The sequence below is a fragment of the Kineosporia sp. A_224 genome (genome assembly GCF_002198655.1).
Lineage (GTDB): Bacteria > Actinomycetota > Actinomycetes > Actinomycetales > Kineosporiaceae > R-H-3.
Genome location: NZ_MWLN01000116.1, coordinates 1 through 41,755 on the forward strand (window position 1 = coordinate 1; position 41,755 = coordinate 41,755).

Sequence of the window (41,755 nt, forward strand, 5' to 3'; positions counted from 1 at the left end):
CTCGGCGCCCCCGGCGCCGAGCCGCTCCCCCCTCACGCCCAGTACAGGGCGCGCTTGACGCGTACGCGTCAACGCCGCTGCCCGCCGTCCTCAGGAGAACCCGATGATCTTCCGCGTCCTGCGTGCCTTGCGGCACCTGCCCTACCGGCCCCTCACCGCCGCCGGCGTCCTGGTCGCCCTCGCTTGGCTCGCCGGCCACGCCGAGCGCCTCGCCCCCCTGACGGCCCAGGCGCGCCTCGCCGCCGTCGTCCTGACCGCCGTCCTGCTCGCCCACTGGACTCTCACCTGGCTCGCCCCCGCCCTGTCCACCGGCCGGTGGGTCGACCGTCGCGACGACGCCGCCATCCACGCCGGCGGCGTCGCGACCTGGACCGACATCGGCGAGAAGGCCTCGCGATCTGCGATGCGCCGCCGCGCCGTCACCCTGCGCCCCTCCCTCGCCGCGGCATCGCGCCGCCGGCGGCGACGGACCCCGGTCACCGAGTACGCCGTCCCGCTCCTGCGCACCGGCTGGCTGCCCGTCGGCAGCACGGTCTGGTCCTCCTGCGAGGAGGTCACCCTGCGGATCGGTGGCCCGCGCTCCGGCAAGTCCGCGTCGATGGCCTGCCACGCCCTCGACGCCCCCGGATCGCTGCTCGTCACCAGCTCGCGCACCGACCTGCTCAACGCCACCCGCGGCGTCCGCTCCCGCAAGGGCCGCGTCGACGTCTTCAACCCCACCGACCTCGGCGGCGTCGAGTCCACCGTCCGCTGGACCCCGCTCGCCGCCTGCACCGACTACGGGACGGCGCAGCGCCGCGCCGCCGACCTCATCCCGACGTCCTCGTCCAACGAGGGCGAGCGGTGGGACGTCCAGGCCCGCGGCCTACTGGCCACCCTCCTGCACGCCGCAGCCCTGTCCGGTGGCTCCATGCGCACCGTCCTGGACTGGATCTCCCCCGCGGACGCCGTCGCCCGCGACGAGATCCTCACGGCCCTGGGCTCGACCCCGCGCGCCCGCTCCATGGCGACGCAGATCCGCTCCCTGTACGCCACCAACGACCGGACCCTGTCGTCGATCACGGCGACCCTGCTGCCCCACCTGAAGTGGGTCAACGACCCGACGCTGGCCGCCGCGGCCGACGCGAACGTCGCCGACCCCGACCTGCTCGACGTCGGCCGGCTCGTCCGCTCTGGCACCGACACCCTCTACCTCGTCGGCCGGGACGACGGCGCGCCCACGATCATCGGCGCGCTCACCGCCGAGGTCGCCCACCAGGTCCGGATGCACGCCGCCTACCTCGGCGGCCGCCTCGACCCACCGATGACCGCGATCCTCGACGAGGCCCCGCTCACCTGCGGCCCGATCCCGCTGCACGACTGGACCGCCGACATGGGCGGCTTCAACCTCACCCTCCACATCGCCGCCCAGTCCCTCGCCCAGCTCCGCGACGTCTGGGGCCGCGAAAGGGCCGCCGCGATCCTCGCGAACACCGGCGCCCTGGTCGTCTTCGGCAACATCAAGTCCTCCGACGACCTCCAGGAGATCTCCACCCTCTGCGGCAGCCGGCTCGTCGCCCTGGACGCCGACGACAACCGGCCGCTGCCCGTCATGACCCCGGCCGAGATCTCCACCCTGCCGATCGGGACCGCCCTCGTCCTGCGCAACGGCCTGCGCCCTGTCATCGGCCACGCCCCGTGGATCGGCGAACGCGACCCCTCCCGCACCGCGGCCGCCGTCCACCGTCTCGCCGCGACCACCCGCCGGCGGATCGTCACCTGGGACGGCGAGCGGCAGGCGCGCCGCGCCGCCGCCAAGGCCGCCCGCGCCGTCCTGGACGGTCGCGGCACCGTCGCCCCCACCCGGCCGGACGGCGCCACGACGCGGCCCCTCGACGGCCGCGGCGGCACCACCGACGGCAGTCACGCAGGCGGCGGTGACGCGTGACCCGCCGCTCCGTCACCACCGACCAGACCCACGCCCTCGCACGCCTCGCCACCGACGTCGCCCGGCTGCGCCGGGAGGTCGACGACCTCGCCGACCTGCACACCGTCACCGCCGCCCACGGCCGCGCCCTCGAGGAGCTCTCCGCCGTCGTCGGCCGCGGCGACGCCGGCCGCACGTCTGTGATCCCTGCTGCTCGCGCCATCTCGAGCGGACAGGACGAGGTGGACGGCGAGGAGGCGGCCCCGGCATGGCTCACCGTCGTCGACCCCGCGGCCGCGATCCAGTGGCTGAACGAGCTCGCGGTCTGGGTGCCACAGGTCTGGCAGCCCTACCTGCAGACCAAGACCCCGGCGTGCTGGCCGTGGCACGCCGACGTCGTCGCCGAACTGCTCGTCGTCCAACATCTGTGGACCCTGGCAGCCGGCGACGGGGCAGCGCCCGACGCCCTCGCCGCGTGGCACGACCGCTGGCGCCCCGGCGCCGCCCGCCGCGTCGAGCGGCGGATGGCCGGCTGCGACCGCTCCTTCGGCCGCCACAAGGACGACCAGCACAAGGAGAACGTCTACGACGTCGCGTGCCTCGACGAGGTTGCCGAGTGGTGGGCCACCACCCACGGCAGCGACCCCGCGCAGCCGGCGCCCGGGCTCACCCTGGACGACAGCCGATGAGCGCGCTGCCTGCACCGGCTCAAGCACTGCCGCCTGCGGCGACAGCAAGAGCATCGTCCGCTCACCTCCCGGGGCGCGGTAGCAGCATCGCCACCCCACCGCCAGGGCGCTCCGGGGCACATCCGTGCCGACGATCTTTCCCGCACCGCCCGGTTCTGCTCGTCCCCGTCCCGGCCGCCGGGCTGCCGGTCGCGGTGCCGGCCCGGAGCGGGCGGCGCGGGAAAGACCCGCTGCGCTGTCCGCACGGACGACCCCTGCGGCCCTGGCGCCGGGGCCCCTACGACGCCGCTACAGGGCGGTTAAGGACGAGCCCCCAAGAACAGGGGCCCGCCCACACCGCTCAGACCCCTCGCGGAAGAGGCGCCGACATGACCAGCACCGACCCGAACACCAACAACGGCAAGGCTGCCGACCGGCCGCTGTCCTCACCGATCGTGGCCGCCCTCGAGCAGGCCTGGACGGCGATCCAGGCCCGGCACCCGCAGATCCCCGACGTCGTCATCGTCCTGGCCTCCGGCTCCGTCGGAGCGCCCCGCGGCGCCCTCAAGCTCGGCCACTTCGCCGCCATGCGCTGGACCCACGCCGACGCCCCAGAGACCGTCGGCGCCTCCGGCTCCACGCTCGGCGAAGTGTTCGTCGGTGGCGAGGGCCTGGCGCTCGGCGCGGTCGACGTGCTCGGCACCCTGCTCCACGAGGCCACCCACGCGCTGGCCCACGTCCGGGGTGTCAAGGACTGCTCCCGGCAGGGCCGATACCACAACCGCAAGTTCCGCGACCTGGCCGAGGAGATGGGCCTCGACGTCCGCGAGGTCCCGGTCATCGGCTGGTCCGACACCCACGTCCCGGCCGCGACCCAGGACGAGTACGCCGCCACCCTCACCGCGCTCACAGCCGCGCTCACCCTCCACCGCCGCGCCGAAGGCGCCATGCCCGTCACCGCACCCGACGACGAGGCCGCCGCAGGCGCAGACACCAACACCGGCAACGGCTCCACCGGTCCCAACGCCTCGCGCAACGGTGCCGCGGCCCGCTGCGGATGCGGCCGCCGGATCCGGGTCACCGCCTCGGTCCTCGCCCTCGGCCCGATCACCTGCGGGCTCTGCGGCCAGCCCTTCAGCACCTCCGACACCGACACCCCCGACAGCCCCGACAGCCCCGACGCCGACGACGAGGCCGCCGCCGACAGCCGCGGTACCGACCGGAAGGACCCGCGATGAACCAGCCAACGAGGCCCGAGCCGACCACGACGTCGACCGCGCCGGCGACCACGACGCCGGCCGCACCGGCGGACGCCTTCCAGCAGACGTGGGCTCAGACCCACGCCCAGGCCGTCGCCGTGCTGACCACGGCCTGCCGGCTACGGTTCGCTCGGACGCACTCGGACGGCACGACCGCGAGCAGCGAACCGATCGACTTCGCGGACTTCCTCGCCTCCGTCCTCGCAGGCGTCGCTGCAAACGTCGGATCTATGGACCGACTCGTGGCCGGCCGTCCCGGGTCGTGGGAGGCCGGGCTCGTCGCCCAGCTCGTCACCGGCACCGTCGGGGAGGACGAGGCCTGGCTCTACGAGAACCGCACCGAGCCGGTCGTCGTCCCGCTGAACGTCCCGGCGCTGTCGTGGGACTTGCCCGGCTTCCCCGAAGTCGAGGACGCCGTCACCCACACCCTGGACCGGCTGCGGCTGTCCCCCGACCCGCAGACCGCCGCTCGGATCGCTGAGCAGCTCACGGACGAGCAGTGGCTGGAGTACGACGAGGTCCGCGACGCGGCCGAGGCCGCCGTGCTTGCCCGGTACGCGCAGCTCTACCGGGCCTATGCCGACGCGTTCACCGACGCCGTCCACGCTGCCGCAGCCCAGATCGCAGGCCTGTCCGTCCTGGTGTCCGTGACGTGCGCGCACGACCCGCACGAGCAGGCGGCCGCGGTGGTCAACCCGTTCGACGACCTCAACTGCGGCGCCCCTGACGACGAGCTCACCGCCCGACTGTGGCGCGCCGCCGCAGCAGCCGTCCCGGTTCCCGACGCCCCCGCGTTCGACCTACCCCCGCTGCCTGACTGGTTGGCCGCGCTCCAAGCCGGCACCGAGCAGAGCACGACACTCGGCCCCTCCGCGGCGGACGCCCGGACGAACGAGTGGCAGGAACGGTGACCGGCGTCCGTGCTGCTGCGACGACCCGGGCCTGCCGGGACCGCTCGCCACGTACCCAGCAGGCCCCGCCGCCCGCGTCGATCGCTGACTGGACGGCCGGCTACGAGGCCGGATGGTCCGCCGGCTACCTGGCCGCCCGCGAAGCCCTCGACGCGGCCGGCTCGTTCCTCGCCGACACGCTGCGCCCGTCCCGTGCCCTCGAGGTCTCCACCGCCCGCTCCGCGCTCGCGCAGCCCGGCCGCCGGCCCGGGGAGCCGGACTTCCACGACCCGGCCGCTGTCGCGGCCCACCGGGCGGCGATCTACGCGTCCTGGGGCCTGCCCTGCCCCGCCGTCACCGCCGCCGGCGGCACCGCCCCCACCGGATCCGAGGAGGCACCAGCATGAGCACCGCACCTTCGCTCGTCGAAGCCAACCCGTTGCCCCGGAACACTCTTGACGCGTACGCGTCAACGCAGACCAACGCCTCGGGCATCGCGTCGGTGGCCGGCGCCTCGCACGGCGCCCCCACCGTGGCAGCTGATCACGGCGCCGAACACCCGTCCGTCGCCGCGCCTGGCGCGCACCTCCGTGCCGCCGTGCTGCGCCGGGCCGCGATGGTCGTCCTGGCGGCTGTCGCCGCGGCCGGCGCCGTCCTGTCCTTCAGCAGCCTCTACACCGCGGCGGCCCCTGTGTTCGGGCCTGTACTGGCGGCCGGGTTCCCGCTGCTCGTGGACGCCCTGTGCCTGGGCGCCTCGCTCGCCTACGCCGCCGGCGCCACCGTCGGGCGGCCGCGCGCCGGCTGGCGGCTCACCGCGCACGCCGCGGCTGCCGGAACGATCGCGCTCAACGCCCTGGCCGCCCACCGGCTCGCCGACGTCCCGTGGCACGTCACCGCGCCCGCCACCTGGTCCGTCCTCGTCGAGCTGACCGCCCGCGAGCTGCTCGGCACCTGGCGCGCCACCCACACCGCCCCACGGGACCAGATCCCCGCCCGGCTCTGGCTCACCGCCCCGATCGAGTCCACCCGCACGTGGCTGCTCATGGCCCGCACCGGCACCGTCACCCACGCCGGCGCCCGCATCGACGTTGGCGTCCACGCCGCCGCCGTCCAGGCACTGCACCTCGCCCTCCCCGGACGCCGCGCGCGCCGGGTCCGGGCCGTCCTGCGCCGCCAACTCCGGGCGGGCAGCCTGCCACCGTCCGCCGTTCTGCACGCCCTCGGCTGGACATCCCCCGACGGCGGCGCCGCCGTCAGCAGCACGAGTGCACCCGCTGCGGTCAGCCCGACGACGGCACTACGCACCGCCCTGGCCGGTGTACTCGCCGACCGCACCCGCCCGCGCCCGGCGGACGCCGTCCACTCCGACGACCCGGGCGACGCCCCGCACTCGCCCGCGAGTACACAGCGACCCCCGGCTCCGTCGCCCGATCCCGCCGAGTCGCGATCGGAGTACACACCCTCTCCGTCGTCGAGTACGCCTGCCGCGCGCGCGGCGGCGGCCCGCGGTGACGGCGGCCGGCGCCCGGNCCCCCCCCGCGACCGTCACCGCCCCCAGCGACGAACAGATCCTCACCACGCTCACCGGCGAACCGCCGTCCATCCGAGCGCTCATGCGGACCCACGGCATCGGCCAGGCCCGAGCGACCCGGATCCACCGCGCAGCCACCGATCGACACCACGCCGCCCGACCCGGCACCGACAGGCAGCACGACGACCAGCACGAGAACCAGAACACCCAGCAAGAACCGAACGAGAACACCGCCGAGAAAGCCCAGCACGAGAACGAGAACACCGAAGAAATCAAGCCAACCGAGATCAACTCAAGAAACGACCGCGACTAAGCAAGATCCAATTTCAGAGAGCACCCAAGAACAGCACGCAGGAATCACACCCTTGCATCACCGACCGAGTAGGCCAGACCAAGATCACCAAGGAATTGGCTCCGCCCGCCAGGAAAGGGCTGGCACGAGCAGAACAGCGGAATCACCCGCCGCTGGCAACAACTCGCACAGGAAAGCACGTCATCGATCCGAAAGGCATTCCTCATGCTCAGCGTCGCCACCGGGCACTCGTCGTCCTACCTCACCGACCAGGTCGGGGCCGGCATGGAGTCGTACTACACCGGCGCCGTCGCGGCCGGCGAGCCGCCCGGCCAGTGGTGGGGCAAGGGCGCCGAGATCCTCGGCCTGGAGGGCGAGGTCGACGCCGAGGTCATGCGGTCGCTGTACGAACAGTTCCGGGACCCGCGCGACCCCCGCTTCGCCGACGAGGCGACCCGCGACGAGTCCGCCGTACTCGGTCGCGCCCCGAAGCAGTTCCGTAGCGCCGGGCAGGTCGTCGAGGACCGTATCCGCGAGTACACCACCGCGCACGCGAGTACACCCACGCCGGAGCAGATACAGGGTTGGCGGCTGGAGGCCGAGCGGGATACACCCAAGGCCGTCGCCTTCTACGACCTGACCTTCTCCCCCGACAAGTCCGTCACCGTCCTGTGGGCGTCGTTCACCCGCGCCGGCCACGAGGCCGAACAGGCCGGCGACACCGAGGCTGCCCGGCTGTGGGCCTGGCGCGCCGCCCAGGTCGAGGAAGCACTCGTCGCCGCCGGCGAGGTCGGGCTCGGCTACGTCCAGGACAACGCCGGCTACACCCGCGTCGGACGACACGGCGGCAAGGGCGCCACCGGCAGCTGGGAGGACGCCCACACCCTCACCGCAGCCCGCTTCCCCCAGCACACCTCCCGCAACAACGACCCCCAGCTGCACGTCCACCAGATCGTCCTGAACAAGGTGCTCAGCGCGGACGGCGTCTGGCGGGCGCTGGACGGCAAGTCCGTCATCGCGGCGCGCCCGGCCGCCGGCGCCGTCTCCGAGCGCGCGCTCGAGGTCGAGCTGACCCGCCGGCTCGGCGTCCAGTGGGAACCGCGGGAGGACGGTATGGGTCGCCGCCTGGTCGGCGTCGACCGCTCCATCGAGGACCTGTTCTCCAGCCGCCGCCAGGCCATCACCGGCAAGGCCGCCGAGGACCTCGCCCGGTACGAGGAGGCCCTCGGGCGCAAGGCGAACAACCTCGAGCGCCGCCAGATCCTCCAGCGAGCGACCCTGGCCACCCGCGCCGCCAAGACCCACGACGCCGAGACCTGGGGCGAGATGGCCCAGCGTTGGGACGCCATGAGCCAGGGCGAGGTCGCCGGCGGACTCGTCCGCCAGGCCAAGCAGGTCGTCGACCTCACCCAGTCCCCCGCCCTGCTGCCCACCGACGCCGTCCGGACCACGTTCTCCCCCGAGGCCGTCATCGCCCAAGCCCTCGAGGCGTGCCACAGCGAGGGCGGCAAGTCGACCTGGACCCGCCACGACCTCGTCAAGCACCTCAACGACGCGCTCCCCGACGACCTCGGCACCCTGCCCGAGGGCGGCGTCCGCGGCCTCCTGGAGTCCCTGGCCGACCAGGCGCTCACCGGCGACGACGCCGTCCTCGTCGTCGGCCGCGAGGTCGGCACCGTCCACGCCGCCGGCCGCCTCGAGAACGGCCGCTCCAAGCACCTCGACCCCGCCGCCGTCCAATACGCGACCCGCGGCCACCTCGCCGCCGAGGACACCCTGCTGCGCTCCTGCGGCCTCCGGGGCCGCACCGCGATCCCCGCGCCCGCCGTGACCACCTGGCTCGACACCTTCGGCGCCAGCCTCAACCCCGCACAGCGGCAGGCAGTCCTCGGCATCGCCAGCTCCGACGCAGCGCTCGTGACGCTCGTCGGCCCGGCCGGCACCGGCAAGTCCTACGTCGCCGGTCTGCTCGACGCCGCCTGGCGCGACCTCGCCGCCTCGACCCAGCCGCCCGGCGGTGGCGGCGAACGGGGCCCGGACGGCGGCAACCGGGGGCGCGTCGTCGGTGTCGCCACGACCCAGGTCGCTGCTGACATCCTGCGCGAGGACGGCGTCGCCGACACCGCGAACGTCGCGGCGTTCCTCGCCGCCCAGCGCCGCCTGGCCTCCGGCACCACGCTCCCGGACGACGCAGCGCTGCGACTGACGAGCAACGACCTGCTCGTCGTCGACGAGGCCTCGATGGTCGACACCTACGCCCTCACCCGGCTGCAGGCCGCCGTCGACTCGGCCGGCGCCCGGATGGTCCTCATGGGCGACCCACACCAGCTCGGCGCCGTCGGCGCCGGCGGCATGATGCGCGCCGCCATCGACCGGGACGCCGAGACCTACACCCTGTCCGACGTCCGCCGGTTCAGCGCCGAGTGGGAACGCGAAGCATCCCTGCGGCTGCGCGACGGCGACAGCAGCGACATCCCGGCCGCCGTCGGCGAGTACGACGCGCGCGGCCGGCTCCTCGACGCCGGCACCGCGGACGACGCCGTCGCCGCCGTCGCACGCGCCGCCGCCGCGGACCGGCTCGCCGGCAAGGACGTCGTCGTCGTGGCCGCCTCCAACGAGCACGCCGCGGCCGTCTCCAGCTCCGTCCGCGCGCTCCTCGTCGAGGCCGACGTCGTCCAGGAAGCCGGCGTCGTCCTCGGCCGCGACGAGACACCCGCCGGCGTCGGCGACCTCGTCCAGGCCCGCCGGATCGACCGCACCCTCGGGCTGGTCAACCGAGAGGTCTACGAGGTCACCGCGATCCAGCCCGACGGCGCCCTCGACGTCGTCTGCCGCCGCACCGGCGGAGTGCACGTCATGCCCGCCGACTACGTCGCCCAGGACGTCGCCCTGGCCTACGCATCGACCGCGCACGGCGCCCAGGGCCGCACCGCCGACGTCGGGCACCTCCTGCTCACCCAAGGCATGGACCGCGCCAGCACCTACGTCGGCCTCACCCGCGGCCGCGACTCCAACACCGCCTGGGCCGTCACCGAGTCCCTCAACCCCGACCAGCCCAGCCTCACCGCCCGCGGAATCCTCGCCCGCTCCCTGACCACCTGGGACGACCCACACACCCACCCGGCAGCCGGCAACGACCTCGCCGCCGTCGACATCGCCGACGCCGCCGAAGCCCACCGCACCAACGCCGGCACCCTGCTCGCCCTCGTCGAGGAGGAGATCCGCGTCGCCTGCCGCGAACGACTCGACCGCGACCTCGACACCCTCACCGCCAACGGCCTCATCACCGACGAGGACCGCGCCCGGCTCGGCGCAGACCAGGGCACCGAGCACCTGTCCCGGCTGCTGCGCAGCTACGAGCAGGCCGGCCACGAGCCCCTCGAGGTCCTCCGGGACGCCGTCACCTCCGGACGCAGCCTCACCGACGCCGTCAGCGTCGCCCAGGTACTCGCCACCCGCATCCACCGCTCCACCGGCACCGACCTGCCCGCACCCGACCTCGAGGACGCCGACGCCCCGCAAGCCGCGTCGCAGACGCTGAAGCTCACCGTGGCTCCGCAACGCATCAACACCGCCCGGGCCGGCTACGTCGAGCAGCTGCTCGGGCTGCTCGACGAGCGCCGCCACAACCTCGGGCAGGCCCTCGCCGACCTCCCCGCCGACCAGCGACCCGCCTGGCTGACCGCCACCCTCGGGCCACTCCCCGACGACGTTGACGCGTACGCGTCAAACCGTCAGGAGTGGATCGAGCGCGCAGGGTCTGTCGCGGCCCTGCGAGAGGCGACCGGCTGGGACCACCAGGAGATCGCACTCGGCCGCTGCCCCGGCGTCAGCAGCCCGGAGAAGCGGGCCGCCTGGCACGCCGCCTACGCCGCAGCCGGGATGCCCGAGGAGCGCCGCCCCGAGGCCGACCTGACCGACGGCCGGCTCCTGGTCCGCGCCCGCGCCGCCGAGCTCGCCCGCGCCGGCGCCCCCGACCCGGTCTACGACGCCCAACGCGAACGACACCGCCTCGCCGAACTCGCCGCCCGCGAGGCAGTCCTCGCCCGCTCCACCGGGCGAGAGGACGACGCCGCCCGCTACGAGGCAGACGCCGAGCGGCACCGTCTCCTCGCCGACCACCTCGACGCCGCCGCCGACGCCCGAGCCCGCTGGCTCGTCGACAACGCCGAAACCCTGTCCGCCGGCGACAGCGCCACCGCCGAGCTCACCCGCCGCGGGATCACCCCCGGCACAGAGCCCGACCGCGTCACCCCCGCCGAATGGCTCGCCGCCGAGGCCGAAGCCCGCACCGCAGACGACGCCCACCGCCCCATCACCGAGGCCGACCTGGTCGACCACGACCGGGACAAGGCCGCTCACGAGGAAGTCGACCAGATGGCATCACAGGACGCTCGAAACGACGCCCCTGCAACGCAGAGTGCGCCCGGGGCGGAGACGACCGCAGCGCAGGACGCCGCAGCCACGGACTCGTTCTCCCGCTCGCTACGCGGCGGATTCACCAAGTCCGAGCTGGCCCTCATCCACGCCACCGCCGCCCGCCACGGCGCCGCCATCGAGGTCTGCTCGTTCATCGTCCCCGACGACACCTTCGCCAGCACCGACACCGGCCAGCGACCCGAGGTCACGCGCATCCTCACCATGCTCGAGCGCCAGGAGAGCGACCTGCTGCGCTCCGCAGACGCAACCCGCCCGGTCACCGGGCTCTCCGCAGACGCCACCGCTGCCGAGATCGCCGCCGTCGCAGCCAGGGCTCGCGCGGCGTTCGAGGTCGCCGCCGACCATGCCTCCCAGGACCGCGCCAAGTCCGCGTCGTCCGATGACGAGTGGCAGTACTTGCGCACCCGCGGCACGGACGACGGCGCCGACCTCGGTGGCGTCTACGACTCGACCGCGGACCGCGACGCTGCGTTCGAACGCGCCTGGGGCGACGCGCCGGCGGCAGGCGACTCCTTGGCGGCGGGCAATGACTGACGCCGGCCCCTCGATGCGATCAGGCGACGCGACGGCCGATCTCGTCCCGGTGCGGCCGCAGGACCGCCGGCAGCGGCGCCCACCAGAAGGCAGCGCCCCACCCGCGGGCGAAGCACACGGCATCGGCGGCCCCGCGCAGGTAGTGGCCGTCGACCGCGCCAGCGAGAACCGCGCGCTGGTTCTCCAGCGCGACCAGCTCGACAGCGAGCAGGTCATCGGACCGCAGCCCGGCGTCCACACGACCGACGTGCCGCAGCCCGGACGGCGCCGAGTCGGTGACTCCCAGCACCCAGAGCAACGCGTCCACCGTCCCGCGCGCGGCCGCGTGCGCCCCGCCGGCACCGGAGTGGGTGCTGCTGTCGACGCCAGCTTGCCGAGCCAGCCGGCGAGCGACAGCGAACAGGAACTCGACGTCGCCCAAGGTCGGACGCGGCTCCAGCTGGGGCAGCCCGCCCACACCCGGCGCAGGCGCCCGCCGCTCCGGTCGGGGTCGGATGTCGAAGCCCACGACGACCACCTCCACATCAGCGACCGCACCCAGCGCGGTCACCCGGCGCCCGTTGCCGGGCCCGAACAGCGACACCCACACGGCACGCCGATCCAAGTGTCCGACCCAGCACCGACAGTCAGCCCGATCCTCCGCACCGCACCATCCGAAGGAGCGCCGCAGTGACGAACGCCCGCCGACACGTCGAGATCACCCCCAAGTGGTTCACCGTTCCCCAGGTGGCCGAGATGCTCGGCTTCAGCGTCAGTAAGACCAAGATGCTCGTCATCTCCGGCGAGCTGCGCTCCCTCAAGGCCGGCCGCTCGCGCCGCGTCCTCCCCGAATGGGTCGACGAGTACGTCGCCCGCCAGGCCGCCGAGGCCGAGGCCCGGCGATGAGCAAGCAGCGCGCCCGGTCGAACGGCGAAGGATCGATCTACGCACGAACGGCCGGCGGATACGCCGCCTATGCCTGGGTGACCACGCCGACCGGCAAGCGGACCCGCAAGTACGTCTACGGCAAGACGCGCGAGGAAGTGCACTCCAAGTGGCTGGCTCTCCACCAACAAGCGCGACAAGGCGCTGTGAGCACCACCGTTCCCAGTCTCGCCGAGTACCTCGCCGCCTGGCTCGCCGAGGTGATCAAGCCGACGGCCGCACCGGCTACGGTCGCCAACTACGGCATGTTCGTTCGCTTGTACATCGCTCCCGCGCTCGGTCCGAAGCGTCTCGACAAGCTCACCGTGCGCGACGTCCAGACGTGGCTCAACCGCCTCCGCAGCACCTGCCAGTGCTGTGCACAGGGAAAGGACCTGGCGCGCGCGACGCCGCGCTGCTGCGCAAAGGGCCTCTGCTGTGAGCAGGTGGCCAGCGACTGGACCGTTCGCAGCGCGTGGACGGTGCTTCGCAGTGCCCTCGGCAACGCCGTCCGCGACGAACTCGTACACAGGAACGTCGCAGAGTTGGCTCGTCTCCCCATGCCGCGCCCGAAGCGGGTCCGCCCATGGACTGTCGATGAGGTCCGCCAGTTCCTCGAGGCGGCCCACGCCGCTCACGACCCGCTGTACGCCGCGTACGTCCTGATCCTCACTCTCGGCCTTCGTCGCGGGGAAGTTCTCGGCCTCAAGTGGGAGGACGTCGATCTGGGCGCCGGCGAGCTCCGAATCGGATGGCAATTGCAGAGGGTCGGTGGACGCCTGTTGCGACGGGAGACCAAGACAGGCGCGTCCGACGCTGTCCTTCCGCTGCCAATCATCTGCGTCGCCGCGCTCAACGAGTGGGCAGCGTCGCAGACGCGGTGGCAGCGGGAAGCCGGCGAAGCCTGGCAGCCCCTCGGCTTCGTCTTCACAACGAGGCACGGGTTACCCGTCGAGCCGCGGAACTTCCACCGCGACTTTAAGCGCCGGAGCCGCCGCGCAGGAGTGTCGGAGATCCCGGTCCACGCCACCCGCAAGACCTGTGCGTCGCTCCTGGTGGCTCTCGACGTCCATCCCCGCGTCGCCATGCAGATACTTCGCCACAGCCAGATCGCGGTGACGATGAACGTCTACAGTGAAGTTTCCTCGGACACGACTAAGGCTGCTCTTCGGCTCCTTGGCGAGAGTCTGACATCCGGGCCGTCCGTTTCTCGCGATGCTTGATCGCCTGGAGCCACAGCCCCGCGGCTCAAGCGGGTCTTTCGGGCCCATTTGTGTCCGAAGTGTCCCGCCGTCCCTTGGCCCTGGAGCCGCGGTGGCAGACTGATGCCGTGCCGCTCAGACTGCGCTCACCATGGTGGCATCGGTCCCTGGCTGTGAGCGCGTGTCTGGCGCTTGCCGTACTCATGCTGTCAGTTGCGATAACCGTGGGCTTGGACGGTGCAGCGGCGGTTGTCCTAGCCGTACTCCTGGGGATCCTGACCGTCGCATTGACCGCCGCCGCTATCCGCACTGCACTCCTACGGGTCGAGATCGACACGTCTGAGCTCGTGACCGTCAACTGGTTCGCGACTGTGCGTCGACCGTTGACCGACGTCCGCTACTTCACCGACGAGGGCGGGCTCGTGGCTGTGCTGCGTGACGGGACCACTGTCCAGGCGGACGTCTTCGGGCCCTGGTTCCTACCGCCGTCCATGGCCGCGGACGCGGCGGAGGCGGTGCGGGTGTGTCAGGGCGTGTTGCGGGCTGGTCGTGCCGGTGCTGATGACTGAGCCTCGGCAGAACGCCAGTTTGCGGATGGCCTTCGACCACGGACGCATGTGAGATGAGTAGCGCAATCGGAAACACGGTGTTCGTCGTCGGCCTGGGGGCGATGCTGATGGCGTCGTGGCCGGTCGCTCGCCGCCTGCCGAGGGGCAAGACGTCAGGTGTCGTGCGCCGGTGGGTGTTGCGTGACCTGGCCGATTCGCGTGATCGGGACGCGATCCGTGATCGGGCGACGTGGTGGGCCGCTGCCGGGTTCGCGCTCATGCTGGCAGGTTTGTGGATAGCCGACGGCCACCTGTAGACACTGTCCCCGGGGAGCGACGCCGACTGGATGCGACTGCTCCGCGGGCACATGGGTGAAGACGGGAGGGTGTTGTGCCGCCATCGGATTCTGATGGCTCTCGGGAGCCGTGGCAGCCCAGCGGCTCCCCCAAGCAGTGGGCCGACTCCGGTGACGAAGCCAGGTGGCATACGAACTGGTGGCTGATGGGTGGGGCGGTGTTGTTCGGTGCTCTAGCTGTCATGGCCGGCCTCGGGGACCGCGACTCCGCGGAGGCCTTTCGTCAGGACGCGCACCCTGTCATCGGGACCGTCGTCGAGAGCGACCAATGCTTCCTGTGCAAGTCGGGTCCCATCGTCACCGTTCGCTACGAACATCCGATCCGAGGCGTCACCCTGGCTCGCGTCGCCCATCCGGCGAAGGCGTACCCGGTCGGAACCTCGCTTGAGGTCGCCTACTCCGACGAACCCGGTGCCGACGGCGAGGTGGTGCCGGCGTCGGCTGTCGACGACCTCGGTCGCGGCGGCGGCTGGTTTGTTGCCGCTGGCGTCAGCGCATTCCTCGCGTTCCTGGCGTGGGCGTTTCCCGCGAACCTGCGAAGGCTCGATCGCCGGGACGCCAGGACGCGTGAAGCTGAGGAGATCTAGAAGCAACCGGCCCTGGACGTCGTCGTTTTCGCCGTGACCCGGACCCTGCGCAATCGACTGAAGGCTGGTGAGACCAGTGCCGATAGGACTCCGGTTGGCCGTGCTCGTGCTACCGCTGGCGCGCCTTCTCGCGTGGGACGAGACGCGCGACGACATCGCTCGCTCGGCGGCGGCGCTCCTGGGTCGACCGTATCGAGGGCGCCGTCTGGATCACGATGCGGCTTTGTCGAACGCCATCACAGCGATCACGGTGCTGTGCATCTTGTGCGGGGCGTTGGCCTCCGTAGCTCTGTGGCTTCGGGGAGATCACCGCGCCACTCTCGCTGCCTTGCCGGCGGCCGGGCTCGTAGCCGGCTTTGTCGGCAGCGGCGCGCTTGCCAGTCTCTGGATGGCGCGGTCAACGTTCTTGGAGGGCACGCGCTTCGAAGACCCGTCGTGGCTCGACGACGCTATTGCCGTCGTGGCGGCGGCGTGGGTGACCTATCTGGTCGTGTGATCTCCTCGCAGAGGCCGCGTTGAACCTCTGCTGGGCCGCTTGGCGGTGGCGTCCAACCGCAGGCGATCTCACCCCACGAGTAGCCGAACTTTCGGAGGCCGGTGGCGACGGTATGGGTGGCGGTGTCGACCTCGACAGCCAGGCGTAGGAAGTCGGCCAGGGCGTCGCCGTCGCCCGCGACCCGGCGCGCATGGGCCCGGATCACCCGATCGGCGAACGCGGCGTAGCCGGACGCTCCTATGTTGTGTAAAGGATGACGGCCAGGCTCGCGGGCAAGTGGCGGCGTGTGAGTCCCGTTCGGTCCTCGGGCGAATCCCCGTCCGAGGCAGAATGAGGCTCCCTGCCTAAGGAGGTCGCCTTCGTTGAGGACGAAGTCGGTTCTGGCTCGCGTCTTTCTCGTCGACGACCGCATGGTCACGACGCTGCAGGTCCCCGGCGTGGAGGTGGGCTCTCTGGTTGACCGCGTCACTGAAGACCTAGAGCGGGAGGACTCCGCAGTTGCGGCTCCCTACCCTGGGGCGGGCGACGAGGGGTCGCCGGTAGCGGCGTTCAGGTTCCGCTCGTCTGCCGTGACAATCGCCGACATCGAGGTCCGGACTCGTCCGATCGATCGTCCCGGAGCCGAGCTGGCCGTGCGTTCACACGTGAGGCCCGTGGTCGCCTACGTCCAGATCTGCCTTCTGGCCATCGCTGCGGCGATCGCCGGCGTCGCACTCGTCGAGGCGATCACGCAGAGGGCGCTGGCGCCGCTGCTCGGCGCCCGCTACCTGGCGCTCGGGCTGCTCATTGCCGGCGCAGTTCGTGAGAGCGGCGACCGCAGGCTGAGGGCCATGGCCGCCCGCCTCGCCAGGCCATGACCCGGGGACGGGCACAGGGACCGTTGAGGCAGGCGGGGTACGAAAGTCGAGCAGCGGCCCCGTGGAACCCCTCCCGAATGATCTACGTCGCACCTTGGGTGGCTGCGGACGAGAGTGACCCTGAGGTGGATTCATGGACGACCTGGCGACAAGCGCGCTTACCGGGCGCGAGTGGGCTTTGGTCATCTGGACGGCGGCAGCCCTTATCGGCTCCATGGTCTGGCCCGGGACCCGGCGGTCCGCGATCAAGGTTGCGAAGGCTGCTGCGGCGTGGAAGATCCTTGCCATCTTCGTCGGTCTCTGGTGCTACACGGCCGTCGCTCTCCTGGCGGCGGGCATGGGCGGTCTCTGGGGTGTGGGCCTGCTCAAGGACGCGGTTCTGTGGTCGGTCAGTGCAGGAGTCTTGCTCGTTGCCCGCGGCATCGGGAAGCGTCCGACGAGGTACTTCAGGACCGTTCTGCTGCAGATCCTGACGGTGTCGGCGGTCGTGCAGTTCGTCGCCTCGCTGTACTCCTTCTCACTGGCGGTCGAGCTCGTAGCCGTTCCATGTGCCGTCCTGCTTGGGGCCCTCGAGGCGACGGCACGGCTGCAGGGCCAGCATCAGGTGAAGAACATCTTCGTCTGGGTGCTGTCGATCTGGGGACTTGTGGTCGTGACCAACTCCGGCCTACAGCTCCTGGCGCGGTGGGAGCACATCGACTGGGGCATCGTGGTGCGCCAAGCGGCGCTCCCCATCTGGCTGACAGCCGCGGTGGTCCCCTACGCCTATGTTGTGGCGCTCGTGAGCGACTACGAGGTGCTGCTTGGGAGATGGCGCTGGCAGGCGCGGGCACGTGACGGACGGAGCGTTCCATGGCTGGGTCTGTTGATCGGTGTGAACGTTCGTCTGTCACGTCTGGAGGCATTGCGGCGCTCCCAGTTGTGGGACTTCTCTGGTTCACCGCGAGAGGTAGCCCGGCAGGTACGACTCGCGACTAGCGGATCGGATGTTGAAACCACGCTCGACCTCGGCTCAACGCGAACGCCGGAATCGCTGAAGTGACAGCGTTGCCTCACCGTCAGCCAGTGGTGAAGGATCTCGGCATGGCTGCTGCCGCGACCTTGCTGGTCTCTCGACCGCGCAAGGACCGCCGGGACCTCCTGCGCACCTACTGGCTCGAGGTCGACGGCACACGCGTAGCCAGGATCCACCGAGGCCAGCAGATCGAAATCCCGATCGCCGCCGGCAGGCACGTCGTCAGGGCGACGATCGACTGGTCCGGAAGCCAGCCACTTGACGTGGACCTCGCCGAGGGCGACACGGTGCGGCTCAAGGTCGAGTGCGGTGGCGGCGCCTTTGCCGGAGCGTGGCATGTCTTCATGAGGGATCGCTGGCTAAAGCTCGCCGCCGAGCAACCGGCCTAGACCTGGCCGCGGCCTCGCGCTACGACGCTCTCATCTGCCCCACCTCTGCTGGGCGGCTTGGCGGGTGGTCCCGAGTCGGGCGGCGATCTCGGCCCAGGGGTACCCGAACCCGCGCAACCCTGTGACGGCGACCTGAGTGGCGGCGTCGAGCCCCTCGCGCAGCTTGAGCCGGCCGCCCAGGCCCTCGACGTCCCACTCGGCGATCCGGCGGGAGCGGGCCCGGATCACCCGGGCGGCCAACGCGGCGCAGTGTCCTCCACCTCGCCCCGGCGGGACTTTGCGGGTCGTAATGCGGCGGGCCGACATCCCGGTCGGAGCGCCCGGCGTCGTGCTGGCGGCCGTCGCGGCGTCCTTGACGCCGTCCTGCGGATCCTCGACGCGGTCGAAGTTCTGGACGGGCTGGCTCATCGGGTCCTCCTGCGCCCTGGTCTTGGCTCCGCGGGGTGGGGCTGGCGGCAAGGGGGCGGTTCATCCCCTCGCCGTCAGTCGGGAGGTACCTCCGCCGGGGAGGCTCGCCGACCAACCCCCACCCGCCCAGAGGACCCGGTCCCGCGCAGATGCGGACACACCTTCCCGGCACCGGCTGGAATCTGGGCGATTTCGGGGAGTCCGGCGGTGGTACCGGGGGGTGAGCCGCGAGGCTGAGGTGATCGGCCCCGCGCGTCACCCGAACCAACCCGGCGACACATCCCGCGTGGACCGAACGAAACCCGACGGCAATGGACTGATCCCCCGCCTACGCTCGGCCGGATGATGGAGCCGATGGAGATAGAGGCCCGACCGCTGGACCGATGGATGCGGGACAGCCTGGTCCGTGCGCTCGTCGGGGTCGGCTGCCCAGTGGACCTGGCAGAAAGAACTGTGGACCGCTACGGCGAGGTCGAGGTTGGCGTCAACCCCTCCGGCTGCGACGACGTCTATGTCGCCGATGTAGGGCGCGGCTGGACAGCCACACAGCCGCGGGAAGACTTCGAGGAACTCGCTCGGGACATTGCCGCTCGCCTCGTCGAAAGCAACGCGGAACTGAGGACCAGGGCCGCAGCCGGCGAGCCAGTGCCGGTCTTCTGGCCGCTGCGCCGGGCCAAGTCAGGGGACGTGTGCCCGGAGAGCGGGCTGTGGATCACCGATGGCGTCGACCGTGCACCGGAGGCCTTCGCCAGCGGGAATGTGCTGCCTACGTTGGACGACCGCGTTGTGACCTGGCATCAGATTCAATAGCGGCGCGGAGGGGCGGGAGGGCGAGGCGCGGAGCCGCCGCGCTTCATTCTCTCGAGACAGATTCGCCAGAGCGCTGGGCAGTAGCTTGGGCCTTGGCTGCGGGCCCTAGCTGGGGCCTAGTCTGCTCCCGTCTGCTTCCCGGCCATTGCTCCGGGTCAACCGTCCTGCAGGTGAAGGTGCTACGCGGTGGCGTGAAGGGAAGACGGCGGATCCATGACCAGCGTTCTGATGCGACCAAGCGCCGCGTGTGCAGCAGTCCTTGTCGGCACGGTTCTACTTGGTGGATGTGGATTCGATGCTGGCGCGAGAGACGCGGCAGTGGCGGATGCAGGCACCGGATCCAAGGCGCCCGTCGGGGATGTCTGTGGGGCCGTCGACCGGATGCTGAAGAAGTCTGACTCAGAGTGGCTCGTGTTCTCGAGCCAGATCGGCGATCGAGAGCAGTCCGGCTTGGCCGCAGGTGGGATGGTCTGCGTGGCTGAGACGTCTCGCGGCCAGGTTGTCCTGACGGTTGAGAGGTTCAAGTCCGAGTCCGTGGCGACGGACTCTTATGGTGGCCGCTTCGGCCTTCGCTCAAACGTCGCAGCGCAGGGTCCCGGAGACGAGATGGTGAGTGCGCTGGACGGCGTAGGAGATGAGGCCTTCTCTTGGTCCAACATCTACGGCCAGGGGGCAGTCTTTCGTCGCGCTGCCGTCGTCGTCGCGGTCACGATTGCTCCGCCGCAGCGTCCCGATGGACCAAATGACGCGGTTGATCTGGTGCGCTCCGTTGTCGGCGACTCAATCGTGACCTGACATTCAGCGTTGTGCGGCCAGTAGGCGGTGGCCACAGATCCCCCGTCGCAGCGTGCGCCTCGCAATAGCAGCGTACCGGTGGCCAGCGAGCACCTACTGTCACGGATGGGCCACGCCAGCGCCCGCGCAGCCCGGATCTACCTGCACACCCCCTCGCAGCGGGACGTCCAGGTCGCCGCCGCGCTCTATCGCTTCCTGCACACGGCTCAGACGGCAGAGCCTCCCGCAGTCGGCCCGTCGGGGGCACGACTACCGACGCTATAGGCACGTAGCGGGCACGACAGGCTTCATAGGGTCCGAGGAACGACGAAGCCTCAGGTCGGAAAACACTTCTGGCCTGGAGCTTTGGCTTGGAGCGGGTGACGGAGCGGGTGACTGCAGCTTGGAGAACGATCTAGGGCCCGCTCGGCGGCTTTCTTCCTGCTCAACGGAGTGTCCGTGATGCATCGCAGAGACGCCCGTCTGACCGGTGCTTGTCGCACGCCAAGCGCACGACCTCGCGGGGCTGAGTCACCCGGGCCGCTTCTCGGCCGTCCGCGCACGTCGGCCCTTCGTCCTGCGCGAGAGACAGCGTCCATGTCGCTCATCCCAGAGGCCGTAGCCGATGAGGGCGACGTTCCAGACGGCGATGACAAGCTCGCCCAGCTCGGAGCGCTCGCGCGCGAAGAGCAGTCCTGCGATCGGGTAGGCAAGCACCATGGCGAACAGGGCCGGCTCGCCCCAAGCTCGTGAATAGATGGCCCACAGCACCGCCAGCGACGTGCCGATTGCTGCCAGGGTGATGACGTCGCTCACACGACCTCCTTCCTCCGCGATTACACCTCAGACGCTGCATGCCGCGCATGGCGTGTCCAGGATCGCGGAACGGGCTCTGCGAAGGTCGCAATCCCCTCACACGCCGGCCCTGGGCCGAGGAAGATCTGGGCATGCCCAGTGACGAGGCCGAGACTCGACGGCTTGTCCGCGTGCGTGTCGACGTGTTGTGCGAGCCGGACACCGTGAACCTGGTCACCGAGCTCATCGGTCAGGCCATATGTGGGAAGGCGCTCGATCACGACGGACCGTGTCGCCTCGCCTGGCAGATCGGACTTGATACCGAGGACGACGGCGACCTCACGGCGGACCAGATCGAGCATGCCTGGGGCGAACTGCGGCCAGTGAGGACACTGCCTGGCGACGAGGCACGGGCCAGCATCGCGGCAAGTCTGATCCCTGAGGGCGCGCGCCGGGCCGGCGCGGAGCCGGAGGCATAGGCGCTCGCCGGCGGCCGCGAANGGCCGCGAAGCGGCCGCCGGCGATACCGACCATGGCGAGTTCGGCAACGCAGGCGAGCGCAGGCGAGCGCCAGCGACCGAGCACGGTTCCGGGGTCGAGTTCCTCGACGCGATCCGACGTCAGTCCGGACGCTCACCGCTTACTGCTGCACTCTGCTGCTGCACGGACACAGAAGGGGCCACTCTCAGCCTCTGAGAGTGGCCCCTGACCTGCGTGGAGCTGAGGGGATTCGAACCCCTGACCCCCTCCATGCCATGGAGGTGCGCTACCAGCTGCGCCACAGCCCCTTCACCTCGCGGAGGACCCGAGGGCCCGTCCGTGAAGGCTTGAGGAGTCTATCCCAGCGAAGGGGCGTGACTCCAAATCGGTTCGGCCCGCGCGTCGCGGGCCTGCGCCACGGGGTGCGCCTACGCGCCCTTGCGGAGCAGGACGGCCGGCACGGTCCGCAGGACGATCTTGAGGTCGCCCATCGGTCGCATCGTGGCGATGTACTTGATGTCCATCCGGAGGCGCTCGTCGAACGACGCCTGGTTGCGGCCCTCGATCTGCCACAGCCCGGTCAGGCCGGGGGCCACCTCGAGGCGGGCGGTGTGCCACAGCGCGTAGGTGTCCGCCGAGAACGACGTGGGGCGGGGGCCGACGAGGGTCATGTCGCCCTTGAGCACGTTGATGAACTGCGGCAGCTCGTCGAGGCTCGTCTTGCGCAGGATCTTGCCGACCCGCGTGATCCGCGGGTCGTCGATGATCTTGAAGTCCGGCCAGCGGACGATGCTCAGGTGCTGGAGCTCGGCCTTGAGCTCCTCGGCGTTGCGCACCATCGTGCGGAACTTGTACATCTTGAAGCGCTTGCCGTCCCGGCCCGTGCGCCACTGGCCGAAGATGATCGGTCCGGGCGTGTCGAGCCGGATCGCCACGGCGCAGGCCGCGAGCACCGGCAGCAGCAGCGGCAGGACGACAGCGCAGACCATGAGGTCGACGAGCCGCTTGACGAGGCGGTAGTCGAACGCCATGCCTCAGGCCCCCCGGCGGTCGCCCACGCCGGCGTCCCAGCCGGCGTCGTCCTGCTGCCGGGCGCGCTCCTCGGCGAGCCGGAGCGGGACCGTGGGGACGTCCGCGTCGTGCAGGTTGATGAGGGCGACCGGTGCGCCGTCCTCGCCCGGGACCAGGGTCTCGACCGGGGCGGCGGCCTCGATCGTCGACGCGATGGCGCCGAACGTCGTGCCGTCCTCCGGGAAGGAGGCGATGACGACCTGGCTGTCGCGGACGTCGGTCAGGGTCGCCTGGAAGCGCCGGACGAACTGCATCGCGTGCGACCGGTTCGCCTCGGGCAGGACGACGAGGACGTCACGGCCGTCGGTCCAGTGACCGTCGTCCGCGCGCAGGTGGTCGTCGAGGTCCGTCGCGAGCCGCTCGGCGACCGCGACCGCCGACGTCCGGACCCGGACCAGGGCGACGGCCCGGCCGTAGCGCCGGGCCCGGTTGATCTCCGCCTTGAAGCGGTCCGGCGAGCGGCGCTCCGGGAGGGAGTCGGACGCCGTCCGGCCGCCCGTGTTGCCGATCATCACGAGGACGAGGAACAGGGCCACGAAGGCGAGGAGCAGGCGCAGCGCCCACCGCTCGACCCCCGGCCAGACCGCGAGCACCTCGGCCCCCGTCGCCACGGCTACACCGAGCAACGACAGCCGCTTTGTTGCTGCAGACAAGTCTGCGCCCCTTCCGCACGTTTCGCCCCGGATCACGAGCCGGAGGACCAGGTCCCGGCGTCCCATCAGTCCGACCTGCGCGTTTACAGGTCGTTCATCCGGACGACCGGTCCCTGTTACACCTGGTTACCGCGTCCTTGCGAATCCGGAAGTTATCAGCGGGCGCAGATAGCCGGTCGGAGGTTTGCAGGAAAAGGGCCGAAGAGGTGAGGGGCGAGGCGGATCGCCGGACGATCACCGGCCCCGCCTTGCATGATGGACGGGCACGTCAGCGTGCCACCCAGGAGGATGGCACGCTGACGGACCGTGACCCCGGCTCCCGCCGGCCGGGGTGGTCGACGAGGAAGAGGTTGTCGTGCTCGTGAGGGGCGTCCTGCGCTCAGCCGAAGCGCCCGTACCCCCGCACCCGCGCCGAGCCCGGGGAGTAGCCCCAGCCCAGGTACGGGTTGATCTTGACGTTCCCGCCGGCGTTGCGCAGCCCGCGGGCCGGGTAGACGACCCGCGTCGACGCCCAGCCGACGTTGTCCGCGACGACGTTGCCGTAGCCGCTGAGCCGGTACGTCGTCACGTTGGGCTTGCCGTAGCCGCTCCGGACGAAGATGTTGCGGTAGATCCGGACCCTCGACGCCCCGTAGGACAGCTGCACGTTCGACGGCCCGCGGTTGTCGTAGAAGGTGTTGTAGCGGATCACGACGTTGCCGACCGCCCCCGCGGACGGGGACGACGGACCGACCTTGATCCCGCGGCCGTTGGCGCTGCGGGACAGGACGTTGCGCTCGATGACGCCACCGCCCATGCCGGCGTTGACGTAGATCAGGTGGTCCTGGTTCACCGTGTGGGTGCGGTAGGTGTCGTGGATCCAGCTGTGGTCGATCTTCCAGCCGCGCGGGCGGCCCGTGACGAGGATCGCCGCGTAGGAGCGGGCGCCCCAGATCTGGGCGTCGGCGATGCGCCAGCCGACCCCGCCGCTCATCTTGACCATGTGCTCGTTCGACCGGTTCGCCGCGCTCCACGTCACGTCGATGTTCCGCAGGGTCCAGTAGTCCGCGCCGGTGAGCCACAGCACGCCCCGGACGACGGGGTCCTCGCCCTCGGCGGCGCGGACGGTGATCCGTCGGGTCGCCGTCCCCTTCGCCGGACGGAGCTTGACGCGCTCCCGGTACGTGCCGCCGCGGACGACGAGGGTGCCCCCGGCCCGCAGCGCCTTCATGCCCCGGGTCAGGGTCCGGAACGGGTGGGCCCACGTGCCGGCGGCCGAGTCGCTGCCCCACGGGGCCACGACGTAGGACGAGGCTGCGGACGCCGGGGCCGCGACGGCGGCCAGCGGGAGCGCCAGGACGCCGAGGACGAGCGCGGCGAGCGCCCGGCGCAGGGCCGTGCCGCGGGCCGGACCGGCGGGACCGGCGGGACGAGCGGGGTCGGGGACATGCAGGTCAGGGACATGCGGACTGTGCTGCGACTGCATCGTGTCGTCACCTTGTCGGTCGCACGTGTCTCCCCGGTGCGGCCGGACCCGGGCGGAGCCGGACCGGTCGCGGCGGGGACCAGGACAGTCATGGCGTCGGGGTCCGCGGCGGGGGCCTTGAGGGGACCTGACCCACAGCGACCCGATGTGACCCGGTCGGCGTATCGAGCGCACCACGAATGGAGCAGTAGGTGACGAGTACTTCACGCAGCGTCGACACGGACGGGGTGGCCGCGGTCCTCGCCGGCCTCCCGGGCTGGTGCCTGCTCCGGGACGGCGACGTCCCGGCGGCCGACGCCGCCTCCGGGGCTGCGGACACGACCGGGTCCGCCGAGCCGGTCGACGTCGACGTCCTCGTCGACCCCGCGCACCTCGACGCCTTCGTGGCCCGCCTGCTCGGCGCCGGCTTCGTCGAGCGGCCGGCCTGGGGCCGCGGATCGCACCGCTTCTTCTTCCGGTTCGAGCCCGACGCCGGCACCTGGCTCAAGGTCGACGTGCTCAGCGAGGTCGCCTTCGGGGCGGCCCAGGAGTTCGTCACCGACCTCGCCCCCGGGGTCGTGGCGCGCTCGCGCGGCGCCGCCGGCCCCGCGCCCGCGGACGACCTGTGGGTGCTCCTGCTGCACTGCCTGCTCGACCGGCAGGGCCGCTGCGGCCGGCACACCGCCCGCCTCGGCGACCTGGCCCGGGCCGCCGACCCGGGCCACGAGGCACCTGCCGGGAACGAGGCGCGCGCCCTCGTCGAGGGCCTGCTCGGCGCCGCCGGCACGGAGGCCCTGCTCGGGCGGCTGCGCGACCCGGGCTTCGACGGCGACCTCGCCGACGTCGCGGGCACCCTGCGGTCGGCGTGGACGGCGGCCCGCCGGACGTCGGTGCTCGCCCGCCGCGCCCGGGCCCTCGGCGCGCGGGCGGCGAGCAAGCCGGCGACCGCGCTGCGCCGCCGGGGCACCGCCGTGGCCGTCGTCGGCCCGGACGGTGCGGGCAAGTCCTCGGTCGTCGCCGCGGTCGCGGCGACCTACCCGTTCCCCGTGGCGACCTTCTACGCCGGCCAGTACCAGGGCTCCGTGGGCCCCTTCGCCAAGCTCCCCGGCGGCCACACGCTCGGGCTGCTCGTGCGCCAGGTGGTCATGAGCCTGCGGACGGTGCTGCACCTCGCGCGCGGGCGGGTCGTCCTCTTCGACCGCTACGCCTACGACAGCCGGCTGTCCCGGCCCGGGGCCTCGGTGAAGTCCCGGGCCCGCCGCGCCGTGCTCGGCCGGGTCGCACTGCGCCCGCAGCGGGTCGTCGTCCTCGACGCCCCGGGCGAGGTCCTGCACGCCCGCAGCCAGGAGCACTCCCCCGAGATCCTCGAGGACCAGCGCCGCCGGTACGCCGAGCTGGCCGCCACCCGGCCCGGCTGGCTGCTCGTGGACGCCTCGCGGCCGGCCGACGCCGTCCGCCGGGACGTCACCGCCCAGGTCTGGGACGCGCACCACCGGCGTTGGCGAGCCCCGTGACCCGACCTGTCCCCGACGCCGTGTCCGACGCCCCCGAGGCGTCGGACGCGTCGGCGTCCGGTCAGCGCAGGACCGTCGGCGGCTCGACGCTGCTGTTCGGCGGGCGGCTGCTGTCGCTCGGGACGAACTTCGTCACCCAGGTCATCCTGGTGCGGGCCCTGACCTCCGGGGACTTCGGCGCGTTCGCCTACTGCCTCTCCGTCGTGCTCGCGGCCGAGGCGGCGATCCACCTCGGCCTCGACCGAGCCGTCCCGCGGTTCGTCGCGAAGTTCGACGAGGAGGGCCGGTACGGCGAGCTCTTCGGTGCGCTCCTCGTGCAGCTCGTGACGATCGTCTGCCTCGGCGCCGCGGTCGTGCTGCTCGCGGTCCCTGCCGGCCGGCTCGTGGGCGGCGGCCGGCCCGAGGTGCTCGGGCTGCTCCCGATCCTCGTCGCGCTCGCCCCGCTGCAGGCCGCGGACGACGCGATGGCGGGGCTGTTCGCCGTCATGGCCAACGCGAAGGCGATCTTCGTCCGCAAGTACCTCGTCGGCCCGCTGCTGCGGCTCGCCGCGGCGGCGGGCATCCTGCTCGCCGGCGGGAGCGTCTACCAGCTCGGCGTCGGGTACGTCGTCGCGGCCTTCCTCGGCGTCCTGCTCTACGTCGGGATGCTCGTCTCGACGCTGCGCAGCACCGGCCTGGCCGCCCGCTACCGGCGCTCCGAGCTGTCGTTCCCGGTGCGGACGCTCTTCGGCTTCTCCCTGCCGCTGCTCAGCGCCGACCTCGTGCTGCTCCTGGTCAACTCGGTCGACGCGATCGCGGTCATGCACTACCACGGCCCGGACGAGGTCGCGGCGCTGCGGGTCGTCGGTCCGCTGGCCGCGATGACCCTCGTGGCGACGCAGGCGTTCACGCCGCTGTTCACCCCGCACCTGTCCCGGGTGCTGGCGCGCGGTGAGCGGGACGTCACCGCGTGGCACTACTGGGAGACCGCCGCGTGGGTCGCGACCCTGTCGTTCCCCGTCGTCGCGGTGATCGTCTCCGCGCCGACGTTCATCGTCGGCACGATCTACGGCGACCGCTACAGCGACTCCGCCGTGCTGCTCGTCATCCTCGCCCTCGGGCTGTACCTGCAGGCGGCGACCGGGTTCAACGGGCTCACGCTGCAGGTCTTCGGCCGGTGGAAGGGCGTCGTCGCCGCCGCCAGCATCGCCGCGGTCCTCGACATCGTGCTCCTGCTCACACTCGTCCCGCGCCACGGCGCGCTCGGCGCGGCCGTCGCGAGCAGCCTCACGCTCGTCGGCTACAACGTCGCCAAGCAGGTCATGCTCGCCCGCGGCACCGGGATCACCCTCCCCCCGCGCCGGTACGCCGGCGTGTATTTCTGGCTGTTCGGTGCCCTTGCTGCGCTACTGGCAGCGAACACGGTGGGTTATCCGTCATCATGGGTGGGGCTGGTCGCCGCCGCCGGAGTGTCCCTGTTCATCTTCGTGGCGGTGTCGGGGCGCCTGGACGTCGTCGGGACGTTCCCTGCGGCGGCCCGAATCCCCCTGCTGAAGGCTCGACGTCGAGCCCGGCAGGACCCGTCCGGGGCGAAACCGCCCGGAGAGCACGTCAGCAGCGAGGAGTCATAGTGAGACAGACCGCAACGCAGGCCCTGCGCCGTTGGGCCTTCGCGCTCCTCGCCGTCGCGCTCCTGGCGGGCGGCGGAGCCGCGGCCTACACACTGCTCACGCCGTCGCAGTACTCCGCGTCGACGCAGCTGCTCGTCGGGCCGGTCAACGAGGACGCCGAGGGCATCAAGGCGTCCAGCCAGCTCATCGGCACCTACGCCCAGCTCGTCGTCAGCGGCACCGCCCTGTCGAACGCCGCCAACCAGGTGGGCGGCGGCCTCACGGGCGCCGACGTCCAGGCCGCGACGGCGATCCAGTTCAGCAGCGCGACGCGCATCCTCGACATCAGCGTGACGCTGAACGACCCGCAGGCCGCGCTCAAGGTCGTCTCCTCGCTCAAGGACCAGCTGCTCGCGCGCACCGCCCAGCAGTCCGGCCCCGGCAGCCTCAGCGTCGTCGTCGACCCGCAGACCTCCGGCCTGCCGATCGACCGCCAGCCGTACCTGCGCGGCGTGGTCGCCGGCTTCACCGCCCTGCTGCTCGGCCTGCTCCTCGTCATCCTCCTCGAGCAGACCCGCGGCGTGATCCGCACCTTCGCCGACGTCGAGGCCGCGACCGGCCGCGAGCCGCTCGTGGAGTTCCCGCGCCGGTCCAAGGGCGGGTCCGCACGGCACAACGACGCCCCGACGAACGCCGCGTACCGGATGCTCGCCGCCTACCTCGACACCCTGCCGCCCGGCGCGGGCGCGCACTGCGTCGCCGTCGTCGGCACGGGTGCGGACGGCCGCTCGCAGATGCCGCTCAACCTCGCGATCACGCTCGCGGCGACCGGCCGGCGCGCGCTGCTCCTGGAGAACGAGAGCGAGAAGGCGCGCAACCTCGCGGTCTTCGACACCGCTCCGATCGACATCACCGGCCAGACCGCGCTCTACCTGTTCGCGCCGGACCCGACGGGCAACGACTTCAGCGTCCAGCGCCTCGGCTTCACCCCCGAGACGTACCAGCTCGCCGGCGCGTGGGCGGGCAGCCGCTCGCGCGGCGCCACCGAGGACGCCGTCGCGGCCGCCGGGGCCGTCGCGGACTGGATCGTGCTCGCACCGCGGGCCATCCAGTCCTCGGACGTCGGCCTCGCGTGGGCCTCCGCCGCCGACGCGGTGCTCCTCGTCGTCGAGCAGGGCGTCACCCGCCGCACCGAGCTCCAGGCGGCGCTCGTCACGCTCCGCCGGATCACGAACCAGCCCGTCGAGGTCGTCCTCGCGCCGCAGGGCGTGCGCGACGGCCAGGACACCAAGGCGAGCCTGCGGGCCATCGCGGCCGAGGCGAAGGCCAAGGCCGACCGCCGCAAGGGCCGCGGCGACGCCGCCGCCGTGGCGGCCGCGTCCTTCGAGGCCGCCATCGAGCCGCCCGCCGCACGCCCGGCCCTGCAGCAGCAGGCCCCGGGCCACGGCTCCGGCCAGGACTGGCCGGCCCCGGCCGGCCCGGCATCCCNTAGGAGCGCTCGCCCGTCGACTCGACGGCCGTGCCGCTCTCGGGCAGGTACCGCGGCGTCCCCGGCGGCCGGCCCGAGCTGGCTGTCCGTCACGCACCCGCCGACGACGCCCGCCCGCAACGGCGGCAACGGGGCGGTGCCGCAGCACCCCAACGGCGCGGCGCCGCACGGGCAGCACCCGGACGACGAGGTCGCGGAGGTGGACCTGCGCCCGGACGGCACGCCCTGGTACGGCACCTCGTTCGTCCCGCCGCCCGTCGTCGGCACCGACCGCGGCGGCGCCAACGGCCGCCCGCAGAGCGGGACGCCGGGCCGACAGCGGTGAGCACCGTGCTCCTCGTCGCCTCCGTGGCGGCGGTGGTGTGGACCTACGTGCTCTTCCCCCTCGTCACCGCCCTGCTCGGGGCGGTGCGGCGCCGGCCGGTGCGCACCGGTGACGTCACACCGTCGGTGTGCGTCGTCATCGCGGCGTACAACGAGGAGAAGGACATCGGCGCCAAGCTCGCCAACGTCCTCGAGCAGGACTACCCGGCCGGCCGGCTCGACGTCGTCGTCGCCGCCGACGGCTGCACCGACGGCACCGAGGACGTCGTGCGCAGCTTCGAGCCGGGCGGTGTCCGGCTCCTCAGCCGCCCCCGCGGCGGCAAGGCCGCGGCGCTCAACGCCGCGATCGACTCGACCGACGCCGAGGTGCTCGTCCTCTCGGACGCCAACAGCATGCTCGCGCCGGGTGCCCTGCGCGCCCTCGTGGCGCCGTTCGCGGACCCGGCCGTCGGCGGCGTCGCCGGGGACCAGCGGTACCTGCCCGAGAGCGGCACGGCCGTCGAGTCGACGGGCGAGCGCTCCTACTGGTCGATGGACCGGCTGCTCAAGCAGTCCCAGAGCAGCTACGGCAGCGTGACGAGCGCGACCGGCTCGCTCTACGCGATCCGGCACGACCTCGTGCAGCCGGTGGTCGACGGGGTCACCGACGACTTCTGGACGTCGACGGCGGTCGTCGAGGCGCACCGCCGGCTCGTGTTCGCCCCCGAGGCGATCGCGTACGAGCCGCCCGCGTCGTCCGACCGCGCCGAGTACAACCGCAAGGTGCGGATCATGACCCGCGGCCTGCGCGGGGTGTACCTGCGCCGCGGCCTGCTCAACCCGTTCCGGTACGGCTTCTACGCCGTGCAGCTCTTCTCCCACAAGGTCGCCCGCCGGCTCATGGTGCTGCCGCTGCTCGGCGTCCTCGTCGGCAGCGCGCTGCGGCCCGAGCCGCTGTGGCAGGCGTTCACCGCGCTCCAGGTGCTCGGGTACGCCGCGGGCGGCCTCGGCCTCGCGCTGCGGGCCCGTGGCCTGCGCAGCGGCCCGCTGGCGATCCCGGCGTTCTTCGTCATGGTCAACGTCGCCTCCGCGCGTGCGGTCTGGAACGTGCTGTCCGGCCGGCGGATCGACCGGTGGCAGACCGCCCGGTCCCCGCAGGTCGCGCCGCCCACGCCGGCCGGCGGGATCGGCAGGCCGGCATGAGCGTCGACGCCAGACCCGGCGCCCCCTCGTCGACGGCGTTCCCGTCCGAGTGGGAGATCGACCGGGCGACGACCTGGCGGGACAAGAGCCGGACGACGGCCCGCCCGAAGATCCCGTTCCTCGCCATCGTGCTGCTCTCGAGCGCGGTCGCGGTCGGTCTCGCGGCGAGCATCGAGCCGCTCGTCGGCATGCTCGCCCTCGCGCTCGTCCCGATCGGCGCCGTCGTCTCGTGGCGGCCCGGCGTCGTCACCGTCGGCGTCCTCGGGCTGCTCTACATCAACCTGCCCGCGGTGCTCCAGGCGCACGGCGGCGGCCCGGTCGCGGCCGCGCTCGTCCCCATCGCACTGCTCATCCCGCTCGTGCACCGGCTCGTCGTGCGCCGGGACACTCTGCGCCTCACGTACATCTTCCCGTTCGTCATGCTCTACGGCCTGGCGATGCTCACGAGCGCGCTCGCCGCGGACGACCTGACCGCGGCCCTCGGGGAGGTCTCCGGCTTCGCGTTCGAGGGGCTGGCGCTCTTCGTGCTCGTCACATCGACCGTCACGACGACGCGGATGCTGCGCCGGGTGCTCTGGGCGATCGTGCTCGCGGGCGCGTTCCTCGGCCTGCTCTCGGGCATCCAGCAGGTCACCGGCACGTACGACAACGACTACCTCGGCTTCGCGAAGGTCTCGAACTCGGTCATCGAGACCTCGGCCGACGCCGGCGGCGTCGCTTTCACGAACACCCACGGCAACGTCGGCCTCCCCCGACTCGCCGGCCCGGTCGGCGAGAAGAACCGCTACGCGCAGATCCTCGTCGTCCTCGTGCCGCTCGCGCTCGCCCTCATGAAGGACGCCGGCCGGCGGCAGCGATGGCTGCTCGTCGCCTGCATCGGCCTGCACGTCACGGGCATGGCCCTCACGTACTCCCGCGGTGTCGTCGTCGGCATCGTCGCCGCGTTCCTGCTCGCCGTCTTCATGCGGATGATCTCGGTCAAGGCGCTCGGCGTCGTCGTGCTCATCGGGGCCGTGGCGCTCGCGGCGTCCCCGACGTACCTCGACCGCGTCGTCTCGCTCGCCAAGGTCGTCACCGGCGGCCAGGCCCAGGGCACCGAGTCCGCGGACAACTCGATCCGCGGCCGGGCGACCGAGAACCTCGCCGCGGCGCTGGCGTTCAAGGAGAACTTCGTCACGGGCGTCGGCCCGGGCGCCTTCCCCGCGAAGTACGTGTACTACGCCCAGCGCGTCGGCGGCCGGCCCCGGCTCGAGGACCGCGAGGCGCACAACCTCTACCTCGGCATCGCCTCCGAGCTCGGCTTCCCCGGCATCGCGGCCTTCCTCGCGATCCTCGCGGTGACGCTGGCTGGCCTGCGGCGCACCCGCCGGCTCGGGCTCGACGTCCCGCCGGACGCCACCGACCGCGCGTCGAACGAGGCCCGGCGCCGCGGCGTCCTCGCGAGCGGCCTCATCATCTCGCTCGCCACCTACATGGTCACCGGGATCTTCCTGCACCTGTCGTACCAGCGGTACTTCTGGCTGCTCGTCGCGCTGTGCGCGGTCGCGGCGCTGCCGCCGGACCGCTGGCGGCGGGCGATCGCGGCGTCCGAGCGCAAGCGGCTCGCCTCCGCACCGAAGGCCACGGTCGTCGAGCTGCCGCAGGACGACGCGGCCCCGGCCGGGATCGCCACCGGCGGCGCCCCGGCCCGCGCCCCGCGGGGGTCGCTGGCCCGCCGCGACAAGGCGCTCGAGCCCCGCGAGCAGGCCCCCGGGCTCCGGCCGCGCTCCCCCGCGTGAGCGCTCCGCACGCCGGGGACGCGCACGGCCTGCTGCTGCGCCTCATCGGCGGCGAGGTCGTGTGGGACACCGACATCGCCGCGGGGCGCGGGCCGGCCGCGCTGCTCCGGCACGCCGGACGCCGTGAGGCCGCCCTGCTCCGGGCCCGCACCGCCGGGCTCGGCCGGCGCGTCGCGGTCCGGACCGCTCCCCCCGTGACCCGGGCCGGCGCCTCCGCCCGCGGCCGGCGCTGGCTCGCGGGCGGCGCCGTCGTCGCGACCCGGGACCCGTCGGCGCGGCCGCTCGACGCCGTCCTCGCCGCCGCCGGGTTCGACGTCCCGGCCGGCGGCCCCACGACCCTGCTCTCCCGCGGGCTGCGGGTCGGCTCCGGCGGGGCGGTGCTCCTGCTCGGGACGGCCGCCGGCCGGCCCGCCGTGCTCCGGGTCGCCGCCGCGGACTCCGCCGCCGATCCCCGGCCGACCGCCCGCACCCTGCGCTCCCTCGCCGCCGCGGACGTCACACGCGTCCCCGAGGCCCTCGGCGAGGGCGTCGTCCACGGCCTCGCCTGGTCGCTGGAGTCGCGGCTGCCGGGGGCGGCGGCCACCGGGCTCGACGACGCGCTCCTCGACGACGTGGCCGACTTCTGCGCGACGCTGCCGCCCTGGCCCGGCTCGGCGCTGGTCCCCGCGCTCGCGGACACCGCCCGCGGGCTGCTCCCGGCGCTCGCGGACGACTGCCTGGCCGTCGAGGAGGCAATCGGGCGGCACGCCGTCCGGCTGCCCGCCGTGACGACGCACGGCGACCTGTGGACCGGGAACCTGCTCGTGCTCGACGGGCGCCTCTCCGGCGTCGTCGACTGGGACGGCGCCCGGCCGGCGGCCGTGCCCGGCGCGGACGTGCTGCACGTCGTCGCGACCGCGGACCGGATGCGGCACCGGCGCAGCCTCGGTGCGGAGCTGCTCGCGCGCCCCTGGGCGCAGGGGCCGACCGCGCCCGCCCTCGCGCGGGCGTGGGAGCGGTCCGGGCTGCGGCTGTCGGAGGCCGACCGGGACGTCGTCGTCCTCGCCTGGTGGGCGCACGTCGTCACGAGCGCGCTCGCCCGGTCGCCCGGCCTCGCCCGGGACCCGCGGTGGGCCGACGAGAACGTGACCGCCGTCCTGCGGCACTGGCGGACGACGCTCCCCGGCGCCGCGGCCGGCTGACCCGCGGTCGATCAGGCCAGCGATCGGTCAGGCGAGCGCAGCGAGCAGTGCCGCCGCCGCGTCGTCCCAGGACGGCAGCCGGGCCGCGGACCAGGCCCGGGCCCGGGCGCGGAGCTCCTCGCGCCGCACCGGGTCGAGCAGCAGCGCGGCCACCTCGTCGGCGACCGCGTCGTCGGAGCCTGCGAGCACGAGCTGGCCCTCGTCGGCGAGCCCGCGGGCGGCGTGCCGGGACGCGACGACCGCGGCACCGGCGAGCAGCGCCTCGTTGACGGTGTTCTTCGTGCCGGTGCCGAGGTCCCCGGGGAACGCCATGACGTCGACCCCGGTGTAGAAGGCCGCGGGGGCGGCGACCGTGCCGTGCAGCGTGACCGCGCCCCCCGCGAGCGCCGTCACCTCGGGCCCGGCGCGGCGCCCGGCGACGTGCAGGCCGACGTCCGGCACCCGGGACGCGACCCGCGGCAGGATCGTGCCGACGAGCCGCTCGACGGCGTCGACGTTCGGCGGGTAGTCGAGGGACCCGAGGAACCCGACCGTCGGGCCGGGCGCGACCCGCTGCCCCGCGGCGGCCCCGGCCGCGGCGGCCGCCGGGTCGCGGTCCCCGACGCCGTTGGGCAGCGCGAGGACGGTGCGGCCGAGCCGGGCGCCGAGCCGCTCGGCGTCCGCGGGGGCGACGACGGCATAGGCCCGGGCCAGCCGTGACGTGCGCTCCTCAAGGGCCTGCGCACGGGCGGCCTGGAGCAGGTCGTAGCGGCGGGCGGCCCCGGTGCGGCTGCTCGCCCGCTGCCGCCAGTGGTCGGCCCACGGGTCCACCTCGTGGGCGAGGACGGCGGGCTGCGTCGCGAGCGGCTCGACGGCCGCACAGGTGACGGCGAACGCGTGCAGGCCGTGCACCCAGACCGCGTCGGCCTCGGCGGCGAGCCCGGCGACGGCCGCGACGGCCGCACCGGACGCGCGCCGCCACGTCGCCCGGGGCAGCCGGGTGAACGGGGTCGCGACGAGGGCCTGGCGGGACGGGCGGACCGGCAGGGCGACGACGCGGCGGCAGGCGTCCCGGACGGCGTCGGGGACCACCCGGCGCCCGTCGTCGAAGTACGCGAGGTCGACCTCGGCGTCCTTGGCGAGCAGCGGCACGAGGTGCGCCGTGATCATGGTCGAACCGTTCCCCGTCGTCGCCGACCGGTCGGGCGCGTCCTCGGCGACGACGAGCAGCCTCACCGGCGGGCGGCCTGCTCGTACAGCGCCGCGAGCCGACCGGCGAGGACGGGCATGTCGTGCGCCGTCTCGGCGCGCACCCGGGCACCCTGGCCGAGCCGGACCCGGGCGTCGGCGTCCGCGACGAGGTCGGCGAGCGCGTCGACGAGCGCGGGGACGTCGTGCGGCGGCACGAGGACGCCCTCGTCCGGGCCGACGACGTCGACGTTGGCGCCGACGGTCGTCGAGAGGATCGGCAGCCCCGCCGACATCGCCTCGAGGATGACCATCGGCTGGCCCTCCCAGTGCGACGGGAGGACGAACACGCTCGCGTCGGCGAGGGCGTCGACGACGGCCCGGCCGGCGAGCGGGCCGACGAGGCAGTCCCCGAGGCCCTTCTCCCGCCACGTCGAGCGGATCGCCTCGGCCTCCTCCTCGCCGACCTCGGCGGCACCGCCGACGACCCGCAGCTCCCACGGCGGCAGGTCGGTGCGCTCCTTGAGGAGGACGGCGGCGTCCGCGAGGTCGTAGAGGCCCTTCCGGGCCGAGATCGTGCCGAGGAACATGAGCACGACCGGCTCGCTCTTGGGGTCGGCGAGGGTGAAGCGGGAGACGTCGACCGCGTTGTCCACGGTCTCGACGTGGTGCTTAGGCAGCAGCTTCGACAGCACGCGGGTGCCGGCGTTCGAGACGGTGAGGATGCGCACCGAGCGCGGCAGCCGGCGCAGCACGAACAGGTACGGCTTCGACGGCGCGAACCCGTCGGCGTTGCCGCCGTTGACCCGGCCCGAGTGCACGTGGCACAGGACGCCCGCGCCGCCGAGCCGGCCGGCGACGCACAGCGTGACCATCCGGGCGAGCGGGAAGAGCCGGCCCGGCGCGGACTGGACGTGGACGACGTCCGCGGACCGCGCGGCGCGGAACACGCGCCACGCGTCGGCGACGACGTTGCGCAGGTTGCCGAGGTTCAGCGTGCCCGCGGTGCGGACGGCCTGGCGCGTCGTGTTGAGCATCGTCATCCGGGCGACGCCGTTCAGCGTGGGGTCGGCGACGATGTTCTCGGCGAAGCTCGCGATGCCGCCCTGGGCGGGTGCCGCCTGGGCGACGACGACGACCCTGGGGCCTGCGGCCGGGGTCGAGGGGGCGGGCGCTGGCGTCGACGTGGTCTGCTCGCTCACTGGTCAATCCTTGCCGCGCGGGGCGTGGCCCCGTCGCTGAATCGGGAAGTTCGCACTGTTGTCCTGGGCACGCCGGCCGCTGTGCGCACCGGTGCGGGACGACGGCTCGGGTCAGCCGCCGTAGCGGCCGTAGGCCTTCGCCTTCGCGGCGTTCGTGCGGAAGTTGCCGCCGCCCGCGTTGACGAAGCCGGGGTTCGCGACGACGTTGCCACCGCCGTCCTTGAGCCCGTCGGTCTTCTGGGCGGCGCCGGCCGACTGGTACACGAGGTTGTCGTAGACGACGTTGCCGCTGCCCTCGAGGTTGAAGCCCGTGACGTTCTCCGTCCCGGAGCTCGGCTTCACCATGATGTTGCGGTAGATCTTCACGTTGCGGGCGTTGTACGACAGCTGGACGTTGCTCGGGCCCAGGTTGTTGTACATCGTGTTGTAGCGGATGGTCAGGTTGCCGGTGACGTCGGACGAGCCGTCCGGGACGCCGATCTTGATCGCACGGCCGTTCGGGCTGTTCGCGAGGATGCAGCGCTCGATGACGCCACCGGAGGTGTCGGCGTTGGCGTAGATCAGGTGGTCCTGGTTCGTGCCGTGGGTGTCCGCGGTGTCGTGGATGTAGAGGTTCGCCAGCCGGAACGCGCTCGTGTTGTCCGACAGCAGGATCGCCGCGTACGCGCGCGCACCGGAGATCTCGGCGTCCGTGTAGCTCCACCCGGTGCCGCCCGCGAACTTCATCATGTGCGGGCCCTTGCCGTCCGAGTCGTCCCAGCGGACGTTGAGGCCCGAGACGTGCCAGTAGTCGGCGTCGTGGAACCACAGCAGGCCCTCGACCACGGGGCGGGCGCCGGGGGCGGCCTTCACCGTGATCGGTGCGGAGGCCGTCCCGCGGGCGTTCTTCACGTCGTCGAGCTTCTCGGTGTAGACGCCGTCGCCGATGACGAGGGTGTCGCCGGGGCGGAGCGTCTCGAACGCCTTGCGGATGGTGCCGAACGGCGCGCTCCGGGTGGTCGTGCGACCGTCCGGCCCGGTGGTGGCCACCGCCCCGCCGATGACCGAACCCGGCCCGGTCTTCGTCCCGGTGGCCGGGTCGCCGATCACGGACGGGTCGGTCGGCTCCGCGCTGTCGCTCCTGCTGTCGCGCGGGCGGTCGTCGTCCCGCAGGCCCAGGACGACGGAGTCCGTGCCTGTGACCTTGAGGAGCGTCGGCACCGCGACCGCCGCGACGACGACGCCGACGAGCACCGCCTTGAGCGGCAGCCGGCGCCACCGGCCGAACGGGCTCTCGACCGGGCCCTTGCCGCCGCCCGCGGAGCCCGAACCGCCGGCGGTGCCGAGGTCGATCTCCGACGTGCCGGGCGCCGTGGTGCCGCCCTTCTTCGCGGCCTCCTGCTCGGCGCGCCGGATGTCCGCGCGCCGCAGGCTCACCGTGTCCGGGCCGTCCGTGGCCCCGCTCCGACCGTCCGTGGTCCGCTGCTGCTCGGCCCGACGGATGTCCGCGCGCCGCAGGCTGACCGTCTCCGGCCCGTCCGCGGGGCGCGCCGGCCCGGGCAGGGGCCCCGTCGAGGCGATCGTCTCGCCTCGACGGGGGCTCCCGCCCGTGCCGTTGTCCGCCGTCTGCGTCATGCCGCTCGCAGGACCAGGGTCTGGCCGATGCTCGCGGCCGAGCCGTTCGCCGAGGCCGTGAGGGCTCCGGTGAGCCCGGTCACGGTGGCCTTGCGGTCACCCGTGGCCTCGGTGACGAAGCTCGTGCCGGTCGAGTTCACGACCTGGAGCCGCTTGGTGAGCCCGGTGTTCGGGGTCACCGTCGACGACCGGGCCTGGCTGAAGAGGCCGAGGACCTGGTCGCCCGCGGTGGCGCTCACCGACGGCGCGGAGATCGTCGAGGACGAGGCGTTGAGCTGCCCGGCCACCGACCGCACCGGGGTCGTCGTGCTGACGCCGCTGTAGGTGTCCACCTGGACGACGCCGTTCTTCGACTGCGAGAGCGTGAACGTGTAGCTCGCCGGCTCGGCGGCACCCGCCGGCTTGGTGAAGACGGCCTGGCGCATCGTCGTCGAGTTCGTCGTGACGACGGCCTGCGTCCAGCCGGCCGGCGCGGTGATCGTCGGGTTGCCCCGCACGCTCACCGTGGCGACCATGACCTGGCCCTGGACCGTCCCGGCCGGCTTGTTCACGACCAGCGACGTCCCCGGGCCGACGGATGCTGTGCTCCCCGACACGAACGCGATCGTACCCGCCGGCGGCTGGGAGCCGCTGATCGTCACGGCCCCGGCGCTGACCACCGGGCCGACGTTGCCCGCCGCGTCGACGGCCGCGACGCCGTACGTGTACGTGCCGTCGGCGAGCCCGGCGTCCGACGTCGGCGACGAGGGGACCGACTTGAGCAGGCTGCTGTTGCGGTAGACGTTGTAGTGGTCGATGCCGACGTTGTCGGTCGCGCCGCTCCACGTGAGGTTCACCGTCGTGCCGGTCGGCACCGCGCTGATCGCCGTGATCGCGGTCGGCGGCGACGTGTCGCCGGCGGCCTGGAGCGAGAGCTCGGCGTGGTAGTACCGGTCGCTCGTGTCGTCGCTCGCGATCGCGACGAGACCCGTCGTGGGGCTCACCATGTCGCGCATGAGGCTGACGTTGTTGAGGACGGCGCCCGCGGACTCCATGAAGACGCTGCCCTTGCCCGCCGGGAAGGAGATCGCGTCGAGCGGCGAGGACTTGTAGTAGATCGTGCCGCCCGCCTCGGGGCCGGTGTAGAGCGCGTAGAGCCGGCCGCCCTGCTGGTCGATGGCGATCTGCGGCCGGGTCACGGCGTCCGAGACGCTGGCGAGCGTCGCGATCGACCAGACGCCGGTGTTGCTGCGGGAGAGCACACGGAGCATGTCGGCGGTCGGCCCGCCGCCGGTCACGTTGAACGACGTCTTGACGACGGCGAAGATGCGGCCCTGGGCGTCGTTGGCGATCGTCTTGAGGTTGACGTGGTTGTCCGCGACGCCGGTGCCCTGGTAGACGGTCTCGACGGTCCACGCGGTGTCGGGGTCGCCGTCCACGTGGTACGCGAAGCGCATCGCGGGCTGCTGCGCCGCGGTCTCCTGGTCGGACCAGAGGACGCCGACCTTGTTGGCGCCGAAGGCGATGATGCCCGAGAGGTCGCCGGAGGTGACCGTCGAGTCCGGGACGGGGAGCGCGACCGGTGCGGTGAAGGCGGTGGCCGCGGCCGTCGTGGAGTGCGAGACGTAGATGACCGTCGCCTTCGCGAAGGTCGTCCAGACGATGCCGTTGCTGTCGATGGCGATCGTCGCCGTGCGGGCGCCGGTCGTGGAGATGCTCGCCGGGAAGCCCGCGTCGAGGCTCCACGTGCGCGTGCCGGCGGCGTATGAGTAGCGGTAGTACCGCACCGTGCCGCTCGAGGTCCGGCTGACGATCGAGAGCTTGCCGTTCTGCCAGAGCGCGTCCGCGGTGCTCGTGACCCGGCTGTCGACGAGGACGCCGGTGTCGACCCAGGTGTGGTTCGTCTGGAGCTCACGGATGACGACACCCGTGGTCGTCGTGAACAGGCCCCACCAGGTGTTGTCGACGAACCAGAGCTTGCTCTGCGGCTTGTCGGCGGACGGCGAGGTGGCGGTCGCGGGGAAGGCGGCACCCGCGTAGGTGGTCGGCGTCGTCGACATCGTCGGGACGGCGGCTCCGGCCGGGTCCGCGAGGACCGAGACCGCGGTGACGGACAGTGCGGCGGCCGCGGCGGCCACCAGCATCCCGAGGGAGCGCCGGTGGCGGTACGGAGCGGAGGTCATCTGCGTGTACTCCCGTGGCGGGCGTGCAGAGTCCCCCCCAGCACGCCCTTCGACTTGAGGGCCCGGACACGGAGGGCAACAGCGCCGTCCACCCCGTCCGGCTCGACTACGGGGGAGGTTACCCAGTGGTGAACACCGGGCGTGGGAGAAACGACCGATCTCCGACGTTAGGTGGATGCGGTGATAGTTCTAACGTCTAGTAATCGACTGCTGACACGTTGTAGCGAATCAGGCGCCAGCTCCCGTCGACCGGGGCCCCGCCCGACGCCACGTCGACCCGCACGGACAGCTCGGCCCAGGCGCAGTTGCCGAGGCCGCCGAAGACGTTCCAGGCGGCCGGGTCCAGCCCGAGCAGGGTGAGGACGGCACCGCGCAGGAGACCGCCGTGCGCCGCGACGACGAGCGTGCCGCCCTCGGGGACGGCGCGCACGTGCTCCGCGACGGCCTGCGCCCCGCGCAGGCCGACCTCGCTGCGGCGCTCCCCGGTGCGGCCGATCCGGACGTCCTCGCCACGGGCCCACGCGTCGAGCTCGTCGCGCATCCCGGCGTCGGCGATCTCCGCCCGGGTCAGGCCCTCCCACGCGCCGGCGTCGATCTCGCGCAGCCGCCGGTCGAGGACCGGCTCCAGGCCGACGAGCGCCGAGAGCGCGGCCGCGGTGTCGGCGGCCCGGCGCAGGTCGGACGCCACGAGGTGGACCGGCACGCCGGCGACCTGCTTGGCGAGCACCTCGGCGGCCCGGGCCGCCTGCTCCCGGCCGACGTCGTCGAGGTCGGCGTCGAGCTGGCCCTGCCAGCGGTTCGTGTGGTTGTACGCCGTCCGGCCGTGCCGCCACAGCAGCACGCGGACGCCGCGCGACGGCGGGTTCACCGCGCGGTCGTCATTCGGCGGTCGTCACTCGGCGGCGGAGGACGCCCGGCCGCGCGCCTCGGGCGGCAGCTCGATGACCGGGCAGTCGCGCCAGAGCCGCTCGAGCGAGTAGTACTCGCGCTCGTCGGCGTGCTGGACGTGGACGACGAGGTCGCCGAAGTCGAGGAGCACCCAGCGGCCCTCGCTCGCGCCCTCGCGCCGGATCGGCTTGGCCTTGTGCGCCAGCAGCGCCTCCTCGATCGCGTCGACGATCGAGCGGACCTGACGGTCGTTGGGCGCCGAGGCGAGGAGGAACACGTCGGTGATGACGAGCTGGTCGCTGACGTCGAGCGCGATGACATCCGTCGCGAGCTTGTCTGCGGCAGCGATCGCCGCGGCCTGCGCCAGCAGGGTCGCCCGGTCGGTGGCGGTCACACGTACTCCCAGTCGTCGTCGTTCGTCGTCATGCGTCGTGGCGTTCCAGGCCTCAAGCCTCTCACGCCCGTGCCGCCGCGGGTTCCGGGGACGCTCACACCCCGTGCTGGGCGACGTCCTGCGCGAAGTCGGGGCCGAGGACGACGAGCACGTCGGCCCCCGCGGTCGGCTCGCCGAGGAGGACGGCGTCCGCGGGCAGGTGCAGCGCCGCCGCGACCCGGGCCCCGAGCAGCCGGGAGGCGTCGTCCGAGCCGGCGACGGCCACCGTCGACCGGGTCGGCGGGTCGTCCGGGGTGGTCACGCTGCCCGACGACGCCGCGGTCGCCTGCGCCGTCGTGACGTCGGCGCCGAGGCTCGCGGCCCGCAGCCGGCTCACGGCCGCGGAGGTGAGCCCGTCCCGGCCGACGCCGTCGACGACCCGGACCGCGACGTCCTCCGCCGTCTCCGACACCGCTCCGGGCAGCAGCCGGGCCACGAGCCCCTGCGTCGCGGGGCCGTCGAGCGCCCGGCCGACGGTGTCGCCGTCCGGGCTCGTGACGATCCGCAGCGGGACGATCGTGCCCGCGAGCGGGACGCCGGCCGCGGCGTCCCGGACCGACAGCAGCAGGTCCGCGACCGTGGTCGCCGGGACGGTCCCCGCCGACTCCGCGGCGAGCCCGGTGACGACGGCAGCGAGCCGGTCCTCGGCGGCGGGCAGGGCGAGGACGACAGCCGCCAGCACCTGCTGGAACCGCGAGAGCCGGGCCTCGGCCTGCTCGTTCGCGGCGAGCGTCGTGGCGTAGGCGACGGCCTGCGCGCCGTTGAGCCGTGTCGAACCCGGCGGGAGCCCGGCACCGGCCGCGCCCGCGGAGTCGTCGACGTCCACCTGGACGCCGCCCGCGGCGTCGACGAGCCCGGCGAGACCGACCGGGCTCAGCACCCAGGCGCCGTCGAGCCGAACGCCGAGGGCGTCCCCGACGCGGG

The 41,755-nt window shown here is 73.0% G+C and carries 38 protein-coding genes and 1 tRNA gene; 25 read left to right on the forward strand and 14 right to left on the reverse strand.

The genetic code is table 11. The features are described from left to right. Window positions 1-103 precede the first annotated feature (103 nt). From EDJALFJO_RS10055 to mobF, 7 genes are all read left to right on the forward strand, one after another. A complete protein-coding gene (locus EDJALFJO_RS10055; protein ID WP_088284749.1) occupies window positions 104-1,927 on the forward strand; it encodes a type IV secretory system conjugative DNA transfer family protein in 1,824 nt (607 codons plus the stop codon). After that, the gene (locus EDJALFJO_RS10060) at window positions 1,924-2,595 is read left to right on the forward strand and encodes a hypothetical protein (RefSeq protein ID WP_088284751.1); all 672 of its coding nucleotides are present in this window, start codon (window positions 1,924-1,926) and stop codon (window positions 2,593-2,595) included. The genes EDJALFJO_RS10055 and EDJALFJO_RS10060 overlap by 4 nt, the downstream gene beginning before the upstream one ends. A 368-nt stretch (window positions 2,596-2,963) precedes the next feature. Then, entirely contained in the window at window positions 2,964-3,812 is an 849-nt protein-coding gene (locus EDJALFJO_RS10065) for a hypothetical protein (RefSeq protein ID WP_198950173.1), read from the forward strand. After that, on the forward strand, window positions 3,809-4,744 hold the full coding sequence (locus tag EDJALFJO_RS10070; protein WP_088284753.1) for a hypothetical protein: 936 nt from the start codon (window positions 3,809-3,811) through the stop codon (window positions 4,742-4,744). The genes EDJALFJO_RS10065 and EDJALFJO_RS10070 overlap by 4 nt, the downstream gene beginning before the upstream one ends. Next, window positions 4,741-5,130, forward strand: a complete 390-nt coding sequence (locus EDJALFJO_RS34200) for a hypothetical protein (protein WP_158220369.1) — start codon at window positions 4,741-4,743, stop codon at window positions 5,128-5,130. Before EDJALFJO_RS10070 ends, EDJALFJO_RS34200 begins: the two co-directional genes overlap by 4 nt. Before the next feature lie 209 nt (window positions 5,131-5,339). Beyond that, the coding region (locus EDJALFJO_RS36335) for a DUF2637 domain-containing protein (RefSeq protein WP_369812511.1) at window positions 5,340-6,252 on the forward strand (913 nt) is incomplete at its 3' end. A 519-nt stretch (window positions 6,253-6,771) separates the two neighbouring features. Then, window positions 6,772-11,520, forward strand: coding sequence for a MobF family relaxase (mobF, locus tag EDJALFJO_RS10085; protein ID WP_088284757.1), 4,749 nt, complete (start codon window positions 6,772-6,774; stop codon window positions 11,518-11,520). A gap of 19 nt (window positions 11,521-11,539) precedes the next feature. Here the strand turns inward: mobF and EDJALFJO_RS10090 are convergent, their stop codons facing one another. Continuing rightward, entirely contained in the window at window positions 11,540-11,941 is a 402-nt protein-coding gene (locus EDJALFJO_RS10090) for a hypothetical protein (protein WP_143448434.1), read from the reverse strand. 248 nt (window positions 11,942-12,189) lie between these two features. Between EDJALFJO_RS10090 and EDJALFJO_RS10095 the strand changes: the two genes are divergently transcribed. From EDJALFJO_RS10095 to EDJALFJO_RS10135, 9 genes are all read left to right on the forward strand, one after another. Next, window positions 12,190-12,405 (forward strand): excisionase family DNA-binding protein, encoded by a 216-nt coding sequence (locus tag EDJALFJO_RS10095; RefSeq protein ID WP_198950174.1) that lies wholly within the window; start codon window positions 12,190-12,192, stop codon window positions 12,403-12,405. Beyond that, a complete protein-coding gene (locus tag EDJALFJO_RS10100) occupies window positions 12,402-13,646 on the forward strand; it encodes a site-specific integrase (protein ID WP_088284761.1) in 1,245 nt (414 codons plus the stop codon). The genes EDJALFJO_RS10095 and EDJALFJO_RS10100 overlap by 4 nt, the downstream gene beginning before the upstream one ends. 107 nt (window positions 13,647-13,753) lie before the next feature. Continuing rightward, on the forward strand, window positions 13,754-14,194 hold the full coding sequence (locus EDJALFJO_RS10105; RefSeq protein WP_143448435.1) for a hypothetical protein: 441 nt from the start codon (window positions 13,754-13,756) through the stop codon (window positions 14,192-14,194). Window positions 14,195-14,271: 77 nt separating this feature from the next. Then, on the forward strand, window positions 14,272-14,490 hold the full coding sequence (locus tag EDJALFJO_RS10110; RefSeq protein WP_088284765.1) for a hypothetical protein: 219 nt from the start codon (window positions 14,272-14,274) through the stop codon (window positions 14,488-14,490). Between the two features lie 221 nt (window positions 14,491-14,711). After that, window positions 14,712-15,116, forward strand: coding sequence for a hypothetical protein (locus EDJALFJO_RS10115; RefSeq protein WP_143448436.1), 405 nt, complete (start codon window positions 14,712-14,714; stop codon window positions 15,114-15,116). Window positions 15,117-15,210: 94 nt separating this feature from the next. After that, entirely contained in the window at window positions 15,211-15,612 is a 402-nt protein-coding gene (locus EDJALFJO_RS10120) for a hypothetical protein (protein WP_143448437.1), read from the forward strand. Between the two features lie 362 nt (window positions 15,613-15,974). Beyond that, window positions 15,975-16,469: a hypothetical protein gene (locus EDJALFJO_RS10125; protein WP_088284771.1), complete on the forward strand. Its 495-nt coding sequence runs from the start codon at window positions 15,975-15,977 to the stop codon at window positions 16,467-16,469. 133 nt (window positions 16,470-16,602) lie between these two features. After that, on the forward strand, window positions 16,603-17,511 hold the full coding sequence (locus EDJALFJO_RS10130) for a hypothetical protein (RefSeq protein ID WP_088284773.1): 909 nt from the start codon (window positions 16,603-16,605) through the stop codon (window positions 17,509-17,511). A 23-nt stretch (window positions 17,512-17,534) separates the two neighbouring features. Beyond that, window positions 17,535-17,873: a hypothetical protein gene (locus EDJALFJO_RS10135; RefSeq protein WP_143448438.1), complete on the forward strand. Its 339-nt coding sequence runs from the start codon at window positions 17,535-17,537 to the stop codon at window positions 17,871-17,873. Between the two features lie 30 nt (window positions 17,874-17,903). Here EDJALFJO_RS10135 and EDJALFJO_RS10140 read toward each other — a convergent pair whose 3' ends face one another. After that, complete coding sequence (locus tag EDJALFJO_RS10140; protein ID WP_088284777.1) at window positions 17,904-18,281, reverse strand: hypothetical protein; 378 nt, start codon at window positions 18,279-18,281, stop codon at window positions 17,904-17,906. Window positions 18,282-18,623: 342 nt separating this feature from the next. Here EDJALFJO_RS10140 and EDJALFJO_RS10145 point away from each other — a divergent pair, with 342 nt between their 5' ends. Continuing rightward, window positions 18,624-19,091 (forward strand): hypothetical protein, encoded by a 468-nt coding sequence (locus tag EDJALFJO_RS10145; protein ID WP_088284779.1) that lies wholly within the window; start codon window positions 18,624-18,626, stop codon window positions 19,089-19,091. Window positions 19,092-19,304: 213 nt separating this feature from the next. Continuing rightward, window positions 19,305-19,886: a hypothetical protein gene (locus tag EDJALFJO_RS10150; protein ID WP_143448439.1), complete on the forward strand. Its 582-nt coding sequence runs from the start codon at window positions 19,305-19,307 to the stop codon at window positions 19,884-19,886. A 510-nt stretch (window positions 19,887-20,396) separates the two neighbouring features. Here the strand turns inward: EDJALFJO_RS10150 and EDJALFJO_RS10155 are convergent. Further along, window positions 20,397-20,681 carry a hypothetical protein gene (locus EDJALFJO_RS10155; protein ID WP_088284783.1) on the reverse strand — a complete coding sequence of 95 codons (285 nt, stop codon included), beginning with the start codon at window positions 20,679-20,681 and terminating at the stop codon, window positions 20,397-20,399. A 131-nt stretch (window positions 20,682-20,812) separates the two neighbouring features. Here EDJALFJO_RS10155 and EDJALFJO_RS10160 point away from each other — a divergent pair, with 131 nt between their 5' ends. Beyond that, window positions 20,813-21,139: a hypothetical protein gene (locus tag EDJALFJO_RS10160; protein ID WP_088284785.1), complete on the forward strand. Its 327-nt coding sequence runs from the start codon at window positions 20,813-20,815 to the stop codon at window positions 21,137-21,139. Window positions 21,140-21,375: 236 nt separating this feature from the next. Here the strand turns inward: EDJALFJO_RS10160 and EDJALFJO_RS10165 are convergent. The 4 genes from EDJALFJO_RS10165 to EDJALFJO_RS10180 all read right to left on the reverse strand — a co-directional run bounded on the left by EDJALFJO_RS10165 (window position 21,376) and on the right by EDJALFJO_RS10180 (window position 24,329). Then, window positions 21,376-21,448 (reverse strand) — tRNA-Ala (locus EDJALFJO_RS10165). 120 nt (window positions 21,449-21,568) lie between these two features. After that, on the reverse strand, window positions 21,569-22,171 hold the full coding sequence (locus EDJALFJO_RS10170) for a sugar transferase (RefSeq protein ID WP_088284787.1): 603 nt from the start codon (window positions 22,169-22,171) through the stop codon (window positions 21,569-21,571). Between the two features lie 3 nt (window positions 22,172-22,174). Next, window positions 22,175-22,822: a hypothetical protein gene (locus tag EDJALFJO_RS10175; protein ID WP_088284789.1), complete on the reverse strand. Its 648-nt coding sequence runs from the start codon at window positions 22,820-22,822 to the stop codon at window positions 22,175-22,177. 421 nt (window positions 22,823-23,243) lie between these two features. Further along, on the reverse strand, window positions 23,244-24,329 hold the full coding sequence (locus EDJALFJO_RS10180) for a right-handed parallel beta-helix repeat-containing protein (protein WP_088284791.1): 1,086 nt from the start codon (window positions 24,327-24,329) through the stop codon (window positions 23,244-23,246). Window positions 24,330-24,520: 191 nt separating this feature from the next. Between EDJALFJO_RS10180 and EDJALFJO_RS34210 the strand changes: the two genes are divergently transcribed. From EDJALFJO_RS34210 to EDJALFJO_RS10215, 6 genes are all read left to right on the forward strand, one after another. Next, the gene (locus EDJALFJO_RS34210; protein ID WP_158220372.1) at window positions 24,521-25,822 is read left to right on the forward strand and encodes a hypothetical protein; all 1,302 of its coding nucleotides are present in this window, start codon (window positions 24,521-24,523) and stop codon (window positions 25,820-25,822) included. After that, window positions 25,819-27,432 (forward strand): oligosaccharide flippase family protein, encoded by a 1,614-nt coding sequence (locus tag EDJALFJO_RS33365; RefSeq protein WP_158220373.1) that lies wholly within the window; start codon window positions 25,819-25,821, stop codon window positions 27,430-27,432. The genes EDJALFJO_RS34210 and EDJALFJO_RS33365 overlap by 4 nt, the downstream gene beginning before the upstream one ends. After that, a partial coding sequence (locus tag EDJALFJO_RS36340; protein ID WP_369812510.1) for a Wzz/FepE/Etk N-terminal domain-containing protein occupies window positions 27,432-28,899 on the forward strand: 1,468 nt, incomplete at its 3' end. The genes EDJALFJO_RS33365 and EDJALFJO_RS36340, both read left to right, overlap by 1 nt. Window positions 28,900-29,221: 322 nt before the next feature. Next, window positions 29,222-30,406 carry a glycosyltransferase family 2 protein gene (locus EDJALFJO_RS10205; protein ID WP_158220375.1) on the forward strand — a complete coding sequence of 395 codons (1,185 nt, stop codon included), beginning with the start codon at window positions 29,222-29,224 and terminating at the stop codon, window positions 30,404-30,406. Then, window positions 30,403-32,184, forward strand: coding sequence for an O-antigen ligase (locus EDJALFJO_RS10210; protein ID WP_143448441.1), 1,782 nt, complete (start codon window positions 30,403-30,405; stop codon window positions 32,182-32,184). The genes EDJALFJO_RS10205 and EDJALFJO_RS10210 overlap by 4 nt, the downstream gene beginning before the upstream one ends. Then, the gene (locus tag EDJALFJO_RS10215; protein ID WP_088284803.1) at window positions 32,181-33,365 is read left to right on the forward strand and encodes a phosphotransferase; all 1,185 of its coding nucleotides are present in this window, start codon (window positions 32,181-32,183) and stop codon (window positions 33,363-33,365) included. The genes EDJALFJO_RS10210 and EDJALFJO_RS10215 overlap by 4 nt, the downstream gene beginning before the upstream one ends. 27 nt (window positions 33,366-33,392) lie before the next feature. Here the strand turns inward: EDJALFJO_RS10215 and EDJALFJO_RS10220 are convergent, their stop codons facing one another. From EDJALFJO_RS10220 to EDJALFJO_RS10250, 7 genes are all read right to left on the reverse strand, one after another. After that, the gene (locus EDJALFJO_RS10220; RefSeq protein WP_088284806.1) at window positions 33,393-34,580 is read right to left on the reverse strand and encodes a glycosyltransferase family 4 protein; all 1,188 of its coding nucleotides are present in this window, start codon (window positions 34,578-34,580) and stop codon (window positions 33,393-33,395) included. Continuing rightward, window positions 34,577-35,734, reverse strand: a complete 1,158-nt coding sequence (locus EDJALFJO_RS10225) for a glycosyltransferase family 4 protein (RefSeq protein ID WP_088284808.1) — start codon at window positions 35,732-35,734, stop codon at window positions 34,577-34,579. Before EDJALFJO_RS10225 ends, EDJALFJO_RS10220 begins: the two co-directional genes overlap by 4 nt. Window positions 35,735-35,845: 111 nt before the next feature. After that, entirely contained in the window at window positions 35,846-37,348 is a 1,503-nt protein-coding gene (locus tag EDJALFJO_RS10230) for a hypothetical protein (RefSeq protein WP_088284810.1), read from the reverse strand. Next, window positions 37,345-39,510: a hypothetical protein gene (locus EDJALFJO_RS10235; protein WP_143448442.1), complete on the reverse strand. Its 2,166-nt coding sequence runs from the start codon at window positions 39,508-39,510 to the stop codon at window positions 37,345-37,347. Before EDJALFJO_RS10235 ends, EDJALFJO_RS10230 begins: the two co-directional genes overlap by 4 nt. Window positions 39,511-39,706: 196 nt before the next feature. Next, window positions 39,707-40,378, reverse strand: coding sequence for a histidine phosphatase family protein (locus EDJALFJO_RS10240; RefSeq protein WP_088284814.1), 672 nt, complete (start codon window positions 40,376-40,378; stop codon window positions 39,707-39,709). 24 nt (window positions 40,379-40,402) lie between these two features. Further along, a complete protein-coding gene (gene rsfS / locus EDJALFJO_RS10245) occupies window positions 40,403-40,792 on the reverse strand; it encodes a ribosome silencing factor (protein WP_088284816.1) in 390 nt (129 codons plus the stop codon). A gap of 94 nt (window positions 40,793-40,886) precedes the next feature. After that, a partial coding sequence (locus EDJALFJO_RS10250) for an LCP family protein (protein ID WP_198950175.1) occupies window positions 40,887-41,755 on the reverse strand: 869 nt, incomplete at its 5' end.

What these genes read in the sequence shown, in the direction of transcription:
- EDJALFJO_RS10055 (WP_088284749.1), top strand. Translation starts at nt 104, where the DNA reads ATGATCTTCCGCGTCCTGCGTGCCTTGCGGCACCTGCCCTACCGGCCC.
- EDJALFJO_RS10065 (WP_198950173.1), top strand. Translation starts at nt 2,964, where the DNA reads ATGACCAGCACCGACCCGAACACCAACAACGGCAAGGCTGCCGACCGG.
- EDJALFJO_RS10070 (WP_088284753.1), top strand. Translation starts at nt 3,809, where the DNA reads ATGAACCAGCCAACGAGGCCCGAGCCGACCACGACGTCGACCGCGCCG.
- mobF (WP_088284757.1), top strand. Translation starts at nt 6,772, where the DNA reads ATGCTCAGCGTCGCCACCGGGCACTCGTCGTCCTACCTCACCGACCAG.
- EDJALFJO_RS10100 (WP_088284761.1), top strand. Translation starts at nt 12,402, where the DNA reads ATGAGCAAGCAGCGCGCCCGGTCGAACGGCGAAGGATCGATCTACGCA.
- EDJALFJO_RS10115 (WP_143448436.1), top strand. Translation starts at nt 14,712, where the DNA reads ATGGCCGGCCTCGGGGACCGCGACTCCGCGGAGGCCTTTCGTCAGGAC.
- EDJALFJO_RS10130 (WP_088284773.1), top strand. Translation starts at nt 16,603, where the DNA reads ATGGACGACCTGGCGACAAGCGCGCTTACCGGGCGCGAGTGGGCTTTG.
- EDJALFJO_RS10140 (WP_088284777.1), bottom strand. Translation starts at nt 18,281, where the DNA reads ATGAGCCAGCCCGTCCAGAACTTCGACCGCGTCGAGGATCCGCAGGAC.
- EDJALFJO_RS10145 (WP_088284779.1), top strand. Translation starts at nt 18,624, where the DNA reads ATGATGGAGCCGATGGAGATAGAGGCCCGACCGCTGGACCGATGGATG.
- EDJALFJO_RS10150 (WP_143448439.1), top strand. Translation starts at nt 19,305, where the DNA reads ATGACCAGCGTTCTGATGCGACCAAGCGCCGCGTGTGCAGCAGTCCTT.
- EDJALFJO_RS10160 (WP_088284785.1), top strand. Translation starts at nt 20,813, where the DNA reads ATGCCCAGTGACGAGGCCGAGACTCGACGGCTTGTCCGCGTGCGTGTC.
- EDJALFJO_RS10170 (WP_088284787.1), bottom strand. Translation starts at nt 22,171, where the DNA reads ATGGCGTTCGACTACCGCCTCGTCAAGCGGCTCGTCGACCTCATGGTC.
- EDJALFJO_RS10180 (WP_088284791.1), bottom strand. Translation starts at nt 24,329, where the DNA reads ATGCAGTCGCAGCACAGTCCGCATGTCCCTGACCTGCATGTCCCCGAC.
- EDJALFJO_RS10210 (WP_143448441.1), top strand. Translation starts at nt 30,403, where the DNA reads ATGAGCGTCGACGCCAGACCCGGCGCCCCCTCGTCGACGGCGTTCCCG.
- EDJALFJO_RS10230 (WP_088284810.1), bottom strand. Translation starts at nt 37,348, where the DNA reads ATGACGCAGACGGCGGACAACGGCACGGGCGGGAGCCCCCGTCGAGGC.
- EDJALFJO_RS10235 (WP_143448442.1), bottom strand. Translation starts at nt 39,510, where the DNA reads ATGACCTCCGCTCCGTACCGCCACCGGCGCTCCCTCGGGATGCTGGTG.